This window comes from SAR202 cluster bacterium (assembly GCA_016872285.1).
In the GTDB taxonomy this organism is placed as follows: domain Bacteria; phylum Chloroflexota; class Dehalococcoidia; order Lucifugimonadales.
This window is the reverse complement of record VGZZ01000018.1, coordinates 1-46,654: the sequence shown is the minus strand read 5'-3', so window position 1 is coordinate 46,654 and position 46,654 is coordinate 1. Positions and strand designations below refer to the sequence as shown.

General features: G+C 60.8%; 40 protein-coding genes and 1 tRNA gene. 24 read left to right on the top strand and 17 right to left on the bottom strand.

All coding sequences use genetic code 11. The features are described 5' to 3' along the window. Nucleotides 1-505: 505 nt before the first annotated feature. The 14 genes from FJ320_06590 to FJ320_06525 all read left to right on the top strand — a co-directional run bounded on the left by FJ320_06590 (nt 506) and on the right by FJ320_06525 (nt 17,063). The gene (locus tag FJ320_06590) at nt 506-3,070 is read left to right on the top strand and encodes a hypothetical protein (GenBank protein MBM3925643.1); all 2,565 of its coding nucleotides are present in this window, start codon (nt 506-508) and stop codon (nt 3,068-3,070) included. A gap of 173 nt (nt 3,071-3,243) precedes the next feature. Further along, a complete protein-coding gene (locus FJ320_06585; protein ID MBM3925642.1) occupies nt 3,244-4,293 on the top strand; it encodes an ABC transporter permease in 1,050 nt (349 codons plus the stop codon). Further along, nucleotides 4,286-5,734, top strand: coding sequence for an ABC transporter permease subunit (locus tag FJ320_06580; protein MBM3925641.1), 1,449 nt, complete (start codon nt 4,286-4,288; stop codon nt 5,732-5,734). Before FJ320_06585 ends, FJ320_06580 begins: the two co-directional genes overlap by 8 nt. A gap of 175 nt (nt 5,735-5,909) precedes the next feature. Next, the gene (locus tag FJ320_06575) at nt 5,910-6,878 is read left to right on the top strand and encodes an ABC transporter ATP-binding protein (GenBank protein MBM3925640.1); all 969 of its coding nucleotides are present in this window, start codon (nt 5,910-5,912) and stop codon (nt 6,876-6,878) included. Continuing rightward, a complete protein-coding gene (locus FJ320_06570; GenBank protein ID MBM3925639.1) occupies nt 6,875-7,843 on the top strand; it encodes an ABC transporter ATP-binding protein in 969 nt (322 codons plus the stop codon). The genes FJ320_06575 and FJ320_06570 overlap by 4 nt, the downstream gene beginning before the upstream one ends. A gap of 649 nt (nt 7,844-8,492) precedes the next feature. Further along, complete coding sequence (gene pyrF / locus FJ320_06565; GenBank protein MBM3925638.1) at nt 8,493-9,317, top strand: orotidine-5'-phosphate decarboxylase; 825 nt, start codon at nt 8,493-8,495, stop codon at nt 9,315-9,317. Beyond that, nucleotides 9,308-9,523, top strand: coding sequence for a DUF951 domain-containing protein (locus tag FJ320_06560; protein MBM3925637.1), 216 nt, complete (start codon nt 9,308-9,310; stop codon nt 9,521-9,523). Before pyrF ends, FJ320_06560 begins: the two co-directional genes overlap by 10 nt. Before the next feature lie 389 nt (nt 9,524-9,912). Continuing rightward, nucleotides 9,913-11,577, top strand: coding sequence for a methylmalonyl-CoA mutase (locus tag FJ320_06555; protein MBM3925636.1), 1,665 nt, complete (start codon nt 9,913-9,915; stop codon nt 11,575-11,577). Between the two features lie 194 nt (nt 11,578-11,771). Continuing rightward, nucleotides 11,772-12,953 (top strand): fructose 1,6-bisphosphatase, encoded by a 1,182-nt coding sequence (locus FJ320_06550; GenBank protein ID MBM3925635.1) that lies wholly within the window; start codon nt 11,772-11,774, stop codon nt 12,951-12,953. A gap of 65 nt (nt 12,954-13,018) precedes the next feature. Then, entirely contained in the window at nt 13,019-14,677 is a 1,659-nt protein-coding gene (moaA, locus tag FJ320_06545) for a GTP 3',8-cyclase MoaA (protein ID MBM3925634.1), read from the top strand. A 359-nt stretch (nt 14,678-15,036) separates the two neighbouring features. Continuing rightward, nucleotides 15,037-15,588 carry a cyclic pyranopterin monophosphate synthase MoaC gene (gene moaC, locus FJ320_06540; protein MBM3925633.1) on the top strand — a complete coding sequence of 184 codons (552 nt, stop codon included), beginning with the start codon at nt 15,037-15,039 and terminating at the stop codon, nt 15,586-15,588. 95 nt (nt 15,589-15,683) lie between these two features. Continuing rightward, nucleotides 15,684-15,759 (top strand) — tRNA-Met (locus FJ320_06535). Continuing rightward, nucleotides 15,759-16,199, top strand: coding sequence for a hemin-degrading factor (locus FJ320_06530; GenBank protein MBM3925632.1), 441 nt, complete (start codon nt 15,759-15,761; stop codon nt 16,197-16,199). Before FJ320_06535 ends, FJ320_06530 begins: the two co-directional genes overlap by 1 nt. 192 nt (nt 16,200-16,391) lie before the next feature. Next, a complete protein-coding gene (locus FJ320_06525) occupies nt 16,392-17,063 on the top strand; it encodes a CAP domain-containing protein (GenBank protein ID MBM3925631.1) in 672 nt (223 codons plus the stop codon). A 59-nt stretch (nt 17,064-17,122) separates the two neighbouring features. On the opposite strand, the gene FJ320_06520 is transcribed toward FJ320_06525, so the two are convergent. Continuing rightward, a complete protein-coding gene (locus FJ320_06520; GenBank protein ID MBM3925630.1) occupies nt 17,123-19,408 on the bottom strand; it encodes an aconitate hydratase in 2,286 nt (761 codons plus the stop codon). A gap of 431 nt (nt 19,409-19,839) precedes the next feature. On the opposite strand from FJ320_06520, the gene sfsA reads away from it, so the two are divergent. Next, a complete protein-coding gene (sfsA, locus tag FJ320_06515) occupies nt 19,840-20,529 on the top strand; it encodes a DNA/RNA nuclease SfsA (GenBank protein MBM3925629.1) in 690 nt (229 codons plus the stop codon). Between the two features lie 190 nt (nt 20,530-20,719). Continuing rightward, nucleotides 20,720-21,397, top strand: a complete 678-nt coding sequence (locus FJ320_06510; protein MBM3925628.1) for an endonuclease — start codon at nt 20,720-20,722, stop codon at nt 21,395-21,397. On the opposite strand, the gene FJ320_06505 is transcribed toward FJ320_06510, so the two are convergent. The 11 genes from FJ320_06505 to FJ320_06455 form a co-directional block, all read right to left on the bottom strand. Next, the gene (locus tag FJ320_06505) at nt 21,377-21,856 is read right to left on the bottom strand and encodes a hypothetical protein (protein ID MBM3925627.1); all 480 of its coding nucleotides are present in this window, start codon (nt 21,854-21,856) and stop codon (nt 21,377-21,379) included. The genes FJ320_06510 and FJ320_06505 overlap by 21 nt on opposite strands. Before the next feature lie 138 nt (nt 21,857-21,994). Beyond that, nucleotides 21,995-22,531, bottom strand: coding sequence for a thiol peroxidase (locus FJ320_06500; protein MBM3925626.1), 537 nt, complete (start codon nt 22,529-22,531; stop codon nt 21,995-21,997). 15 nt (nt 22,532-22,546) lie between these two features. Next, the gene (gene purH, locus FJ320_06495) at nt 22,547-24,061 is read right to left on the bottom strand and encodes a bifunctional phosphoribosylaminoimidazolecarboxamide formyltransferase/IMP cyclohydrolase (protein ID MBM3925625.1); all 1,515 of its coding nucleotides are present in this window, start codon (nt 24,059-24,061) and stop codon (nt 22,547-22,549) included. A gap of 528 nt (nt 24,062-24,589) precedes the next feature. Beyond that, nucleotides 24,590-25,612: a phosphoribosylformylglycinamidine cyclo-ligase gene (locus FJ320_06490; GenBank protein MBM3925624.1), complete on the bottom strand. Its 1,023-nt coding sequence runs from the start codon at nt 25,610-25,612 to the stop codon at nt 24,590-24,592. A 74-nt stretch (nt 25,613-25,686) separates the two neighbouring features. After that, a complete protein-coding gene (locus FJ320_06485) occupies nt 25,687-27,078 on the bottom strand; it encodes an amidophosphoribosyltransferase (GenBank protein MBM3925623.1) in 1,392 nt (463 codons plus the stop codon). 169 nt (nt 27,079-27,247) lie between these two features. After that, complete coding sequence (locus FJ320_06480; GenBank protein ID MBM3925622.1) at nt 27,248-27,916, bottom strand: protein jag; 669 nt, start codon at nt 27,914-27,916, stop codon at nt 27,248-27,250. Then, nucleotides 27,813-28,712, bottom strand: a complete 900-nt coding sequence (locus tag FJ320_06475; protein MBM3925621.1) for a membrane protein insertase YidC — start codon at nt 28,710-28,712, stop codon at nt 27,813-27,815. Before FJ320_06475 ends, FJ320_06480 begins: the two co-directional genes overlap by 104 nt. Before the next feature lie 7 nt (nt 28,713-28,719). Next, the gene (locus FJ320_06470; protein ID MBM3925620.1) at nt 28,720-29,940 is read right to left on the bottom strand and encodes a hypothetical protein; all 1,221 of its coding nucleotides are present in this window, start codon (nt 29,938-29,940) and stop codon (nt 28,720-28,722) included. Beyond that, nucleotides 29,941-30,150: a membrane protein insertion efficiency factor YidD gene (yidD, locus tag FJ320_06465; protein MBM3925619.1), complete on the bottom strand. Its 210-nt coding sequence runs from the start codon at nt 30,148-30,150 to the stop codon at nt 29,941-29,943. A gap of 19 nt (nt 30,151-30,169) precedes the next feature. Then, nucleotides 30,170-30,517 (bottom strand): ribonuclease P protein component, encoded by a 348-nt coding sequence (gene rnpA, locus FJ320_06460; GenBank protein MBM3925618.1) that lies wholly within the window; start codon nt 30,515-30,517, stop codon nt 30,170-30,172. Between the two features lie 17 nt (nt 30,518-30,534). After that, complete coding sequence (locus FJ320_06455) at nt 30,535-30,672, bottom strand: 50S ribosomal protein L34 (GenBank protein ID MBM3925617.1); 138 nt, start codon at nt 30,670-30,672, stop codon at nt 30,535-30,537. 68 nt (nt 30,673-30,740) lie between these two features. Here FJ320_06455 and FJ320_06450 point away from each other — a divergent pair, with 68 nt between their 5' ends. The 3 genes from FJ320_06450 to FJ320_06440 are packed head-to-tail and all read left to right on the top strand — an operon-like array spanning nt 30,741 to nt 35,480. Next, nucleotides 30,741-31,478 (top strand): TlyA family RNA methyltransferase, encoded by a 738-nt coding sequence (locus FJ320_06450; protein MBM3925616.1) that lies wholly within the window; start codon nt 30,741-30,743, stop codon nt 31,476-31,478. After that, the gene (locus FJ320_06445; protein ID MBM3925615.1) at nt 31,460-32,341 is read left to right on the top strand and encodes a hypothetical protein; all 882 of its coding nucleotides are present in this window, start codon (nt 31,460-31,462) and stop codon (nt 32,339-32,341) included. Before FJ320_06450 ends, FJ320_06445 begins: the two co-directional genes overlap by 19 nt. Nucleotides 32,342-32,375: 34 nt before the next feature. After that, nucleotides 32,376-35,480: an isoleucine--tRNA ligase gene (locus tag FJ320_06440; protein MBM3925614.1), complete on the top strand. Its 3,105-nt coding sequence runs from the start codon at nt 32,376-32,378 to the stop codon at nt 35,478-35,480. Between the two features lie 488 nt (nt 35,481-35,968). Here FJ320_06440 and FJ320_06435 read toward each other — a convergent pair whose 3' ends face one another. From FJ320_06435 to FJ320_06425, 3 genes are read right to left on the bottom strand one after another with little or no spacing between them, the layout of a single operon-like run. Next, a complete protein-coding gene (locus FJ320_06435; protein ID MBM3925613.1) occupies nt 35,969-36,709 on the bottom strand; it encodes a ribonuclease PH in 741 nt (246 codons plus the stop codon). Between the two features lie 44 nt (nt 36,710-36,753). Further along, on the bottom strand, nt 36,754-39,174 hold the full coding sequence (locus FJ320_06430; GenBank protein ID MBM3925612.1) for a DNA internalization-related competence protein ComEC/Rec2: 2,421 nt from the start codon (nt 39,172-39,174) through the stop codon (nt 36,754-36,756). Beyond that, nucleotides 39,171-39,635, bottom strand: coding sequence for a ComEA family DNA-binding protein (locus FJ320_06425; GenBank protein MBM3925611.1), 465 nt, complete (start codon nt 39,633-39,635; stop codon nt 39,171-39,173). Before FJ320_06425 ends, FJ320_06430 begins: the two co-directional genes overlap by 4 nt. Before the next feature lie 183 nt (nt 39,636-39,818). Between FJ320_06425 and FJ320_06420 the strand changes: the two genes are divergently transcribed. From FJ320_06420 to FJ320_06400, 5 genes are all read left to right on the top strand, one after another. Further along, nucleotides 39,819-40,757, top strand: a complete 939-nt coding sequence (locus FJ320_06420; protein ID MBM3925610.1) for a branched-chain amino acid transaminase — start codon at nt 39,819-39,821, stop codon at nt 40,755-40,757. A 49-nt stretch (nt 40,758-40,806) separates the two neighbouring features. Continuing rightward, the gene (locus tag FJ320_06415; protein MBM3925609.1) at nt 40,807-41,433 is read left to right on the top strand and encodes a glycerol-3-phosphate acyltransferase; all 627 of its coding nucleotides are present in this window, start codon (nt 40,807-40,809) and stop codon (nt 41,431-41,433) included. Continuing rightward, nucleotides 41,434-41,838, top strand: coding sequence for a hypothetical protein (locus FJ320_06410; GenBank protein ID MBM3925608.1), 405 nt, complete (start codon nt 41,434-41,436; stop codon nt 41,836-41,838). It begins immediately after the preceding gene. Then, nucleotides 41,835-42,416, top strand: a complete 582-nt coding sequence (locus FJ320_06405; protein ID MBM3925607.1) for a phosphatase PAP2 family protein — start codon at nt 41,835-41,837, stop codon at nt 42,414-42,416. Before FJ320_06410 ends, FJ320_06405 begins: the two co-directional genes overlap by 4 nt. An 81-nt stretch (nt 42,417-42,497) precedes the next feature. Next, a complete protein-coding gene (locus FJ320_06400) occupies nt 42,498-42,917 on the top strand; it encodes a heme-binding protein (protein ID MBM3925606.1) in 420 nt (139 codons plus the stop codon). A 230-nt stretch (nt 42,918-43,147) separates the two neighbouring features. Here FJ320_06400 and FJ320_06395 read toward each other — a convergent pair whose 3' ends face one another. Both FJ320_06395 and FJ320_06390 read right to left on the bottom strand, forming a co-directional pair. After that, a complete protein-coding gene (locus FJ320_06395; GenBank protein ID MBM3925605.1) occupies nt 43,148-44,251 on the bottom strand; it encodes a Gfo/Idh/MocA family oxidoreductase in 1,104 nt (367 codons plus the stop codon). Nucleotides 44,252-44,770: 519 nt separating this feature from the next. Continuing rightward, nucleotides 44,771-46,513 carry a gamma-glutamyltransferase family protein gene (locus FJ320_06390; GenBank protein ID MBM3925604.1) on the bottom strand — a complete coding sequence of 581 codons (1,743 nt, stop codon included), beginning with the start codon at nt 46,511-46,513 and terminating at the stop codon, nt 44,771-44,773. Between the last annotated feature and the right edge of the window lie 141 nt (nt 46,514-46,654).

Below are 46,654 nucleotides of genomic sequence, written 5' to 3'. Positions count from 1 at the left end.
GCCGGCGGCTCCGACGACGGCGATGACAATAAGGCCCTCTGGCTCATCATCGGCCTCCTGGCCGGCGCCATCCCCACCATGGTCCTGGCCTTCATTGGCGGCTTCCTCCTCATCCGCCGCTATAACCGCCCCGCCAGCCCCGTCACATGACCGTCCGCTGGGCCGCTTTGCAGGAAGATTAATATAGGGCATATATTTAATACAGCGACAATGTTTCAAGCTCTGAGGACAGCTTGGGCTAGCTCAAGCGATCCATTCACCGTATGAATCGGTGGGTCTGGGTGTCCCATTCTGGTTCTCCCTCTTCTCCTATTGCAAAGGAGAAGAGGGAGTTAGACGCCGTCCTGAGCCTGGCCGAAGGAGGGTGATGAGGTGATCTTACTTTTCTTTCCCCTTCCAGCAGCAAGGGGACAAAGGGGATGGTATCCCGATTGAAGACACGCTGGATTTTCTCTTACACCTTTAGAGTCAACAAACCCCGGCAGTCATAAAGGACGGCGTAAATATGCGATTAGCCTTAATTCTGCTAACCCTGACTCTATTCTCTATGCTCGCCCTGGGCGCTGTCTCCGCCCAGACCTACAAGCCGCCCCATAGCCGGCCCGGCCCCGCCGCCGACCGCCTCCTCTTCCGCGCCGTCAACAACGACGTCGCCTCCAACTCCCTCCGCAACGGCGACATCGATATGTACGTCTTCAGCCTCAAGACCGCCGCGGCCAAGCAGCTGGAAGGTGCCCAGGGCGTCGCCACCTATCGCGCCCCTGCCTCCACCCTCTCCCTCATCCTCAACCCCGCCCCCGCCGTCCGCGGCGAGTTTAACCCCTTCTCCATCAAAGAGGTCCGCCGCGCCATCCAGCACGTCATCAACCGCCCCTTCATATCCCAGGAGATTTACGAGGGCCTGGCGGAGCCCATGGTCACCCACGTCAGCCCCTCCGACTACGACTACCTGGATGTCGCCGCCTTGGCCCAGGAGTTCGACATCGCCTACGATCCCCAGAAGGCCAAACAGCTTGTCGACCGGGCCATGACCTCCGCCGGCGCCACCATGTCCAACGGCAAGTGGAGCTTCAACGGCCGGCCTATCCAGCTAAAGTTCATCATCCGAGTCGAGGACGAGCGCCGTGAAATCGGCGACCTGGTCAGCGCCGAACTCGATAAGCTCGGCTTCACCGTCAGCCGCGTCTACCACCAGTTCGCCCCCGCCGTCCTCAACGTCTACAGCACCGACCCCCAGCAGTTCCAGTGGCATATCTATACCGAAGGCTGGGGCCGCGGCGCCGCTGAGCGTTACGACTACGTCACCATCAACCAGATGTCCGCCCCCTGGCTGGGCAACATGCCCGGCTGGCAGGAGGTCGGTTACTGGCAGTACGCCAACCAGAAGCTGGACGAAATCGGACAGCGCATCTATCGAGGCCAGTTCGCCGACGTCAACGAGCGCACCCGTCTATACCAGGAGATGACGCGCCTCAGCCTGGACGAGTCCATCCGCCTCTGGGTCGCCACCGTCTCCAACACCTTCCCCGCCACCGACAAGGTCCACGGCGTCACCCAGGACATCGCCTCCGGCCCCAAGGCTCTCTGGACCCTGCGCGAGGCCTACATTGAGGGCAAGGACAGCGTTACCATCGGCAACCAGTGGGTGTGGACGGAGCGCACCACCTGGAACCCCGAGGGCGGCTTCGGCGACGTCTATAGCGTCGATATCTGGCGCAACATCTTCGACCCGCCCATGGCCCGCCACCCCTTCACCGGCCTCCCCATACCCTTCCGCGTTAGCTATAAAGTGGAAACCTCCGGCCCCAGCGGCAAGCTCGCCATCCCCGGCGAAGCCGTCCTGTGGGACGTGCCTTCCAACGCCTTCAAAAACGTCGCCTCCGGCGCCCAGGCCACCAGCAAGGTCACCTTCGACTTCTCCAAGTACTTCAACGCCAAGTGGCACAACGGCCAGCCCATCACCATGGCGGACGTTATCTACTCCATCTACCAGGGCTTCGATATCGCCTACAACCCCAACAAGGCCAACATCGAATTCGCCCAGGCCACCACCAGCAAGCCCTACCTGGAGACCATCAAGGGCTACCGAATCGTGGACAGCAGCCGTCTGGAAGTCTACGTCGACTACTGGCACTTCGCTCCCGACTACATCGCCGAATACGCCACGCCCTCCGGTCTCACCACCCCCTGGGAGATGCTGGCCGCCATGGACGAGCTGGTGTTCACCAAGCGCCGCCTGGCCTACAGCGATACCGCCGCCTCCCGCTTCGGCGTCGACTGGCTCAGCCTTATCCTGGACCGCCACGCCCGCGAGGTTCGCAACACCCTGCGCGAGTTCCAGACCGCCGGCAAGGTCCCCGAAAATGTCTTCAAAGTCGGCAGCACCACCCTCGTCAGCCGTGACGACGCCGTGAAGCGCTATACCGCCTCCTCCGAATGGATCGCCCAGCGCAACCTGGCTGTTATCAGCAACGGTTCCTATATGCTGACGCGCTTCGATGCCCCCGCCCAGTTTGCCGAGCTCCAGGCCTACCGCGATAGCTCCTACCCCTTCAAGCCCGGCGACTGGCACTTCGGCGCGCCCCCCGCCGTCGCCATTAGCAGCGTCCGCGCCCCCGTCCTCGGCAAAGGCTTCGACGGCGCCATCGACATCCAGGCTCAAGGCCCGGGCGCCCTCGGCGTCAAGTATCGCCTCTTCGACCCCGTCGCCAACAAGCTGGCGGCCTCCGGCGACGCCCAGCGCACCGGCGACGGCGCGTACCGCATCAGCCTCTCCAAGGATGACACCAACAAACTCTCTCTGGGCCTCTACCAGCTATACATCACCGCCTTCAGCGACCAGGTCTCCGCCCTGGCCGAGCGCCGCGTGAACCTGGAGGTGGCGGAGCGCCCCGGCGCCGCTAGCAGCCAGGACTTCCCCATCGACGGCCAGCCCCCCGCCACCGACGATGACGGCGGCGGCTCCGGCATAATCCTCATCGCCGTGGTAGCGGTGGCCTTGGTAGCGTTGCTGGGCGTCGGCGGCTTCTTCCTCATGCGTATGGCGCGACGGCCCGGCACTCCCGCCTAACATTGGTTCGATCACAATAGCCTGCGCAGTATGAACTTTCTGCTGCGCAGGCTCTATTTATTCCCTCAATGAGACTGGACACCTCCGATGTCCTTACAGAAAATCCTAATTCGTAGTATAAGTAATCATGCTGCCCGCATTTTTGGGTCAGTTACTTGCACGACACGGGATCTATGTCGCTAGGTAGAACCCTCGCTATACGCGGCCTCACCCTCCTGGGCGTCCTGGTGGTCGTGCTTCTCCTCGTCATCATCACCCTGGGCGCCACCGGCTTCTCCGAGCGCATCCTCACCGCCACCATGAGCGAGCAGCTTCGCGGCGAGCGCGAGGTCCTGGCACGCACCATCCGCGACCCCCTCCAGCTCGAAAACGCCCTTCAGGCCCGCCGCGACGAGCTGGTCCGCTTCTACGGCCTCGACAAGCCCTGGTACCAGAACCTCCCCAACGTCACGCGGCGCGTCGTCACCCTGGACCTGGGCCAGGCCCGTACCCTCCGCACTTCCGACGGCTCCTCCAAGGTCAGCAGCCTTATCATGGAACGCCTGCCTCGCACCATACTTCTCGTCACCACCGCCTCGGTCATCACCTCGGTCATCGGCCTGTGGGTCGGGGTCAAGCTGGCCACCCGCGCCGGCACCGGCTGGGACAAGGCCGTCTCCTACCTCTCCGCCGTCTCCTTCGCCCTCCCCGCCTGGTGGGCCGGCATCCTCTTCATCCTCATCTTCGCTTTTCATCTCGACGTCTTCCCCGAAGGCGGCCTCTACGGCACGCCCCCGCCCGAAGGCGGCCTCGCCCGCTTCGGCGACCTCCTATATCACGCCCTGCTGCCCATCCTCACCCTCACCGTCGTCTCCCTCGGCGGCTGGATTTATGCCGTCCGCACCATGGTGCTCAACACCAGCCAGGAGTTCTTCGTCACCGTCGCCCGGGCCAAAGGCCTGTCGGAAGGCCAGGTCATGCGGCGATACATCCTCCGCGCCGCCGCGCCGCCCATCGTCACCAGCCTCATCCTCGGCCTCACCGGCTCCCTGGGCGGCGCCATCCTCACCGAGACCGTCTTCAACTGGCCGGGCATGGGCCGCCTCTACTTCGACGCCATCCAGAGCGCCGACGAGACCGTCATCGTCGCCCTGACCTTCGTCTTCACCCTCATGTACGTGGCCGCCCGATTTGTCCTCGAAGTCCTTTATGTAATCCTCGACCCTCGAGTCCGCTATGCTTAGCTTCCTGCGACGCCAGGGCACCCTCAAGCTCATGCTGTCCAGCAACTCGGGCCGCATCGGCGTCGCGCTGTTCCTCAGCATGGTCGTCATATCCCTGGTGGTGGTGGCCGTATACCCCCTGGACTTCGGCAAGACCAAGTGGAACAACCCCGCCTACTGGGCCGACAACCCCCAGAGCGTCCCGCCCTCTTGGTGGCGGTTCTTCACCGGCAAAGACCACATCGTCCACCACATCCACTCCGCTGGCTCCCCCTCCGCCGTCGACCCCCGCGACACCGGCCCCCTCCTCCGATATAACTTCAGCTTCGACGCGTCCTCCGGCGCCATCCCCTCTTTCACCTCCATCTCCCTCTCCGGCGTCAGCTACTACTCGACGCCCCCCGTCGTCACTCTCCGCCTTCGACGCCCCGACGGCCGCCTCGTCACCGTCCTCCAGGAGGTGGTCCGCGGCCCCCAGGGCGACGGCGTCACCCCTCAGACTCGCTTCGATGACACCCCCTACCGCGTCTTCCTCTCCGGCAATGACTCAGTCCAGGTCAACCTTGCTGATTTCTTGTTCCAAGAGTTCAGCCTCCAGGCCCAGCCCTCCCAGCTTCAAGGCAGCGTCGAAAGCGTCCTCTTCGGCACGCCCCAGCCCGGCGGCGGCTTCCAGCCCCTGCGAGGCGGCTACACTGCCATCGTTGACCTTCAAATGCGTGACGCCCGCGACAGGGCCAACTTCGTGGACTCGGTCAAGTTTGTGCGAGGCGGCACCGTCTATGGCCTCATGGGCACCGACGCCACGGGCCGGGATCTCTTCACCGGCCTCCTCTTCGGCTTCCCCGTCGCCCTCACCATCGGCATCAGCACGGCGCTCATATCCTCGGCCATCGGCGCCGCCCTCGGCATCATCAGCGGCTATCGGGGCGGCAAGACGGACATCATCATCCAGCGCACCGCCGACGTCTTCACCAACATCCCCCTCCTGCCCATCCTCATCTTCCTTATCTTCGTCCTCGGCGCTAAACTCTGGCTGGTGGTGCTAATCCTGGCCCTCTTCGGCTGGCCCGGCCTTACCATCACCACCCGTTCCATGGTGCTGCAAATCCGCTCCGGCCAGCTCGTCGAAGCCACTCAGGCCCTGGGCGCGTCCCAGTGGCGGATAATGTTCCGGCACGTCATCTTTCAGATCGCCCCCTTCCTCCTGGCCCAGGTCATCTTCTTCACTCCCGCCGCCATTCTGGCCGAAGCCGGCCTCAGCTTCCTCGGCCTCGGCGACCCCTCCATCCCCACCTGGGGCCAGATACTCGAAAGCGGCTTCCGCACCGGCGCTGTCTTTGTCGGCTACTGGTGGTGGGTGCTGCCTCCGGGTATCCTCATAGCCGTCACCGCCCTCTGCTTCGTGCTGCTGACCATGGCTCTGGAACCCATCGTCAGCCCACGACTAAGGACCGGCCAGTGATCGCACCAATGTCTTGTCACTCTGAACGAAGGGCCGTACTCGGCCCGAAGCCGAAGCATCTGTTAACTCTAAAGCCGCGCTCTCACCATCCGTCTCCCACGCTTCCCCTACAATGTAGGGGCGAGGTCGCCTCGCCCTTCTTTCTGGTCTCCTCTCCCCTCCGGATACCTTCCCCATGACCACTCCCCTCCTCCAGGTAAAAGACCTCCTCCTCCACTACCGCTCCGCCTCCGGCGTTGTCCAGGCCGTCGACGGCGTCAGCTTTTCCATGGAGCGCGGCCAAGCCCTCGGCCTCGTCGGCGAGTCCGGCGCAGGCAAAAGCAGCCTCGGCCTCGCCCTCATGCGCGTCCTGCCCCGCAACGTCGCCCGATTCGACGGCCAGGTGCTTCTGGACGGCGTAGACTCCCTATCCCTCAGCGACGACGCCTTCCGCCGCCAGGTGCGGTGGAAGAAAATCGCCATGGTCTTTCAGGGCGCCATGGACTCCTTTAACCCCGTCGCCCGCGTCGGCCAGCAGGTCGCCGAGCCTCTGCTTCTGAACGGCGACATGAGCAAAGACACCGCCCGCGATGAAGCCCTGCGCCTCCTCAACCTCGTCGGCCTCCCCGCCGAGACCTACCAGCGATACCCCCACGAGCTCAGCGGTGGCATGAAGCAGCGCGCCCTCATCGTTATGGCCCTTTCCCTGAACCCCGCCCTCGCCATCCTGGACGAGCCTACCTCCGCCCTCGACACCAGTGTCCAGGCCCAGATCATGAACTTGCTCAAAGACCTCAAGCGAAAAAGCGGCCTCTCTTACATCTTCATCACCCACGACATCGCCCTCGCCAGCGACCTCTGCGATTCTGTGGCTGTCATGTACGCCGGCCAGATTGTCGAGATAGGGCCTGTCGAGCAGATGCTATCGAGGCCCAATCATCCCTACACCCAAAAACTCCTCGCCAGCATCCCTCGCCTCGACCAGGAGTCCCTCCCCGACTTCATCCCCGGCGCGCCCCCCGATATGACCGCGCCCCCCGCTGGCTGCCGCTTCCACCCCCGATGCCCCCTGCGCTTCGACCGGTGCATAATGGAGGCGCCCGGCCTTCTGGCCGTCGCTTCAGACCACCAATCCAGGTGCTGGCTCGTCGATAAAAAGTCATGAACGCCCTCGTCGATATTCAAAACGTCGGCATGGTCTTCCAGGCCCGCACCGGCCTCCTCAAGACCACCCCCGTGCGCGCCCTCGACGGCGTCAACCTGTCCCTGGGCAAGGGCGAGACCCTGGCCGTCGTCGGCGAGTCCGGCAGCGGCAAGACTACCCTGGGCCGCGTCTGCCTGGGCCTCCTTAGGCCCACCTCCGGCAGCGTCGTCTTCGACGGCATGGACGTGTCTTCTATGGCCGACGGCAGCCTTCGCGCCCTGCGACGCCGCATTCAGGGCATCTTCCAAGACCCCTTCTCCAGCCTCGACCCCTACATGAACGTTTCGCAGATCATCCAGGAACCTCTGGTCGTTCATAAAATCGGTGACGCCGACCAGCGCCGCCAGAAAATGCTTGACGCCCTGTCGCAAGTCGGGCTGACGCCGCCCCACGAGTTCTCCGAAAAGTTCCCCCACATGATGTCCGGCGGCCAGCGCCAGCGCGTCTCCGTCGCCCGCGCCCTGGTGTTAGACCCTGACTTCATTGTCGCCGACGAGCCTGTGTCCATGGTCGACGCCTCCAGCCGCGCCGGCCTCCTGTCACTGCTTCGCGGCCTCCAGGAGAGCTGTGGTCTCACCTTCCTCTACATCACCCACGACATCGCCACCGCCCACCACTTCTCCCACCGTATCGCCGTCCTCTATCTTGGACGAGTTGTGGAACTCGGCCCCAAAGAGAATGTCATCCACCATCCTTTGCACCCATACACCCAGGCCCTCATCGCCGCCGTGCCCACTCCCAACCCCGCCAACCGCCTCAAGCCCAGGCCCATCATCGCCGGCGAGCCTCACAACCCGTCGCGTATCCCCGCCGGCTGCCGCTTCCACCCCCGCTGCCCCAAATTCATCGGCGGCACCTGCGATGTCACCGACCCACCCCTCCGCGAACTCCGCCCCGGCCACTGGGCGGCGTGTCACCTGTACTAGCCAACACTTGGTGCTGATGTACGGGCGAGGTCACCTCGCCCCTTCTTCCCTCCTACCGCTGTGACAACTTCTTATTGTCTTAAGCATCTCCCATCCCTTACACTACGCCTATACTTAATACCTCTACCTCTAACCCATAACTCCGCCTCGCTCTACCCTACAATCCTTTACCCTGGGCCAGCCATCGAATTGTTCCGAATTATCTTCCGAAACAGTTCTGTGCCTGGCTCGTGCCTGAAAATCTGAATTGTTTTCGCAAAACTTTTTTTACATGAAACAAAAGGGGTCCACCATTTATTCGTTTGCGATTCGTTTGTCAAATAAAAAAGATGTTAACCCCGGACATTCATCAAAATAGATTGACTGCTAGGAGGTTGTTTTGGTTGTTTTTTGACACTTTAGGTACAAAACAGATCCCTTTTTGGAGAAGCAACCTACATCCGCCTCCTATCCTCTCCCAAGTAATTCAACCTGGTACTTTGAAAAACGACGAAAACGACTCCACTCCTGGCACGTGCCTAAATATTCGATTAGTTTTAGGAAAAAATCGCAAATTGACTCACCCAAAACGAATCCTATAATAAGAGGACACAGGTCATCATGAAGCACACGTAAGTGCTAAGTCCAGACTGCTATACTAAATCCCGCCGTGACCACCTTCCTCCAAAAGCTAGACGCCGCCTGCGCTTCCTCTAAGAGTCTCCTCTGCGTCGGCCTCGATCCCGACCCCCCCCGCATGCCCGTGGCCAATGTCTTCGACTTCAACCGCGCCATCATCGACGCCACCGCGGACCTCGTCTGCGCCTATAAACCTAACCTCGCCTTCTACGAGGCCCTGGGCCTCAAAGGCCTGGAAGCCCTCCAGCGCACCGTCGACCACGCTCGCCGCGCCGCTCCCCACGCCCTCCTCATCGGCGACGGCAAGCGCGGCGACATCGACTCCTCCAGCGCCGCCTACGCCAAAGCTCTGTTTGAGGTATGGGGCTTCGACGCCGTCACCGTCAACGCCTGGGGCGGCGGCGACTCCCTGGCCCCCTTCTTCTCCTACGCCGACCGTGGAGTCTTTATCTGGTGCCGCTCCTCTAACCCTGGCGCTCACGACTTCCAGGACCTCGCCCCTTCCGACAAGCCTCTCTACCAACACATGGCTCGGCAAGCGCAAACGTGGAACAAAAACGGCAACATCGGCCTCGTTGTCGGCGCCACCTACCCTCGCGAGCTGGCCCAGCTTCGCGCCCTCGCCCCGGACATGCCCTTCCTTATCCCCGGCGTCGGCGCTCAGGCCGGCGACCTCAAGACCGCTGTCCTCGCCGGCGTGGACAAGAGCGGACGGCGCGCCGTAATCAACTCCTCCCGCGGCATCCTCTACGCTTCCAAAGGCCCCGACTTCGCCGGGGCCGCCCGCCGCAAGGCCCAGGAAACTCGAGACTCCATCAACGCCATCCTCGCTTCGGAAGGCAAAGGTTGGCCTTAGACCTCCATCTGGACGACGTCCTCACCCTCAAGAAGCGCCACCCCTGCGGCAGCGACAAGTGGCTCGTGTACCGCCTCAGTGGAGACATCGGCCTGGAATGCCTTGGCTGCCAGCGCCGCACTATGATGCCCCGCTCCCAGTTGGAGCGCCGCGTAACCGCCCTCGAACCTCGCGCCAGACCTGATGCTGATACAAGCAAAGCGTGACAGTGTGTCTATATAGCCAGGTGCAGAATTCAACTGGGTACCGGCCGCATCCTCTGTGGTCTCTTCTGGTTCTCCCTCTTCTCCTATTGCAAAGGAGAAGAGGGAGTTAGAGGGTGATGAGGTGCTCTTTTTTCTTTCCCCTTCTTCCTGCTGGAAGAAGGGGACAAAGGGGATGAAGGTATTCCGCTTATGACAAGGAATGTAATCTGCATCAAGCTTCCCGCAGCGGAGTTGGCGCTCCCAATCGCCACCTACAATCCAGCAAGATGTGACACTATTAAATTGACGCACCGCACAGCCATTGTTAAACTCGAACTCAGTCGAGCACCTATATCTCCATCAATCCCGAGACCCCCATGCGAATCGGGGAGGCACAGGAGATTTAGCCCTTGTATTCTTCTGACGAGCTAAAGCGTCTGGCCCGGCAGGAAGCCCAGTGGCAAGAGCGCAATGCCTCCTCGTCTGAACGCAAACCCTCCTTCAAGACCCTGGCTGGCATCCCCTTAGACCGCGCCTACACTCCCGTCCACCTCAAAGACCTGGACTATCTAAAGGACATAGGCTTCCCCGGCGAGTTTCCCTACACTCGCGGCGTCCATGCTACCGGCTATCGAGGGCGACTCTGGACTATGCGCATGTTCGCCGGCTTCGGCACCGCCGAGGAGACCAACGCTCGATTCAAGTACCTTCTCGAAGGCGGCCAGACCGGCCTCAGCGTCGCCTTTGACATGCCTACCCTCTACGGCTACGACACCGACGACCCCAAGGCAGCCGGCGAGTTCGGAAGGTGCGGCGTCGCCATCTCCTCCCTGGCCGATATGGAGGTGCTTTTCGACGGCATTCCCCTCAACCAGATCACCACATCGATGACCATCAACGGCCCCGCCGCCGTCATTTGGGCCATGTACATCGCCGCCGCCGAAAAGCGCGGCATCCCTATGGAGCAGCTAGGCGGCACCATCCAGAACGATATCCTCAAAGAGTACGCCGCCCAGAATGAGTACCTCTTCCCGCCTAAGCCCTCCATGCGGCTGGTGGTGGACACCATCGAATTTGCCAGCCGCCACATGCCAAAATGGAACCCCATCAGCATCAGCGGCTACCACATCCGCGAGGCCGGCTCCACCGCCGTCCAGGAGCTGGCCTTTACCCTGGCCGACGGTTTCGAGTATGTGGACTGGTGCCTGGAGCGCGGCCTCGCCATCGATGACTTTGCGCCACGCCTCAGCTTCTTCTTCAACGTCCACAACGACTTCTTCGAGGAGATCGCCAAGTTCCGCGCAGCCCGAAAAATATGGGCGCAGGAATTGCGTGATAAATATAAGGCCAAGAACGAGCGCTCCTGGTGGATGCGCTTCCATGCGCAGACGGCAGGCTGTACCCTCACAGCCCAGCAGCCCGAGAACAATGTGGTGCGGGTATCCCTCCAGGCCTTGGCCGCCGTCCTTGGCGGATGCCAGTCCCTCCACACCAACTCCATGGACGAGGCCTGGGCGCTGCCTTCCGAAAAAGCCGTCCTTCTAGCCCTACGCACCCAGCAAATCATCGCCGAAGAGACCGGCGTCGCCGGCATCGTCGACCCCCTGGGCGGCAGCTACCACCTGGAAACCCTGACACGGCAAGTTGAGCAGGTCGCCTACGATTATTTCAAGCGCATCGAGGACATCGGCGGCGTTATCCCCGCTCTGGAGTCGGGCTTCATCCAACATGAAATCGCTACCGCGGCCTACGGCTACCAGCGTGAGTACGACCGCGGCGAACTGATAACCGTGGGCGCCAATGCCTACGTCACCGAGGATGGTATCGAAATCCCGCTGCTGCGCGTGGACATGGAAGGCCAGCAACACCAGGTCCAGCGCCTCAACGATCTGCGCCGCCGCCGCGATAAGCGAGACGTGACTCAGAGGCTGAAATACCTTGAACAAGCGGCTCGCGGAGGCAAAAATCTTATGCCTCCTATCCTGGAAGCTGTGAAATCTTACGCCACTCTTGGTGAAATTACAGGCGTTTTCAGGAACGTGTTTGGAGAATACGTGTCCCAATGGGGCATATAAGACGATTAATCATAGTATATTTGGACTAGTATAAAGGATTTCGTAACCAAGCTCTTGCTTTTTAACATTTACCACAAAAATGTACTACTATAAACGTTGACAGTGATATCAGTCCTTTGGTACAGTGACCGTGCCTAGCCTAGGAACCATCCTGGAGCAATGCGCCTAATCCAAAGAACCGAAGGAGGACCTAGTTGAAGCTCACTCTATCCATTCTCAAAGCGGACGTTGGCTCCATCGGCGGCCACACCAGGCCCTCGGCCAAGATGATCGAGTCGGTAAAGGAAGAAGTCCGCGCCGTTATCCAGAAGGGTCTGCTCATAGACGCCTTTGTATCTCATACCGGCGACGATATCGCCATCCTTATGTCCCATACTCGGGGCGTGGACAACACTGATATTCACCAGTTTGCCTGGAACTCCTTCATCAAGGCCACCGCCATCGCATCCAAACACGGCCTTTATGGCGCGGGACAGGACCTCCTGGTCGACGCCCCCTCCGGCAACGTCCGGGGCGCCGGCCCCGCCGTCGCGGAGCTGGAGTTCAACCACGATCCAGTCAAGACCAACAAAGTGCGTCCCGCCGAGTCCTTTATGATGCTGGCCGCCGACAAGTGCGGCCCCGGCGCCTACAACCTCCCCATGTTCCTCGGCTTCGCCGACCCTATGTACTGCGCCGGCCTCATGCTCCCCAAGCTCATCAAAGGCTTCACCTTCCGCATCGTCGACATGAATAACACCGACGGCGACAGTATGTTCGATCTCAACACCCCCGAGGACTATTACCGCCTCACCGCCCTCCTCCGCGACAACGAACGCTTCGGCATCGAAGCCATCATCTCCCGTACCTATAACGAGCAGTCCGCCTCCATCTCCACCCAGCGTTTGCACAACATCGCCGGCAGCTACACCGGCAAGGACGACCCTGTGGCCATCGTGCGTAACCAGGGCGTATTCCCCGCTCCCGAGGAGCTGCTGTCGGCCTACGCCAAAGCCCACTTTGTCGGCGGCGACGCCCGGGGCTCCCACGTCATGCCTTTAATGCCCGTTGCTATCAACACGCCGGTGACGGGCCTCTATTGCCTGCCATTGGTCTCCTGCGTCGGCTTCTCCGTCGACGCCGCGGGCCGCTTCTCCGAGTCTTATGTGGACTTCTTCGACAACCCCGCCTGGGACGAAGTGCGAATAAGGGCGCAGCAAAAGGCCTTCGCCATGCGCGACCAGGGCTGGTCCGGCGCCGCCATGCTCCCCTACCAGGAATTGGAGTACAGCGGCTTCCGCGACACCGTGGAAGGCCTGGTCAGCCGCTTCGCCTTCCGGAATGGCAACGGCAAGTCTCCCGCGGGCGGCGCTCGCTCAGAAGCCCGCGCTTCCTAGGCGTCATTCAACAAGCCTTAAAGACCCTCCAGTCTCGGAGGGCCTTTCCTTTTGCGCTACAATATATGCCTATGGAAAAGCTGCTGGTCGCCACTCGTAACAAAGGCAAGATGCGGGAGTTCCACCAACTCCTGACCGGCTTGCCCTATAAGCTCGTCTCTCTGGACGACGTAGGTATCACTGACACCGTCGAAGAGACTGGCGATACCTTTCAGAAGAATGCCATCCTCAAGGCCAGCGCCTACTCCGCCCTTAGCGGTCTCCTCACCCTCGCCGATGACTCGGGCATCGAAGTCGACGCCCTCGGCGGACGCCCCGGCGTCTATTCGGCGCGATATGGGGGGCTGGAGGCTTCCGATGAGGACAGAGTCAATCTTCTACTTCAGGAGCTAAAGGACGTGCCTTGGGAGCTGCGCACTGCCCGCTTCCGATGCGTCATCGCGCTAGCCTGGCCCGATGGCCGGGTTAAGACTGTGGAAGGCATAGTAAGCGGTATAATACACTTCAGGCCCTCGGGCGCTAACGGCTTCGGCTACGACCCAGTCTTTTACCTACCCGAGAAAGGCCACACCACGGCAGAACTCCCCACCGATATCAAAAATCAGCTTAGCCATCGAGGCCAGGCCGCCAGGAAGGCGGCGGCTTTACTGGTTGAGTCGCACAAAGCACTGAAAGCCAGCACATTATCGCGAATGCTTACCTCACCCTCGACAACAACCCTCTACGACAAGTTCCGGCGTCCCTTGCGGGACCTGCGAGTCTCCGTCACGGACCGCTGCAACTTCCGATGTCCCTACTGCATGCCCGCCGAGGTCTATGGCGAGCGGTACCAGTTCCTGCCCAAGTCTGAAATCCTGACCTTCGAGGAGATTACCCGCCTGGTCAGGGTCTTCGTCGGGTTGGGCGTTACCAAGGTGCGGCTCACCGGCGGCGAACCCCTGGTGCGCCAGGGCGTCGATAAGCTGGTAGGTATGCTCTCCCGCCTCGACGGCGTCAACGACCTGACGTTGACCACCAATGGCTACCTGCTGACCCAGCAGGCCCAGGCCTTGAAGGACGCCGGCCTCCGCCGAATTACCGTTAGCCTGGACAGCCTCGACCTTGAGGTCTTCAAGCGTATGAATGGGCGAGGCTACGGCCACGAGCGCGTCCTGGAAGGTATCCGCAAAGCTGAAGAGGTCGGGTTGTGGCCTATCAAGGTCAACGCTGTGGTGCAGCGCGGCGTCAACGACCATACCATTGTTGACCTCGCGCGTCACTTCAAAGGCACCGGCCATATCGTCCGATATATCGAGTATATGGACGTCGGCAACATCAACCACTGGAAGAGCGCCGAGGTGGTGCCCGCCGCCGAGATAGTCGAGCGCATCAACGCCGTCTTTCCCATCGAGCCTGCCGACAGGAGCTATCGAGGCGAGGTGGCGGAGCGATGGCGCTATAAGGACGGCAGCGGCGAAATCGGGGTCATCGCCTCGGTGACGAAGCCCTTCTGCGGGGGCTGCACCCGCGCCCGCCTCTCCACCGACGGCAAGCTCTTCACCTGCCTTTTCGCCGGCGTCGGCAAGGACCTGCGAGACCCTATGCGAAACGGCGCATCGGATGAGGAGTTGCGGGACATCATCACAGGCACGTGGCAGAAGCGCGTGGACAAGTACTCCGAAGAGCGATTCGCTTCCGCAACCCGCCCCCGCCGCAAAATCGAGATGTACCAGATAGGCGGATGATTAACGTTTTCACCGACGGGTCATGCCAGGGGAACCCGGGGAAGGGCGGCTGGGCCGCCGTCATCGTCGCAGACGGCCACAAGCGCTACATTTATGGCGCTGACGACCGCACCACTAACAACCGTATGGAGCTTCTGGCCGCCATACGCGCCCTTGAGGAATCGCCAGAAGACGGTGAGGTCGCCATCCACAGCGACAGCGAGTACCTGGTCAAGACCATGACCCTGAACTGGCGTCGCCAGGCCAACCAGGACCTCTGGGGACGATTGGACGACCTCGTGAAAAGCCGCAGGGTAAAGTGGCAGTGGCTTCGAGGTCATAATGGCCACCCCGAGAACGAGGAGGCTAACTCTGTTGCCATGTGGCAGGCCGGCATTTCAGACAAGCCTAAGTTTCTGGAAGTCGCCCCTGAAGAGGCAGCGCCGCCCGCCAAACCCGCAACCCTCACCCACGTCGATGCTCATGGCCGCGCTCAGATGGTGGACGTGGGCGCTAAGGCGGCTACCCGACGCGAGGCTGTCGCTAAGGGCTTCGTCGCTATGAAGGCCGAGACCCTAGCCGCCATCACTAGCGGCAAGATAGAGAAGGGAGACGTTTTCACTACGGCGCGCCTGGCTGGGATCATGGCCGCCAAGCAGACGCCTAACCTCATCCCACTCTGCCACCCGTTGCCCATTGAACAGGTGACGGTGGAGTTGGAGCCGGACGTGCAGCGCAGCGGCGTGTCCATCACTGCTACGGTGCGCCTGGAGGCCAAGACAGGCGTCGAGATGGAGGCCCTGACGGCGGTGTCAGTGGCGGCGCTGACTATATACGATATGTGCAAGGCGATGGACAAAGGCATGCGCATTGAGGCCGTCCGCCTGGTTAAAAAGACCGGCGGCAAGAGCGGCGACTGGTTCGGCGAGTAGCAAATTGTGACACGCTCAAATTGACACTAGCTGGTAGCTAAATTATATTTAAACGTGGGCTTACACCTGGCGGCTGGCCGGTGGGCCTGCTAGGTGGCAACGTAGCTCAGCGGTTAGAGCGGGCGCTTCATAAGCGCTAGGTCGGCGGTTCGAGTCCACCCGTTGCCACCATTTTCTTTTCTTGGAGGGTGTCTTTGCAGTCCTTCCAGGAGCTTCTAAAAGACCTGGCCCGCATACCTCGGATGCTTTTTGTAGTGGGCGGCGGCGCCTGTGTCAGCGAAATGTACGCTGACGGCAAGACCGCCCCCAAGTTCAACGGCCACTGGGCCATGATGGAAGCCGAAAGCTGGCATTTCCACCTCGACTTGTCTCTGGTAAAGAGCGCCCAGTTTGTCGAGGCCGAGGACCACGGCGCGCCGGTCCTTTATTACGTGCGCCTCGCTGATGACAAGGATGAGACTATCCTGCGATGCTACTTCCCTAATCCCTACCTGGATGAAGATGACAAGCGCGTGGCCTTTCAGGCGGAAAAGCTAAAGGTATTTGAAGATATTCGTAGTGAGCACGAAGGTAAGGGACCAATAACCTACGTGAAAAGGTTGAAAGGTTAAGGGCTAAGACTTATCCTTTCGGGTCATGGCACCCGCAAGAACAAATTGGTTCTCCAACCACCCGCCCGCCTGTACCTGCTCCACGTGCACAAAGGGACGTCTCAGGCACTATACAGAGCGACATGAGGCTGCTGCACGTAATGCTGATAGGGAAGAGCATCAATATGGCTCTCCTAAATCTGCCAAAGATGGATGTCTGGTCGGCTTACGAATCGAATCAAAAACCTAGGCAGAAAGCAACGGCAGTTACTTCCTCTGATTGGTCTGACTGGCATCGTAATAGTTATCGCCGTTACAGTGTCTATGTTGGCTGGATCACGAGATGACAAGTCGATCGGTGCAGAGGTGTTAGAAGCGACACCCGCATGGAGAGATGACATTACCCTGCTCGAGAAATCCATAAATTTTCATGTGAACATGTACCGCCAGGGCTTTGGGTTGTATGATCTTGAATACAGGGACGAAATTTCTGACATTTCAAGAGGGCATTCCTATTATCAAAGTGTAATCGGGAATATAGACCATAAAGGGAGAAATGAGACTAGTGTTGATGACAGATTTAGGAATACCTCATATCTATGTGGTGAAAACGTCTTAATGAGGCCTAGAGCTAGGTCAGAGTCAAGGTTGTATGGTCTGTTCACCACAAGCCGGGTTGGCGACATCTTGAATATGAGTACGGACGCTCTTGCGGCGGAACTAGTCTCGTTGTGGATAGAGAGCACGGGCCATGAAGAGAATATGCGAGGTCAGCATTACCGATTCGGTGGAGTGGGAATTCATTATGACGAGGATGGTGAGCAGCTTTATGTCACTCACAACCTGTGCCTAATGAAGATAGGTCGCTCAAGCATCAGACCGTGAAAGAGAATCTGTGCTAGAAGTATGACAAACTGGTACAGCTTCATTCGCTGCTGACGCCCTTATCCCCTACCCGTCGCCTCCATTATCTTCATGAGGTTTAGTGCCGAGCCGGCGCGGAACCATTCGATTTGGGAGGCGTTGAAGGAATGGCTCAGTTTTATCGTCTCCTTGGACCCGTCAGCGCGGCGTATGACGCATGTGACGGCCTTGCCGGGGGCTAGGTCTTTGAGGCTGGTGATGCTGACTCGGTCCGTTTCCTTGATCTTGTCGTAGTCCGCGGGGTCGGAGAAGGTGAGGGCCAGGATGCCCTGCTTCTTCAGGTTGGTCTCGTGGATGCGGGCGAAGCTGCGGACGATGACGGCTACACAACCCAGGTATCGAGGGGAGAGGGCGGCGTGCTCGCGGCTGGAGCCTTCGCCGTAGTTGAAGTCGCCGATGACTAGCCATTTCAGGCCCTTGGACTTCCAGTCGCGGGCCACCTTGGCAGGTTCTAGGCCCTTATCGCCGGTGAGGACGTTGTTAGCCTTGCCAGCCTCGCCTGTGAAGGCGTTGGTGGCGCCGAGAAACATGTTGTCGCTGAGGTTGTCGAGGTGGCCGCGGAATCGAAGCCAGGGACCGGCGGGCGATATATGGTCGGTGGTGCACTTGCCCTTGGCCTTGAGCAGCACGGGCAGGTCTTTGAAGTCCTCGCCGCTCCAGGCGTCGAAGGGGCTAAGGGCTTGCAGGCGGTGGCTGTTGGGCTTGATCTTGATTTCGATCTGGCTGCCGTCGGCGGGCGGCGCCACGTATACGTCGATGCCTCTGGCGAAGCCCTTGGCGGGCACCTCGGGCGCGGGCTTGGGAGGGCTGAGCTTGAAGGACTTGCCGTTGAGCTTGATAGGGTCCGTGAGGGGGTTGAAGGAGAGTCGGCCTCCCAGGGCCAGGGCAATGACCATCTCAGGACTGGCGATGAAGTTGGCGGTCTCGGGCCGGCCGTCATTGCGGCGGGGGAAGTTGCGGTTGTAGGAGGTAACGATGGTGTTGGTCTCGCCGGGCTTCATGTCGGAGCGGCGCCACTGGCCGATGCAGGGGCCGCAGGCGTTGGCCAGGACGGTAGCGCCTATGGACTCCAGAAGCTCCACCTGGCCGTCGCGTTCGATGGTGGCGCGGATCTGCTCCGAGCCTGGAGTCACCAGAAGGGGCGTGTGGGCCTTGGCGCCGTGGGCGTGGGCCTGGGCAGCCACGTCGGCGGCGCGGCTCATGTCCTCGTAAGACGAATTGGTGCAGCTTCCGATAAGGCTGGAAGAGATGTGGTCAACGTAGCCCTTCTCTCGAACGTCCTGGGCCAGCTTGGATATAGGCCGTGCCAGGTCCGGTGTGTGGGGGCCGACCACGTGCGGCTCCAGCCTGGACAGGTCTATCTCCACGATGCGGTGGAAGTAGTCCTGTGGGTTCTTTTCGACCTCTGGGTCAGCTTCCAGGAGGCGTTTGTAGTGCTGGGCCAGGGGCACCAAGCCGTCGCGGCCTGTGGCCGCCAGGTAGATTCCCATGCGGTCGTCATAAGGGAAGATGGAGCCGGTGGCGCCCAACTCAGCACCCATGTTGCAGATGGTGGCTTTGCCGGTGCAGCTTATGGTTCGGGCGCCCGGGCCGCAGTATTCGATGACGGCGTTGGTGCCGCCATCGACGGTAAGAGCGCCGGCGAGGAAGAGGATAACGTCCTTGGGGGCGGTCCAGCCACTCATCTTGCCGGTGAGGTAGACTCCGATGCGTTTGGGGTACTTAAGCTCCCAGGGCAGGCCCGCCATGACGTCGGCGGCGTCCGCGCCGCCCACGCCGATGGCTAACATGCCGAGGCCGCTGGCGTTGGGGGTGTGGGAGTCGGTGCCGATGAGGAGGCCGCCGGGGAAGGAGTAGTTCTCCAGCACCACCTGATGAATAATGCCGGCGCCTGGCTTCCAGAAGCCCATGCCGTACTTAGCCGAGGAGGACTGAAGGAACTGATAGACCTCGCTGTTCTCGACGATGGCGTCATGGGTGTCCGACTTGCTTCCGACGCGGGCCTGGATAAGGTGGTCGCAGTGGACAGTGGTAGGCACGGCGACGCTCTTTCGGCCCGACTGCATGAACTGTAGTATCGCCATCTGGCCGGTGACATCCTGGTGGGCGACTCGGTCAGGCCGGAGGAGGATGTAGCTTTCGCCGGCGACCAGCTCGGCGCTGGCGGGGTCGTCGAGGTGGGAGAGGAGGACCTTGTCGGCCAGAGTCATAGGTTTGCCGACGCGCTGGCGGACGACCTTGAGGTTGTCGTCCATCTTTTTGTAGACACTTTGCACAAATTCGGGCGTGGACTCAATGGTGGGCATGGCTGGGATGCGCTCCTGGTTAAAGGCTTCTGGATTGTGTATTACGGCATCATGATAGCATCACGAGCAGACGGTGAAAACCGTAATTATCGCCGGTCGAGGGTGCAGCCACATCTACTATTTTAGACCATAGCCAGATGCAGGTCTAAACAGAGGGCGATGGGGATTTGTTTCTGGCGAGTCGTTTTGCGATTTTTTCCCAAAACGACTCGAATATTTAGGCATGAGCCAGGCGTGGAGTCGTTTTAGTCGATTGATTCGTTTTCTGAGGAACGAGGAAAGGAAAGAAAGGCGAGGTGACCTCGCCCCTACATCGTAGGGGTAGGTAGGCATGGGGTAGCGGATGGTGGACATGGGTAGGGGATAAGGTGATAGAGGCAGGTTACGCCTACCCCTACATTCGGGGAGCCGTATGGTAACATGCCTCTACTATGCAGTTACCTTCTGACCTGGTGCTGGCCCGATTTGTGAAGCGGTTGAACCGCTTTGCGGCGGTGGTAGAGGTGGATGGACGTGAGGTGATGGCGCACGTGGCGAACTCGGGGAGGATGCGGGAGCTTTTGGCGCCGGGCTGCGTGATGTATTTGAAGGCGGCGAGTGGCAACCATCGCAAAACGTGGTACGACCTGGCGCTGGTGGAGATAGAAAAGCATCTGTGCTCGGCGGACGCGCGGCTGCCGCCGTACCTGGTGGCGGAGGCCATCGCCAGGGGCAAGCTGCCGCAGTTCAGAAATTACACTACGCTGCGCCGCGAGGTAGTGTTGGGCCGGAGCAGGGTGGACATGGCGCTGCAAGGGCCGGAAGGGTTGTGCTACATCGAGACCAAGTCTGTGACGCTGGTGGAGGGTGGGGTGGGGCTGTTCCCGGACGCGCCGACGGAGCGCGGGCGCAGGCACGTGCTGGAGCTGGCGGAGGCCGTGGAGTCTGGCCATCGAGGGGCGGTGGTGTTTGTGGTGCAACGTCGGGACGCGGTGGCGTTTTCGCCGCACTACACAGCGGACCCGGCCTTTGGTGAGGCGCTGCGGGAGGCGATAGGTCGAGGGGTGGAGGTGTATGCGTACAATTGCAGGGTGAGCAGGAGCGCGATTAGCCTGAACGCTGAGATCAGCGTGAGGCTGTGAGTTTGAGTGTCGCCGATGAAAAAGAACCTAGAATATGCGAGACTGCGTCAGCATTTTACAAAGCTGACACCGCTCAAAACAGATTCCCTTCGACCAGGCTCAGGACAGGCTTCGACTGCGTCCGAGTACGGACTTCCCCATTCGACTACGCTCAGGGCTAAAGGCTCACCAGAATGACAAACTCCTATCCATGAAAACAAGCCTTGTTGATGTATATGAACGCCTTTATTCAGCCTATGGGCCGCAGCATTGGTGGCCTGGCGAATCGGCGTTTGAAGTGGTCATTGGTGCGATACTGACACAGTCGGCGGCGTGGGTGAACGTGGAGAAGGCGCTGGCGAACCTGAAGTCGGCGGGGGTGATGTCGGCGGAGGGGTTGCGGGACGTGCCAGAGGCGCGGCTGGCGGAACTTTTGAGGCCGTCGGGCTATTTCAACATGAAGGCGAGGAAGGTGAAGGCGTTTATCGATCATCTATGGAGCCGCTACGACGGAGACCTGGAGGGGCTGCTGTCGCAGGAGGCGGAGTCGCTGCGGGAGGAGCTGCTGGGGATATGGGGAATTGGGGAGGAGACGGCGGACGATATTGTGCTGTACGCCGCCAGCAAACCGGTGTTTGTCATCGACGCCTACACGCGACGCGTTTTCGAGAGGCTGGGATTGGGCGGCGGGGTGAGGAGCTACGGCGAGTGGCAGGCGCTGTTCCATTCGTCGCTGCCTAGGAATGCGGCGCTGTTTAACGAGTACCACGCGCTGGTGGTGAAGCATGGGAAGGACGTGTGCCGGAAGGCGCCGAGGTGCGAAGGGTGCTGTTTGAGGGAGGTTTGTAAAGCGGGGAAGGCTGGGAAACTAGGGACGGGAATAGACTAGCCCAAAGCGCCCCCAGTCTATTTGCGATTGCAGGCGCTGGTAACGCTCCAAAACGGCTGCCGCGTTCTGGGGCATGGGGCCGGAGGGGCTTCCTAGGCGAATGAGGACAGGAGCGTCGGAGTCAGGTGTGTTGCTGTATATGGACTTAATGTTTCCTGAAGCGTCAGCGATAACAAGCCTGCTGCCGGTAACCTTTACCGTGACCGAGACTTGCAGCGCCGGCCCGCCGGCAATCCCGCCCCGGCCCGCCGCCGTTTCCACGGCCTTGATGGAGTTCGCGCCGGCAGACTGCGAGGCGGCACGTATGGAGGGAGAGCCTGATTGCGCGGCGGCATCGGCGTCGGAGAAGGGATAATACCAGGCCTGCGCCGCGGCTATGGCCGCCACGACAAAGAAGGCTAATCGAAGGGACGCGCCGCGTTTTTGTTTTTCGAGCTGTGGAAACTGCCGAAGCGCCAATTGGCCACCATCCTATGTCGGCGCGAATCATAGGTGGCCAAGGTTAAAAATTTGTAAGAACAATCACCATTTTGTGTAAGAAAGTCTGTGGCAGGGAGGGCGCAGCCTGGCGACGTAACCGGCAAGTGAATCCCGACTCTAACCCAGGGCTTTTCGCGCCGCCTCGACAGCCTTTGAGTAGTCCGGTTCCTTCATCTGGTCGGCCACGTATTCGGCGTGGGCGATGTGACCGTCGGGGCCGATGACGAAGACGGCGCGCTGCAACAGCCGCCACTCTTTCAGCAGCACGCCGTATTTCTGGCCGAACTCCTCGCTGCGATGGGACGATAGGGAGCGGTGGCTGACCCGCTCGGCGCCGCACCATCGCGACTGGGCGAAGGGCAGGTCCATGCTGACGGTGTAGACCTTAATAGCGTCAGGCAGGCCTGAGCCAAGTTTTTCCCACCGCTTAGTCTCGACGTGGCATACGGGGGTGTCCAGAGAATTGATAACGTTTAGCAGCTTGACTCGACCAGGCAAGTCTTTGACGGCAATGCTGTGGACAAGCTGGTCGGCGGCGTCAAAGTAGTCCAGGGATGGGTTGGGGGCGCGGTCGCCGGGGCGGAGTTTGGGACCGACGACGGTGAGCTTTTCGCCGCCTTCAAAGGCTTCGTTGATACGGGTGGATGGCAAGATGTCGACTCCTTCTAACTAGTGCTTAAAGTGACGCCTGCCGGTGAAGACCATGGCGATGTTATGTCTATTAGCGGCGTCGATGGACTCGTTGTCACGGATGGAGCCACCAGGCTGGACGATGGCGGTGATGCCGCCCTGGGCGGCCTGCTCCACGTTGTCGGGGAAGGGGAAAAAAGCGTCGGAGGCAAGTCTACTGCCCTTGGCCTTGTCGCCGGCGGCACGCAGGGCGAGGTGGACGCTGGTGACTCGATTGGGCTGGCCCGCGCCCATGCCGACGAGAGCCTGGTCTTTAGCGAGGACGATGGCGTTGGACTTGACGTGCTTGCAAGCCGTCCAGGCGAAGGCGAGGTCGGCCATTTCCTGGCTGGTGGGCTTGCGGGAGGTGACGGCCTGCCACGTCGTGGGGTCGTCTATGGAAGCGTCGGGTGTCTGGACGAGGAGGGCGCCGGTGACGGGGCGGAGGTCGTAGGCGGAGCCGGCGACGGGGGATAGCTGGAGAATGCGCAGGTTTTTGCGCTTTTTGAGGGTTTCCAGGGCGTCGGCCTCGTAGCCGGGTGCGACGACAACTTCATAGAAGACGCCTTTCATGGCCTCGGCGGCGGCGGCGGTGACGGGGCGGTTGGAGCCGACGATGCCGCCGAAAGCTGAAGTGGTATCGCCCTCATAAGCTCGGCGGTAGGCCTCAGCCTGGTCGTCGTGGGCGGCAAGGCCGCAGGGGTTGGTGTGCTTGATGACGACGACGGCCTGCTCAGAGAAGTCGCTGACGACGCGCCAGGCGGCGTCGGCGTCCAGGATGTTGTTGAAGGACAGCTCTTTGCCGTGGAGGACCTGGGCGTCGGCGAAGCCGCCAGAGCCGTGGGCTGGGCGGTAGAGGGCGCTTTGCTGGTGGGGGTTCTCGCCGTATCGCAGGTCGCTGATTTTGGCGTAGGCGAGGGAGAGGTTGGAGGGGAGGCCATCGCCCTTGGCAGCGAGGTAGGAGGCGACGGCGGCATCGTACTGGGAGACGTGGGCGAAGGCTTTCTGGGCGAGGCGGTGTCGTTCGTCGAGAGATGTGCCGCCGTTTTTGAGGCGGTCGGATACCCACGAGTAGTCGGCGGGGTCAACGATAACGGTAACATGGGGGAAGTTTTTAGCGGCGGCGCGGACCATGGCGGGGCCGCCGATGTCGATATTTTCGAGGGCGTCCTCCAGGGTAACGCTGGGCTTGCTGACGGTCCGGACGAAGGGGTAGAGGTTGGAGACAAGGACGTCGATGGGCTCGATGCCTTGCTGAGCTAGCTGGGCGGTGTGCTGGGGGAGGTCGCGGCGGGCGAGGATGCCGCCGTGGATTTTGGGATGGAGGGTTTTGACCCGGCCGTCGAGGATTTCGGGGAAGCCGGTGAGGTCTGAGACTTGCTGGACGGGGAGGCCGGCCTGGGCGAGGGCGGCGTAGGTGCCGCCGGTGCTGATGAGGGAGGAACCGGCGGCGTGGAGGGCGCGGGCGAAGTCGGCGAGGCCGGTCTTGTCGTAGACGCTGAGGAGGGCTTTCACTTGAGTTATTCCTTACCTAGACCTTCCCCCACATAGCGGGGAAAGGGATAATTCGCAGCGTGGTAGGTAGTAGTGATAAAGCATCGTGCCTCTAGGGTTTACCCGGCTTTGCACGGAAATGGGGGTGTTGGTCTCATTCGGTGCCACCATCCCCTTTTTCCCCTTCCCGAAGAGGAAGGGGAAAGAAAAATGATACACCACAACCCCCTCTAACTCCCCCTTCGCCTTCCAGGCCGAAGGGGGAGAACCTGATGGGAGCAGGCCCAAAGGTCCCCGCCGAGATGTTACGCCTCATATCTGCTTCCGGATCAAGGGCACACCGAGTTTTCGTGCAAAGCTGGGTTTACCCCTCACCTTCCCGATTAGCATCGGGATGTCACGATTATATGGGAATTAAGGTGTTCCATAATCCTCTCCCACAAGGGGAGAGGAGATTGAAGAGAGGGCACTCGCCATAGATTGCTAATGTAGCGCTTCATAAGAGAAGAGATGAAGTTGAGAGCCAAATATGGAGAAAACATTTCGCGCTTAGGAGCGTCGGAGGATAACACGGTCAGGGCCATCCTGCTTGACCACATGGCCGATGACCACGGCTTCAGGGAGGGCTTTTTGGAGGGCGGAGACGCGCTGGGGGCTAGAGACCAGGACCATGCCTATCCCCATGTTGAAGACTTGATACATTTCGTCGGTGGAGATGCGGCCCTGGCTTTGGATCATTTTGAAGATAGGTTTGGGTTTCCAGGCGCTGGTATCGATGGCGGCGGCCAGGCCACGGGGCAGCACTCGCGGCACGTTGCCGATGAGGCCGCCGCCGGAGATATGGGCCATCCCTTTGACTTTAGAGTAATGGGGAGACAAGGACTGGTAGTAGCATCGGTGAGGGATAAGGAGTTCCTCGCCAAGAGTATGACCTAGCTCGTCGTGGCGGCGATGGAGGACGGCGGGGTTGGCGTCGATGCCGAAGACCTTGCGTACTAGCGAGTAGCCGTTGGTGTGGAGGCCGCTGGAGGGGAGGCCGAGGAGGACATCGCCTTCCGCGATGCGGGAGGTGTCGACCATGGCGCTCTCTTCGACGACGCCGACCATGGTGCCTGCCAGGTCGAAGTCGTCGCCGGTGTAGAGGCCGGGGGACTGGGCGGTCTCGCCGCCGATAAGCGCGCAGCCGATTTCGCGGCAGGCCCAGGCCATGCCCCGAAGCAGGGGTTCGACGACCTGGGCGTCGAGCTTGCCGAAGGATATGTAGTCGAGGAAGAAGAGGGGCGTGGCGCCGGCGGGGACCAGGTCGTTGACGTTAAGGTTGACCAGGTCTATGCCCAGGGACTCGTAGTGGCCTAGGCGCACCGCGATTTTGAGCTTGGTGCCGACGCCGTCAGTGGTGGAGACCAGGACAGGTTCCTTATAGCCCCTGAGCCGGTACATGCCGGAGAAGAAGCCGACGCCCTTGAGCACGTTGTCGTTATGGGTGATGGCGGCGAAGGCGCCGATGTTCTCTTTGATAGCGTCGGCGGCCTGGATGTCGACGCCGGCGGCTTTGTAGGCTTCAGCGGTCAAGGGGCCTCCGTGGACAAGGGAACGTGTGGAGGGATTGTAGCATCAGAGAGACGTGAGAGTAAGGGAGGGAAATCTTAGCCGGAGGTGTTGGAGCGTTCCAGGGCCAGCTTGTCCATCTCCAACTGCACGGGGATGGGGTACTTGCCGGTAAAGCAGGCGTTGCAGAAGCCTCCCTGCTTGCCCTCCACCACCTCCATTAGCCCATCAACGGAGAGGTAGCCCAGAGAATCGGCGCCTATCCACTGGCGGATTTCATCAATGTTCTTGTTGGCGGCGATAAGCTCGCGGCGGGTAGCCATGTCGACGCCGAAATGGCAGGACCAAGCGATAGGCGGGGAGCAGATACGCATGTGGACTTCCGTGGCGCCGGCGCGGCGCAGCATCTTCACCACCTTGGGCGTAGTGGTGCCTCGGACGATGCTGTCGTCCACCACTACGATTCGCTTGCCGGATATGACGCCAGGCAAGGGGTTAAGCTTTAGCTGGACACCGAGGTCTCGAAGGCGCTGGTCAGGCTCGATAAAGGTGCGGCCCACGTAGCGGTTCTTAACCAGGCCTTCGCTGTAGGGGACCCCCGACTCCTGGGCGTAGCCGACGGCGGCGGCGGTGGCCGAGTCGGGTATGCCTATGACCAGGTCGGCGCCTTGAGCGGGCTGCTCGCGTGCCAGCTGCGCGCCCAGGGCCTTGCGCCGCGAGTAGACCAGGCTGCCTTCTATGATGCTGTCGGGGCGGGCGAAATAGATAAGCTCGAAGACGCAGAGGGCGCGTTTGCCGTCTCGTCCTGACCAGATATAAGAATGCGGACCGTCTTTATCGATGACGACGGTCTCGCCAGGCTCAAGTTCGCGCTGGAACTCGGCGCCAATATGGTCCAGGGCGCAGGTCTCGGAGGCGATAACCCAGCCGTCCTTGCCGAACTTGCCGAGGCACAGGGGCCGGACGCCCAGGGGGTCCTTGATGCCGATGATGGCGTCTTTGATCTGGGCGACGACGGAGAAGGCACCGCGGGCGTTTCGCATACAGTAGGCGACGCGCTCGCCCCAGTCCTGGCCCGGGGCGTTGACCAGCATATAGGCCAGGGCCTCGGAATCGCTGCTGGACGCCATGGAACAGCCCCACTGGTCCTTGACCTGCTGCCGCACTTCTAGCGCGTTAATAATGTTGCCGTTGTGTCCCAGGGCTAGCTGGCCGTGGGCGCCGGAGACCAGGAAGGGCTGGGCATTGCTGATCCGGCTGGAGCCAGTGGTGGAGTAACGGGTATGGCCGATAGCCATGGGCCCGGAGAGATAGCCCAGGTCGCCCTCTCGAAAGGCCTGGGTTACCAGGCCCATGGAGGTGCGGACGCGCAGGGTCTGGCCGTCGGAGGAGGCGATACCGGCGCTCTCCTGCCCTCGATGCTGTAGGGCAAAGAGACCAAAAAAGACCGCGCGGGCTGCGTGGTCTTCAGGTGTGTAGACAGCTACCAACCCACATTCTTCTTTGGGATGGTCTAGGAGTGAGAGAGGCTGGGCCCCGACAGCCTTCTTAATCACAACCTCATTATATGTTTAAGATTCAGCCCAGGTCAAACATGGAAGACCTTTGAAGCCTTCCCGTCTTGCTCAAGGGCAAACTCTTACTGTCTGGAGGTGTCCTTTAGCCCCGGCCTGTGCGTTCCCCTCGCTTCGGCGAGATAGAGATGCGGCGCCCCATGCCGTAGCCGGTGCTCTCGGTGGTGACCCTAGGATGGTTGGCCAGGGCCATGTGGATTACGCGGCGCTCGGCGGGAGACATAGGTTCCAAGGTAACCGGCCTGCCGCTGGAGGAGACTTTTTCGGCCACGCGGCGGGCCATTTCCTTCAGGGCCTTTTCTCGACGGTTGCGGTACTGCTCCACGTCCAGGGTAACACGCACAGAGTCCGCGCGGTCCTGATTTACCAGCAGGTTCACCACATACTGAAGGGACCTAAGGGTTTCTCCATTGCGGCCTATGAGCAGACCAGAGTCGTCGCCTTCCAGGTCAATCTGGGGGCCGCCGGTCTGGGGGTCGTGGGCGCTGCGCAAGGTGGCGGTGGCGGACACGCCCATGCCGTCCAGGAGCTTGTTAAGGGCCCCCATAGCCCTGGCGCCGGCGTTTTCGCTGCCGCTGAGCTTGCGGACTTTAACCCTGGCTTGCTCGGAGCCTATGCCTAGAAATCCAGGCTTGCCCCGGCTTATAACCTCAACTTCGACCTCGTCGCGAGCGGCGTCTAGCTCGTGCATTGCGATTTCTATGGCTTCCTCGACGCTCTTGGCGGACACTTCCCGAGTCTGTGGCTTTTCCATCTTCAGACTTCTCCCCTTTCGGCTGGGACTCCACGACCGCTGGAGCTGCAACAGGCGCGGGCGCCTTGGCGAATAAAGGTCCCCAGCCAGTTATGAAATATTGAATACCTATACCCACCACGTTGGAAACTACCCAGTATAGAGATAGGCCGCTGGGGAAGGTAAGGGAGAGTACTCCGAGCATGATAGGGAACATCCAGAGCATCATAGAGTTGGTGGACTGCTGGCGGGGATCGGAGGAAGGCAGGGTGCTCATCTTCTGCTGTACCCACGTCGACGCGCCGACGAGCAGAGGCATAACGATGACGGAGGGGTCCGGCTCCACCAGGTCCATCCACAGGAACTGGCTGCTGAGGGGCACGGCGGTGTGGACCAGGGGAAGCCAGGAGTAGAGCTTTTCGGAGAGGCTGACGACACTGTCCGGATTGGTGGGCAGGGTCTTGATAAGGGCTTGATAGAGGCCTATCCATATGGGGAACTGAATAATCATAGGGCCAAGGCAGCCTATAGGGTTGACGCCAGCCTGCTTATATAGGCCTAGGGTCTCCTGGGAGAGCCTCTTGGGGTCGCCTTTATACTTGTCGCGGAGCTCGGAAAGCTTGGGCTGGATGGAGGTCATACGCCGCATCTGGTGTATCTGCTTCAGGGTCAGGGGAAGCAGGATGAGGCGGACGATAAGGGTGAAAAAAATGATGGACAGGCCCATGTTGCTGAAGAGGATGGAATAGAGGAAGACCAGGCCGTTGATCATGGGCCTGATGATCACTTCATTCCACAGGAATCCAATGGCGTCCATTACTTCCTCAATCCGCCTTTGTCGAGAAGGTCCATCTTACCCGCCAGCGTTCCACGTCCAGGGAGCGCACCACGCTGTCGCTGTCGGCGAAGTATACCCTGGGCGAGGCCGCGGGCCCTTCCCCCACCAGGGGCGCGCGGATGCGCTTGTCTATTTCAATGGGAACCGCCTCCACAGAGCCGCCAGCCTGAATATTAAGCAATGAGATTATGCCATTTTCAGTGGAGACTACCAGCCGTCTTTCAGCCAGGAAGGGAGTCGAAGTAATAGGCTTGCCTAAATCCCGTACCCAGAGGGGTGGGTGGTTGGTCTGGCGGTCCAGGGGGAGGGCGTAGACCTTGCCGTCGGTGGATGGAGCGTAGACCGTGCGGCCGTCGGTGACGGGGCCGGCCCAGAACCAGTTGTCGGACTCGAAGGTCCAGGCCACTCCAGCGTCGCTTCGACGAAGGGCGTAGAGCTTGCGGTCAAAGGAGCCGAAGATAACCAGGTCGCCGACAATCAGAGGTTTTGTGACGACGGCCCCGCCCGTCTCGTGTTTCCACATTAGCTGGCCGTCTTGCAAGGACACAGCATAGAAATAGTCGTCCAGGGCGCCGAAATAGACGACGCCGTCGGCGACGGTGGGGGTAGACCAGACTCGCTTCTCTTTGGTCTTACCTTGTTTTAAGCCCTCGGTGGGGAAGGCCCAAAGCTGCTCGCCATTCCCGGCGTTGAGGGCATAGAGGTGGCCGTCTTCACTGCCGACCAGCACCGTCTGGTCATGGAGGACCACGCCTGTGACGATGCCGCCCGCCAGGACTTTTTCCCACTCGTCATCTTCAATACGGCTGGAGGAGCTTCTGTCTTTTTTCAGGGCCACGATTCGGCCCCGGTCTTCGTCCTCTAGAACACCGCCTGCGTAGATATATTCGGGACCAACGGCCGGGGGGCCGAAGACGGAACCCAGGGTCTGATCGACGTCGTTGGAACGGGGCGGGCGGAACTCCCAAAGGGGCAGGGCGCGCTCGTCTCGATCAAGGGCGGCGGAGTCCAGGGCAATGACGCTGCCATCGCGGGCGGCCACGTAGACAATGCCGTTTTCAACGGCGACGGGGGTCCAGCCTTTAGCGGTGCCGATGACGTCGCCGCCGGTGCAAGCGGCCGCGAGGAGAAATATAAAAAGGGTGGATAGGAGCAGGGGCGCGGCGGCGCGGCGCTTTTTTATGAGGGTTCTAGTGGTGTGGCTCAATTAAGGGACCGGGTCGTAACCCTTGCCTCCCAGGGGGCGGCACCGCGCCAGCCGTTTAACGGCCAGGACCCCGCCCTTAGTCACGCCGTAGGTCATGATAGCCTGATGGCCGTAATGAGAGCAGGTGGGCTGGTAACGACAGATGCCGGGCAGGTAGGGGGATATAATTTTTTGGTACAGCTCAAGGGCAAGTAAGGCTAGACGCTTCAACGTATTGTTTTCCTCAGACTTATAGACCAGGGTTTAGGGGTTCCAGCAGACCGGCCCTGCGGAGAAGATTGTGCAAGGCGTCCTGCAACTCCTGGAAACTTGGCTCTGTTTTGCCGCTCCTAACGATAATAACTACGTCCCAGCCGGACTTTACCGGCGTGACGCGCACTATTTCTCTCAGCCTGCGTCTAAGGGTGTTCCGCAGCACCGCGCCGCCGACTTTTCGAGAGGTCACGAGTCCAAAGCGGGTTTCGGCGGAGGAGTTGGGCAAGGCTTTAAGGACGAGACGAGAGTTGGCCCAACCCCTGCTTCCCTCGAAAATCTGTGAGAACCGCTCTTTCCCCTTCAGCCTCTGATCTTTACGCATTCACCAGGAATAAGTTGTTAAACAGTGAGACGGTGCCGGCCCTTGAAGCGGCGGCGCTTCAGGACCGACTGGCCGCCGCGGGTGCGCATGCGCCGGATGAAGCCGTGGACGCGCATCCGCCGACGGACTTTAGGCTGAAAGGTTCTCTTGGGCACAGTAATACTCTCCTTGCAGGCGTCGAGTATAGTTTATCATAAAGTTAGGTGTCAATTTTGGGAGAGTTATGGCCCCAAAAGTTGGGAAGCGACGATTGGATGTGCTGCTCCACGAGCAGGGACTGGCGGAAAGCCGCCAGCGTGCCCAGGCGCTGGTCATGGCTGGCCGGGTCTTGGTGGATGGGCAGAAGGTTACGAAGCCGGGCACCGCCGTCGCTGAAGACGCCAGGCTGTCGGTGGCGCAGGGGGAGCCGTATGTGGGTCGAGGCGGGCACAAGCTGGCCGGCGCGCTGGACGAGTTTGGAATCAACCCCGAGGGGCTGGTGTGCCTGGACGTGGGGGCCTCGACGGGCGGGTTTACCGACTGCTTGCTGCAACGGGGCGCGCGGCGGGTTTACGCCGTAGACGTGGGGCGCGGGCAGCTGGACTACCGCCTGCGGCAGGACCCTAGGGTGGTGTCGATGGAGGAGGTGAACGCCCACCATCCCTTCGAACTGCCGGAAAAGGTGGGACTGGTTGTTATAGACGTGTCGTTCATATCGCTGACCAAGGTGATTCCCAACGCGCTGCCGCATCTGGAGCGGCCAGGTATGGTGGCGGCGCTGGTGAAGCCACAGTTCGAGGCGGAGAGGGAGGAGGTGGGAAAGGGTGGTATTGTCAGGGACCCGAAGGTGCATGCCAAGGTGCTTGGGGGGCTGGTGGTGTGGTCGGTGGGGCAAGGGTTAAGGCTGCGAGGGCTGACGACATCGCCGATAACAGGGGCCGATGGAAATCGAGAGTTCTTTTTGTGGCTGGAGCAGCCGTGAAGAAGGACGGCACCCCGGATTTTTTGGTCATAGGCCATGTCACACTAGACATAGTTAAGGGCGGAAGCGCGCCGGGGGGCGCGGCTTTTTACGCGTCGCTGGCGGCGGTACGATTGGGCCGGAGGGTGGGGCTGGTAACTCGCGGGGCGCCGCAGGGGGCGCTGACGGCGCTGGAGGGGGTTGAGGTGGTCAACTTGCCATCGGAGACCGCCACGGTTTTTGAGAATATCTATAAGGATGGCAAGCGGGCGCAGCGGATACACTCGGTGGCGGGCCATATCGATGGCGGAGATGTGCCGAAAGCGTGGGGAGGGTGTCCAGTGCAGTTGATAGCGCCGGTATATAGAGAGGTTAAGGCAAGTTTGCCAATCGGCGCGAGTGACAGCCTGGTTGGGATATGCCCCCAGGGATGGATGCGGGAGCGGCTGCCGGATGGACGCGTTAAGCCCGTCGAATGGGATGGCGGCGATATATTGCGTTGCTCGCATGTGATGGCACTTTCGGAAGAAGACCTGGTGGAGAGAGTGCTGCCGAAGACATGGCACGAGTGGCCGGGCATCTTGATTATCACTAAGGGCGAGCAGGGCTCCGTGGGCCGATGGGACGGTCGATGGCATCGTGTACCGGCATATGCGGCGCGGGAGGTCAGCCCTACGGGCGCGGGCGATGTATTCGCCGCGGCCTTTCTGGTACGATATTCGGAAACCAGGGACCCGGCCGAGTCGGCGCTATTCGCCGCCGCCGCCGCCAGTGTAAAGGTGGAGCATGCCGGCGTGGGCGGCATACCGACTCGAGAGCGAGTCCAGGAACGCAGGGCTAGGCACCCAGATTTGCGCGTGACGCCCTGCGAAAAACCGTTCTAGCGCAGCAGGCGCATCGATAGGAGCTTTATCGAGCATGTTTGAAAAGGTCAACAGCAGGGCCAGCTTTCCAGAGTTGGAGACTAAGGTCCTTCAGTTCTGGAAAGAGAACCAGATTTTTGAGAAGAGCGGCAAGGATGACGGCAGGCCGCTATTTATGCTTTTCGAGGGCCCGCCGACGGCCAACGGCAGCCCCGGCATCCACCACGTCCTGGCCCGGGTGTTCAAGGACATCATCTGCCGCTACAAGACCATGCAGGGATACCGGCCCATCAGGAAGGGTGGATGGGATACCCACGGCCTGCCAGTGGAGCTGGAGATCGAGAAAGAGTTGGGGCTGAGGACCAAGCGGGACATCGAGAACTATGGCATCGAAAAGTTCAACCAGAAGTGCCGCGAGAGCGTGTTTCGTTATGTTAAGGAGTGGGAGGACCTGACGAACCGCATCGCCTACTGGGTGGATATGAAGGACCCCTACGTCACCCTGACCAACGATTATATTGAGACCGGCTGGTGGATACTAAAGAGCCTGTGGGACAAGGACCTGATTTATAAAGGCATTAAGGCTACGCCTCACTGCCCTCGATGCGTCAGCTCGCTAAGCTCTCACGAGGTGGCGCTAGGCTACCAGGAGAACACGCGAGACCCATCGGTGTTTGTGAAGTTTGCGATTAAAGAGGGCACGCCGCAGGCCAAGAAACTTCAAGCTAAACTGCCCGCCGAGGCGGCTGTGAACGTCTATTTCCTGGCCTGGACGACGACACCCTGGACCCTGCCAGGCAACACGGCCCTGGCCCTGAACCCTGACGCCCAATATTCAATCCTGCGCATCGAGAATGAAGGGCAGCCCTACTGGATGGTCATGGCGTCGGCGCTGGTGGGCAAGGTGGTGAAGGTGCCGCACGAGGCGGTGACGTCGGTCAAAGGCGCCGAACTGATTGGCGCCGCGTACCACAAGCTATACGACCCCGCGCAGTATGGCGTCGAGGTCAAGGATACGAAGTCGCTGGAGGCGGTATCGGAGTACACGCCGCGGGTTATCGGCGGGGAGTTCGTGTCGCTGGAGGATGGGTCGGGCATTGTCCACATTGCGCCGGCCTTCGGCGAGGAGGACTTGAACGCGGGGCGCAGCGAGGGGCTGGCCTTTGTGCAGCCCGTCGATTTGCAGGGACAGTTTACGGGCAGCTACCCGTGGGCGGGGAAGTTCGTCAAGCAGGCCGACGAAATGATTGTGAAGGACCTGACGCAGCGGGGTCTGTTGTTCAAGCGTGAGACGTACCTGCACACATACCCCTTCTGCTGGCGGTGCAAGACGCCGCTGCTGTACTACGCCAAGGAGTCCTGGTACATCCGCATGACGGCGATGAAGGACAACCTCATCCGCAATAACCAGCAGATTAACTGGTACCCGGAATATATCAAGGAGGGGCGTTTCGGCGAGTGGCTGCGGGGCCTGGTGGACTGGGCGATATCGCGGGAGCGGTACTGGGGTACGCCGATACCCTTGTGGCAGTGCGGCCAGTGCGGGCACTACCACTGCGTCGGGTCGCTGGCGGAGCTGAAGGCGATGGCTACGCCGGCCTACAAGCCCAGAGTTGATGGGCTGGACATGCACCGGCCCTATGTGGATGAAATCGAGATTAAGTGCCGCGAGTGCCAAGGCGTCATGAAGCGCATCCCGGAGGTCATGGACGCGTGGTTCGACTCGGGCGCCATGCCCTATGCCCAGTGGCATGTGATCTCTGACGATGACTTCCAGCGAGTGCAGTCGGAAGGGCGGTTTCCCGCCGACTATATCTGCGAGGCGGTGGACCAGACTCGAGGGTGGTTCTACAGCTTGCTGGCGCTGTCGACCTTGCTGGCGGACGAGCCCAGCTACAAGAACGTTATCTGCCTGGGCCTGATTCTGGACGAGAAGGGCCGGAAGATGAGCAAGTCCCAGGGCAACGTTGTGAACCCCTGGGAGGTCATTAACTCGCAGGGGGCGGACGCAGTGCGGTGGTACCTCTATACAGCGACGCAGCCGGGCGAGTCGCGGCGATTCTCGCAGCGGCTGGTGAACGAGGTGGTGAGGCAGTTCATCCTCACGCTGTGGAATGTCTACTCCTTCTTTGTCACCTACGCGGAGATCGACAAGTACGACCCGACGAAGGTCAGGAAGGGATGGAAGCCCACGGCGGAGCTGGACAGGTGGATATTGTCTGAGTTGAACGTCCTGGTGCGGCAGGTGACGGACAACCTGGAACAGTACGACCCGACTAACGGCGGGCGCCGTATACAGGAGTTCGTCGATATACTATCGACGTGGTACGTGCGGCGGAGCCGCCGCCGCTTCTGGAAGAGCGAGAACGACCAGGACAAGGTGTCGGCGTACACGACGCTGTATACATGTCTCACGACGTTGTCCAAGCTGCTGGCGCCGTACACGCCGTACCTGGCGGAGTCTATGTATCAGAACCTGGTGCGAACGGCGGACCGGCATTCGCCGGAGAGCGTACACCTGGCCCGGTTCCCCAAAGCCGACGCCTCGTTGCTGGACCAGCCGCTGATGGATGCCACGCGGCTGGCGATGCGCATATGCAGCCTGGGCCGGGATGCCAGGGCGCGGTCAGGGAAGAAGGTGCGGCTGCCGCTGTCCAAGGCTGTGGTGGCTCCTCGCGACCCGTCAGAAGCGGAGTACCTGGAGCAGATTCGAGAGCAGGTGCTAGACGAGCTTAACGTTAAGGAACTGGCACTGTTATCCAAGGATGACGACTTGTTCCAGAAGGCTGGCACCTCCATTGCAGGCGAGACGCGGGCCGCATTAGTCGAGGGATGGCAGTTTGTTGCTGACGCGGGGTATCTGGTAGGCATGGACACCAATGTGACGCCTGAGCTTATGGAGGAGGGGCTGGCGCGGGAGCTGGTGCATCGAATCCAGAACTTGCGAAAGTCGGCGGGGTTTGAGGTGACGGACAGAATAGTCACCTACTACCGTGGGCCCGACGAGGTGCGCCGCGTTATGGAGCGCTTCGGCGATTATGTAAAGCTCGAAACGCTGTCGGAGGGGCTAAGGGAGGGCGAGGCGGAGGACGGAGGCCACGTCGAGGAGCAGAGCGTGGACGGAATGGAGTTAACCCTGGGCGTGAAGCGGGTAGGCTAGGGGGCAATTTCCCGCCCTCCCTGGGCCCTGCACCAAAGCTAGACAAAGGTCTGAGACTCGCTTTTGGCGGTCCTGCCACCGCGGGGGCTTAGCCCTCTACGCCGAGATCGGCAGGCGTCAGGGTCTTCCCGCACTGGGTGCACTTAACGCTAGTTATCTTGTCCGGGTGTTTGAGATCTTCGTGCATTTGGACTTGGTGGCTCACGGGATGAGAGCACGCTGACTTGGACTGCGTTTCCTTGCGCTCTGTGGTTTGGGTTCCTTCTTTGCGACTCCACGGCCACTTCATCACACACCTCCATTGCTGGATTCCCTAATTTGTTAGGCACTGCAAACCTAACTTATGAATTAGGCAAGCAGCCCTAAAAGAGCATGTTTATGTCTCTATTTTATTCGGGATGCAGAAGGACGCCAAGCCTGACCTGTGACGCCCCGCTTGTCAAAAAATGCAGAACGACTGAAGGTGGCAGCGGGCTCTTAGGAGCGCCTTAAATGGTGCGCAGGGGTTTCAAGGCCTGAAGGGCTTGCTGCTGCACTTCCAGCAGCTCCCTGATGCCCTTCTCGCCTAAAATTACCGCCTGCGACAGGACTTGTTGGCTGAAGGCGCCGCCTTCGCCGGTGGCTTGGATCTCGACTAGATCGCCCTGACTGGTCATGGCGATGTTGAGGTCCACGCCGGCGCGGAAATCCTCTTCATAGCACAAGTCCAGCAATAGTTCATCGTTCACCAGGCCCACGCTTACGGCCGCCACGGCGGAATGCAAGGGCACGCGTTTCATGACACCCTTTCGCACCAGGCCGTTGAGGGCTGTGTAGAGGCAGACGTAGGCGCCGGTGACGGAGGCAGTGCGGGTGCCGCCGTCGGCCTGCAAAACGTCGCAGTCGATGGTGATGGTGCGGTCGCCCAGGGATTTAAGGTCGGTGACAGCGCGGAGGGCGCGGCCCACTAGGCGCTGGATTTCAGCGTAGCGCCCTTTGACCGAGCCTGCGCCAGACTCGCGAGGGGTGCGTGACAGCGTGGAGCGGGGCAGCATAGAGTACTCGGCGGTGACCCACCCTTTGCCCTGGCCCCGGAGCCAGCCCGGGACTTTTTCTTCGATGCTGGCGGCGCAGATAACCTTGGTCTGGCCCATCTCGATAAGAACGGAGCCTTCCGCGAAGGCCTGGTAGCCGGTGGTGATGGATGTGGGGCGAATCTGGTCGCTGCGGCGGCCGTCAATGCGTGGCACGGTGTCTCCAGAAGTAGGCTTTGTTCGTAGTATAACAGGCGAAGTCAGCGCTGGGTTCTCACCCATAGGTCCTGCCCGTCAGTGATGAACTTCACGTGGCCGTTTCGGGCCGTCGTATAGACCTGACCGGGGGAAGCTGATGCCAGCCGGTTCATGACTTCCGGATGGGGATGGCCAAAAGGGTTGTCGGGGCCAGCCTGGACCACCGCGACAGACGGCGACACCGTGGAGAGGAAAGCTGGTGTGGACGAGGTGCGGCTGCCGTGGTGGGGGACTTTAAGGACTGTACTCGCTAACACACCCGGGCCTTCGGTTAACGAGATTTCGGCCTCTTCCTCAATGTCCCCGGTCAGCAAGAAACTTATGCCGCCATAGACCAGTCTCAGCACCAGACTGTTGTTGTTCTGGTTGGGATGCTCTCTGTTCGATACAGGGTGCAGGACTTCAAGCCAGAGGTAGTCCTCCAGTGCTACCGCCTGACCGCGCGACACGAATTGCGCCTCGATGCCTCGATCTTCGAGGGCCTGGCGCCATTCCAGGTATACCGGGGAGGCATCCGACTTCCCTTCCAGGACAAGGCCCGGATTAAATCGACGGGCCACGCCGACCAGACCTCGTAGGTGGTCCTCGTCAGTGTGAGTCACCACAACCGCGTCAAGGCTGCGGTCCCAAAAGGTAAGCTCGCCGGCGAGACGGCGGGCGGCCAGGAAAGCGTCGGGGCCGCCATCGATGAGGACCTGTAGGCCCTGGGGCGTCTCGACGAATATGGCGTCTCCCTGGCCGACATCGAGGAAGGTTACATGAAGTCGGCCATCGTGGGCGGTCAGGACACGGGCCCAGGCCATGGCGGCGAAGACGACGAGGCCGAGGGCAAGGGTAACTTTACCTGCGGCGTACTGGTCGAGGTTGAGGCCAAGTTTGGGGATGGCAGGGGCGCGGACCCGGGATGCCAGAGCTTTGAGATATGAAGGCCAGAGGACGGCTGCCGAAAGCAAACCGTAATACATCCAGACCAGGGCGGCGCTAAATCGTGGGACATCGATGATGGCTGCGGGGACTTGGGCCATAAATTCGACAAGCTCGATTTGATAGGTCAGCACCGGCCAGGCAAACCAGCCGACGACTTGGCCTAGAGTCGAGTTGATAAGCCCGGCGAAGGCGGTGGCGATGGATAGGACCAGGATGGCAGGCTGGACGGGCAGAGAGAGGACGGTGGCAAGGATACCTAGGAGGGGTATTTGGTGGAAGTTAAAGGCCACCAGCGGAAGGGTTGCGGCGGTTGCCGCTACGGAGATTATGATAGCCGCACTTGTCCACAGGAAGGCCTTGGCCGCTAAGGTTTGGCCGTGGGGAGTCGTCTCAAGACGAGAGCGCAGCGTGTCGGTCATGGGGACTCCCAGGACGGCGATGCCGGCGACGGCGGCGAAGCTGAGCTGGAAGGAGATGTCCTGCAAGACTTTGGGGTCCAGGCCCGCCATAACAGCGGCTGCTACCGCTAGTGAAGGCAGCACGCTTCTCGGACGGCCCGCCGCCAGCGCGGCCAAGAATACGCTTCCCATGATGGCGGATCGCACCACGGAGGGAGACATGCCGCTGACCAGGGTGTAGGCCCAGATAAGAGCTAGGGGGATTAAAAGATATGACTGCCGTCTGCGCCCGAAAAGAAAGGCCGCCAGCCCAAGGGCGATAGCCATCAGCATGCTCACTTGCAGTCCCGATATGGCTAGCAAGTGTGACGTGCCGGTGTCCCGAAAGTCCTCGGACAGTTCGGAGGGGAAGCCGCCGCGCTGGCCTAAAAGCAGCGCCTGGGACAGGGACGCTTGGGGTTCCGGCAGGGCGTCTCGCAGGGACGTGGATAAATGGCCGCGTAATTTATAAACCCAGGACTGAAAGGTGTTGCCCTGGTCTTCTGTCAGAAGCTCCACGGTGGGGAAGGCTATGGTGAGGTGGATGCCTTGCTGCGCCAGGTAGTCACGGTAGTCGAAGGTGTCGAAGATGGGAGGCTTGTCGAGGCGGCCCTGGAGGCGGAGACGGTCGCCGTAGCGGAAGAAGGGCTCGCGGCGCGACTCCACCAGACCTCGCGATGGCCGGGCGGAGACTTGGATGCGGTGACTCCCTTGGAGAGGGCCCTGTCCTAAATCCAGTACATCGCTCCGCAGCACGAACTGGACGCTGGCGCCGCGCGCCTGGGGGTCGCTGACGATAATGCCTTCCATGACGCCCAGGATGCCTTCGTCGGGGACAGTCGGCGGCGCTGGCGCTTGCCCCCAGTCAGCCCGAATTAAGGCAAGTAAAAAGAGCGTAGGCAAAAGGGCGGGCCACAGAGTCTTTTTGATAAGAAGGAGCGCCGCCGCCGCCAGCAATGCTGCGGCGAGCAGAGGTAAAGTGACTGACAGGCTGACGTCGGCGTGAAGGCCTAAAATCAGGCCTCCGACCCAGGCAGCGACAAGGAATAGCACTCTCAAGGGCTGCCTGGCCCTACGGTTATCAGGTCCCGCATGTTTTGGTAGGTGGAGGGGCCGATACCCTGGACCAGGAGCAGCTCGTCGGCGGAGCGAAAGGGTCCGTTATTGTCTCGAAACTCGATAATGCGGCCGGCCAGGACAGGCCCGACTCCAGGCAGCTTCTGGAGTTCTTCAGAGGATGCGGAGTTTATATCTATTCTGTCGGGGCTATTCGGAACTGAGGCTACAATGGTGGAGGTCTCGCCGACTCTGGACACGTGGACTTGCTCCTCGTCGCGGATGCGCCGGGCCAGGTTCACCGACGAGGCGTCGGCGTCGCGGAGGAAGCCGCCGGCGGCGTCGACAGCGTCTTGGACGCGGCTGCCTGGAGGCAGGGTGTAGACGCCGGGAGAGGCTACGGACCCGCTGACAAAGACCGCCATCTGAGGGATGGGCGTGGGGGTGGGAAGGAGGATGCGCATGCCCGGGTTGTCGTCAGCGCGCAGGGCGAGGGCGATACCGCCGGACAGGGCGGCGGCGCCGGCGAGGACAAGGACCAGGTTCACAGCAAACTTAGAATCCAACGTAATTCGCTTTTGTTGTGTTATAGATTGGGCGTCATTATAATTGACACACTTTCAAAAAATCGATTTTAGGAGTCCGCGATGAGTCCCAAATCGCTGGCGTTCTTTAAGGGCAAATTTGTGCCTCTTGAAGAGGCCAAGGTCAGCATCACTACCCATGCTCTGCACTACGGGACGGGCGCTTTTGAGGGCGTTCGCGGCAACTGGAACGCCGGCAAGGAGACGGTCTTTATTTTCAGGCTTCGAGAGCATTACGAACGGCTGATGCAGGGCTGCCGCATCCTGATGATGAACCTTCCGTATTCTGTGGACGACCTGTGCAAAATCACGGTGGAGCTGGTGGAGCGCTGCGGCTACACTCAGGACATCTACATCCGGCCTCTGGCCTACAAGAGCGCCGAGCGGGTGGCGAACCTGAAGCTGCACGAGCTGGACAGCGACTTCTGTCTCATCACTATACCCTTTGGCAAGTACCTGGAGGCCGACGCGCTAAAGTGCTGCACCTCCAGCTGGCGCAGGCCCGACGATCAGACAATACCGCCTCGTTTTAAACTTACGGGGATATACATTAACAGCATTCTGGCGAAGACGGAGGCGGTACTGGCGGGCTTTGACGAGGCCATAGTGCTGAACCACAGCGGGTTTGTGTCGGAAGGCTCCGGCGAGAACGTTTTCGTGGTGCGGGGCGGCAAGCTGTACACGCCGCCGCTTATCGATAACGTTCTGCCGGGCATCACTCGCAGCACGATTATGCACCTCGCCAGGGAAGAGATGGGGCTGGAGGTCATCGAGTCGCACATCGCCAGGCCGGAGCTTTACACCGCCGACGAGATGTTTCTGACCGGCACCGCAGCGCACCTGACGCCGGTGGTGCAGCTGGACCACCGGAACATCGGCGACGGCAAGGTGGGGCCGATATCGCGCGCGCTGCGGGACGCCTATTTCCAGGTGGTGACGGGCAACAACCCTAAGTATCTGCACTGGTGCACCGCGGCAAAGCCCAGCCTGGTAAAGACCTAAGAAACCCATTGCCTGAGCAAAGGCCTGGTGAAGGCGAGGTATAGGGTCTATGCACTGGGATAGCCTGGGCTGGTTTGTAGTTGTTCCCCTGGCTTATCTGGTGGGGTCTTTTCCGACGGCCTACATTACCGGACGCCTGCTTATAAACGCGGACATCCGAGAGTTGGGAGATAGGAATGCCGGCTCCGCTAACGTCTTCCGAACTTTAGGGCTGAGGGCCGGCTCCTTAGTCTGTGTAATAGACGCTCTGAAGGGCGTCCTGGCGCTGCTCATCACGAAGGCGTTGATGGATGGCGTCCTGGCGGAGATGGCTGCCGGGTTGGCGGCGGTGGCGGGCCACAACTGGCCTTTCTATCTAGGATTCCGAGGAGGTCGAGGCGCGGCCACGGCTCTAGGCGTGCTAATGACGCTGGTTTACCCCGCGGGTATCATCATGGGTATGGTGGCCTTAGGCGCCGTAATTATCTTTCGTAAGTCCACAACAGCCATAGCTATGAGCTTCATACCTCTGCCCCTGGTGGCATGGATGACGGACGCGAGTTTGGGACAGGTCTTCTATTCCATCCTTCTGCCAGTGGTGGTGGGGCTGAGTCACTTTGCCAGCGTGCGCAAACTGACGGTGGAGTCAGGGGCCGGGGGCCAAGAGGCAATCACGCCCACCGTCGAACGTTCCTAAGTGCCCTTCGTCCTAGACTATCTAGTTTTTGTCTTTATCTCCGCCCTCGGCGTTCTGCAGATGGCCGCATCATACAGCCTTCTTAAGGGCGTCTACTTAATACCGCATAGAGCAGTCACTTTCATATTCGGCCTAGCGTTGACCACGGGGGCCTTTGGCTGGTTTTTCGCCTCGGAGCCGCGAAACGTGCCGGACACCGAGGCCGGGCTGAACGGCAACCAGCAGGCGATGCTGTTTGTGGCGGCGTGCGGGGCGGCGGTGGTATTTACGATGGCGGTCAGCTCGCTGGTCAACTGGCAGATGCGGCCAAAGGACGGCCGGTATCTGGCCGGCATGTCGGCATTGCGGCACGCCAGCTTCATTCATGCGCTGTCGGCCAGTTTTAGGGGGATACGCAGTCGATGAGCGGCGCGGACCGGGAGATAGTCTTGTGGCTGAACCAGTGGGCGGGCCGGTGGGAGGTGTTGGACGACGCGGCGAGGCTGGCGGCTAACGACTATCTAATACCCGTGGCGCTGGCCCTGGGGTTGCTGGGCCTATGGTTTTGGGGCAAAGACGCCGAGACGCGGGCAAAGCGCCAATACGCCGTGTTGCGCGCTGTGATTGCCCTGGGATTTGCCAATCTAGCAATGCTTGTGTTCAACGACTTCTATTTCAGAACACGACCCTTCAACGATTTGGACCTGCGCCTCCTGTTCTACGAACCTACAGACTCGTCCTTCCCTGCCAACGCATCGGCCCTATCCTTCGCGGTGGCCTTCAGCGTGTGGCTGGCGATTAGGCCGGTAGGGTGGGCAGTGCTGGCGGCGGCGGCGCTGTGGAGCCTATCCAGGGTGTTTGCGGGGGCGCATTACCTGTCGGACGTGGTGGGGGGAGGGGTTATCGGGGTGGCGTCTGCTGCGGCGGTATGGTGGGGCCTGCCGAGGATGGAGCCGCTGCCGACGGTGGTGGTGCGGGTGGCGCGGGCGCTGAGGCTGGCGTAGGGCCGGGCCGTCGACTGGATAATCATTGGTCTTCTTAATACAATGCGCCCGTCGGGACAAATTTAGCAGGAGGCGGGAGCGATGTACCAGAAACAAATGTTGAGTCTAAAACAGTGCCAGGACGCGATTAACGCCATGGTGGCTGACTTTAACAAGAACCCCAACCGACGGCCCGTGGATATGGCGATTGTCGACGATATGGGGAACCTGCTGGCTTACGCCCGGATGGACAAGTGCATAAGGCCGACCTTTGCCCTGAGGAAGGCCTATACCTCGGCCATCAGGCGGATGGATACGATAGCCTTTGCGGAGCAGTTGAAGACCACAGGGAGAACTGTGGCGGACTTTGGCGATCCCCAGCTGGTGCAGCTTCAGGGCGGGCTGGTGATTAATGCCAAGGATGGGAGCTTGCTGGGTGGCATTGGGGTTGGCGGGCTGCCGTCAGGGAAGGATGATGAGGATATAGCAAGGGCGGGGTTAAAGGCGCTGGGGGTTTCGTAGGCCTGTACACAAAAGACCAGCGTGGCATAAGGCGGGATACCATCCCCTTAATCCCCCTCCTGCTGGAAGGGGAAGAGAAATAAGGATCACCTCATCACCCCCCTTCGGCCAGGCTCAGGGCAGGCTCTATCCCCCTCTTCTCCTTTGCAATAGGAGAAGAGGGGGCACCTGAGGGGAAGAACCACAAGACCCCAGAAGGCCCGTTCTGAAGGTGGACCGTCATCAAGGGGTTAGGTTACTTTCTCCCATCGGCCGGAGGTGGAGGAGCGGTTGATGGCTTCTAGAGTGCGGTGGAGAGATAGGCCGTCGTCGAAGTTGGGGTGGAAGGGCTGGCCGTGGCGGATGGCGTCGGCGAGTCGATGGTATAGCTGGGCGACCTGGAAGGACTGGTCGGAGGGAGAGGGACTGGCGACGAGGGTATATTCTTTGGGAATGGGGAGGCTGTGGAACTTATCGTCGGCAGTGGCGCCGGAGACCGTGCCGGGGGAGTACTGGACGTAGGTAGGGGCTTCGATCAGCAGGTGGCCTTTGTCGCCGTAGATGTCGAAGCGGAAGCCCGAGCCGGTCTTGCTGACGGTGCTGGCATGCATGACGCCCGATGCGCCGCCCTTGAGCTTCACTGTCGCCATGACGGTGTCCACCGAGGTGATATCGACGCGCTCCTTGGTATCGGTGAAGGTGGTCTCTTTGACCAGAGTGTCGGTGATGCCCCAGGCTTCGCTGACCTCGCCGAGGCAGCAGCGCATGGTGTCCAGGGCGTGGCCCATGGAGATGTTGAGCGCGCCGCCGCCGTTCTCGGCCTTGACGGACCACCATCGGTCGGAGCGCCGCGGGCCGATGCCGGTGCCGATGAACTGGGAGAGGTTGAAGTGGAGGGGTTTGCCGATAAAGCCCTGTTTTATGAGGTCGCGGGCGTACATAACGGCGGGAGAGAATCGCCCCTGGGTGCCAATGGCGGTATAGAGTTTGCGGGCCTTGGCGGCTTTAGCCATCTCCTGGCCCTGGGCTGAGTCCATGCCGAGGGGCCATTCGCAGAAGACGTGCTTGCCGGCGTCGATAGCGGCCATGACGATGGGACGGTGGAGGGGGATGCGGACGGCTACGGAGACGATGTCGATGTCCGGGCATTGGACTAGCTGCTGGTAGTCCCAGAAGGCGAGGCGGGCGCCGGTGGCTTTTTGGGCCTCCAGGGCGGTCTCTTTGTGGGCGGTGCAGACAGCGGCGAAGTCTAGCTCGTCGCGGAGGGCGAGGAGGGCTGGGATGTGGGCGCGGGCGCCCCATCGCTCGGCGCCGGAGGTGGCGCCGATGAGGCCGATGCGGAGTCTGGTGGGCATGGGGGAGCCTCCTTGCTAACGTTTCCCGCGATTTTGGGAGGGATACACGCAGCGTGACAGGTGGCAGTGATAAAGCAGCGTGTCCATAGGGTTTCACCCTCATCCTTCGCCTTCTCCCATCAAGGGAGAAGGAATTATCTTGGAGGCGGTTGCCGCCGTATCTGCCACACAAGCCTCAATTGGCACCAGGCATCACAAGGGGAGAAGGAATTTCCTTGGTGACGGTCAATTCTTACGTATGCATCAAGCCTCGACCGGTACCGAGCGCTCAAAGAGAAAGTATCTGAGGGGCCAGAAGGGACCTGATGATGGGCATAGATCCTTCGACTACGCCCGAGTACGGACTCCGCTCAGGATGACAAGTCCTTTTATCCCCCACCCATGTAATGTTTCGCCAACGCTTTGGGAACGCGCGGTTATCCATATGGAGCGTGATGGTGGCAGCCGGGACGTTGAGGTTTCTCGACTACCCCATTCGGCTACGCTCAGGGCTAAAGGCTCACCGAAATGATGTATGGTTCACCTACCCACGGCGTAGGAGTCGGCGCGGGGGTCCGCGGCGGCGATGAGGACGCCTTTTTTGCGGTCTACCTGGATGCCGCAGAGGCCGGAGGCGCGGTAGCCCCAGTCCGAGAGCCAGGTGACCTTGTGGCCTCGCTTTTCCAGGCTGGCGGCCACGTCCTTACCGATGCGGCTTTCGAGTTCTACCTGGCCTGGCTTGTAGGTATGGGGCCAGAAGGAGTCGGGGTGGCTCCAGGAGCCGGCTCGAGGCTCCTCGACGGCCTGCTGGGGGTCCATGCCGAACTCGACCATGTTGAGGAACATCTGCACCATGCCCTGAGGCTGCATGTCGCCGCCGGGGGTGCCGAAGGGCATATACAGCTTGCCCTTGTGGAAGGCCATAGCTGGGTTGGGGGTGAGTCGCGGGCGCTTGCCAGGGGCCAGAGCCGAGGGGTGGCCTTCCTCAAGCCAGGTCTGGGTGCCTCGTGAGGAGACGATCATGCCGAGCCCGGGGACCATGGGTGTTGGACCGACGCCGTCGCTGGGGGTAGCGGAGAAGCAGTTGCCCCATTTGTCCACGGCGCAGGCGTAGCTGGTGTCGGGGTCGCGGGGGCCGGCCTTGGCGAGGGGCCGGGAGGCCTCCTGGCGTCGCCCGTTGCGGCCGTTGGTGCCCTGGTGCGCCCAGGGGTTGCCCTTAGGAGGCATCTCGGGCCAGGCCTTCTTCATATCGATCATGGCGCGGCGCTCTTTGGCGTAGGCCTTGGAGAGAAGGCCGTCGGCGGGGACATCGACGAAATCGGGGTCGCCGTAGAAGTAGTGGCGGTCGGAGAAGGCCAGCTTGACGGACTCGAGGAGGACATGGAAGTAGTCGGCGGTGTTAAGGCCCAGGGCTGGGAGGTCGAACTGCTCCATGAGGTTGAGGATGCCGATGATGGAGGGGCCCTGGCACCAGAAACCGGAGGTGTAGACCTCGTAGTCCTTGTAGGAGGTGGAGCAGGGCTTCTCGACAGTGACGGAGAAGTCGGCGAAGTCTTTCATGGTTAGCAGACCATCGTTCTTCTCGCTGAAGGCCACCATTTTTTCGGCGACATCACCCTTGTAGAAGAAGTCGCGGACGGCGTGGATAGCCCCGGCGCGGCCCTTGGAGGCGCTGGCGCGCTCAACCTCCACCATATTCTTAAAGACGCGGGCCAGGTCCTTCTGGACGAGACGCTCGAAGGGTCCCAAGGGGCGGCCCTTGGCGGTAAAGATGGTGGCGTCGTAGGGCCATTTGCTGAAGGAGTCCTTCATACCCAGGTCCTCGCTGGCTTCGCGGGTCAGTGGGAAGCCCTTGTCGGCCAGCTCGATGGAGGGGCCGACGACCTGCTCGAAGGTCATGGAGCCGAATCGCTCCAAGGCAGTGAGCCAGGCGTCGGCGGCGGAGGGGACGATGCATCGGGGCATGCCCAGGGGGATTGCGCCGTATTTGGTCTTGAAATAGTCCAGCGTGGCGGCTTTGGGCCACCGTCCTAGGCCGCTGATGGAGACGACCTCGTTCTTTTCGGCCATGTAGACGAGGATAGGGGCCACGCCGGCGATGGAAGTCCGATGGGGCTGGGTGACGTTGATGGCGATGCCTGCGGCCACGCCAGCGTCGACAGCGTTGCCGCCTTCCTCCAGCATCTTGTAGCCAGCGAGGGTTGCGAAATAGTTGCCGGACGACACGGCGTGGTTAATGCCGGTAGCTGGTGGTCTATAAGAGGGGATTCCGTTGGGCGCCATGGTGGGCCTCCTTGGGGAGCGTTGATGGGAGGATAGGATTAGGGAGGGAGGGAAGTCAAGGAGGGGTGGGGATGGGGCTGGGTGTAGGAAGGACTGCCCCTGGACTACCGATTCGGTTTGAGATTTTTCAAAAACGAATCG

What these genes read in the sequence shown, in the direction of transcription:
- FJ320_06525 (MBM3925631.1), top strand. Translation starts at nt 16,392, where the DNA reads ATGTCTGGTCGGCTTACGAATCGAATCAAAAACCTAGGCAGAAAGCAA.
- FJ320_06450 (MBM3925616.1), top strand. Translation starts at nt 30,741, where the DNA reads ATGGCCCCAAAAGTTGGGAAGCGACGATTGGATGTGCTGCTCCACGAG.
- FJ320_06575 (MBM3925640.1), top strand. Translation starts at nt 5,910, where the DNA reads ATGACCACTCCCCTCCTCCAGGTAAAAGACCTCCTCCTCCACTACCGC.
- FJ320_06570 (MBM3925639.1), top strand. Translation starts at nt 6,875, where the DNA reads ATGAACGCCCTCGTCGATATTCAAAACGTCGGCATGGTCTTCCAGGCC.
- FJ320_06395 (MBM3925605.1), bottom strand. Translation starts at nt 44,251, where the DNA reads ATGCCCACCAGACTCCGCATCGGCCTCATCGGCGCCACCTCCGGCGCC.
- FJ320_06480 (MBM3925622.1), bottom strand. Translation starts at nt 27,916, where the DNA reads ATGGAAAAGCCACAGACTCGGGAAGTGTCCGCCAAGAGCGTCGAGGAA.
- FJ320_06475 (MBM3925621.1), bottom strand. Translation starts at nt 28,712, where the DNA reads ATGGACGCCATTGGATTCCTGTGGAATGAAGTGATCATCAGGCCCATG.
- FJ320_06400 (MBM3925606.1), top strand. Translation starts at nt 42,498, where the DNA reads ATGTACCAGAAACAAATGTTGAGTCTAAAACAGTGCCAGGACGCGATT.
- FJ320_06585 (MBM3925642.1), top strand. Translation starts at nt 3,244, where the DNA reads ATGTCGCTAGGTAGAACCCTCGCTATACGCGGCCTCACCCTCCTGGGC.
- FJ320_06420 (MBM3925610.1), top strand. Translation starts at nt 39,819, where the DNA reads ATGAGTCCCAAATCGCTGGCGTTCTTTAAGGGCAAATTTGTGCCTCTT.
- rnpA (MBM3925618.1), bottom strand. Translation starts at nt 30,517, where the DNA reads ATGCGTAAAGATCAGAGGCTGAAGGGGAAAGAGCGGTTCTCACAGATT.
- moaA (MBM3925634.1), top strand. Translation starts at nt 13,019, where the DNA reads ATGCCTATGGAAAAGCTGCTGGTCGCCACTCGTAACAAAGGCAAGATG.
- FJ320_06520 (MBM3925630.1), bottom strand. Translation starts at nt 19,408, where the DNA reads ATGCCCACCATTGAGTCCACGCCCGAATTTGTGCAAAGTGTCTACAAA.
- FJ320_06405 (MBM3925607.1), top strand. Translation starts at nt 41,835, where the DNA reads ATGAGCGGCGCGGACCGGGAGATAGTCTTGTGGCTGAACCAGTGGGCG.
- FJ320_06415 (MBM3925609.1), top strand. Translation starts at nt 40,807, where the DNA reads ATGCACTGGGATAGCCTGGGCTGGTTTGTAGTTGTTCCCCTGGCTTAT.
- FJ320_06390 (MBM3925604.1), bottom strand. Translation starts at nt 46,513, where the DNA reads ATGGCGCCCAACGGAATCCCCTCTTATAGACCACCAGCTACCGGCATT.
- FJ320_06580 (MBM3925641.1), top strand. Translation starts at nt 4,286, where the DNA reads ATGCTTAGCTTCCTGCGACGCCAGGGCACCCTCAAGCTCATGCTGTCC.
- FJ320_06440 (MBM3925614.1), top strand. Translation starts at nt 32,376, where the DNA reads ATGTTTGAAAAGGTCAACAGCAGGGCCAGCTTTCCAGAGTTGGAGACT.
- FJ320_06590 (MBM3925643.1), top strand. Translation starts at nt 506, where the DNA reads ATGCGATTAGCCTTAATTCTGCTAACCCTGACTCTATTCTCTATGCTC.
- FJ320_06425 (MBM3925611.1), bottom strand. Translation starts at nt 39,635, where the DNA reads ATGCGCATCCTCCTTCCCACCCCCACGCCCATCCCTCAGATGGCGGTC.
- FJ320_06510 (MBM3925628.1), top strand. Translation starts at nt 20,720, where the DNA reads ATGAAAACAAGCCTTGTTGATGTATATGAACGCCTTTATTCAGCCTAT.
- moaC (MBM3925633.1), top strand. Translation starts at nt 15,037, where the DNA reads ATGTGGCAGGCCGGCATTTCAGACAAGCCTAAGTTTCTGGAAGTCGCC.
- sfsA (MBM3925629.1), top strand. Translation starts at nt 19,840, where the DNA reads ATGCAGTTACCTTCTGACCTGGTGCTGGCCCGATTTGTGAAGCGGTTG.